We start from the raw sequence: 45237 nt of genomic DNA, 5'->3' as shown, positions 1-45237 counted from the left end.
CGCCCGGTTACATTCCGAACCCGGAAGCTAAGCCTCACAGCGCCGATGGTACTGCAGGGGGGACCCTGTGGGAGAGTAGGACACCGCCGAACAATCTTTGGAGGACCCCTGGTCCCAGCGTTCAGCTGGGACCAGGGGTCCTTTCGTTTTTACAATGCTTGCGGTACCGAAGACAGGAGTCACCATGTCCACCAACTCGCCCGACGACCGACCGGAGCGCGACCAGCGGCGACGGGACAGTGGTGACCGCGGCGGCTTCCGGCGTGACGACCGTGGCGGCGACCGTCCGTCGTTCCGTCGCGACGACGACCGTGGCGGCTACGGCCGGCGCGACGACCACCGTGGTGACCGTGGTGGCTTCCGCCGTGACGACCGCCGTGACGACCGGCGTGATGACCGGCGTGATGACAGCCGCGGTGACCGTGGCGGTTTCCGTCGTGACGACCGTGGTGGTTATGGCGGTCGTAGGGACGATCGTCGTGAGGGTGACCGGGGTGGGCGTCCGGCGTTCCAGCGGGACGACCGTGACCGTGGGCCGCGTCGGGACGACCGTCGCGACGACCGTGGTGAGCGCGGTGGCTTCCGGCGTGACGACCGTGGCGGCGACCGTCCGTCGTTCCGTCGCGACGACGACCGTGGCGGCTACGGCCGGCGCGACGACCACCGTGGTGACCGTGGTGGCTTCCGCCGTGACGACCGGCGTGATGACCGGCGTGACGATCGGCGTGATGACAGCCGCGGTGACCGTGGCGGTTTCCGTCGTGACGACCGTGGTGGTTATGGCGGTCGTAGGGACGATCGTCGTGAGGGTGACCGGGGTGGGCGTCCGGCGTTCCAGCGGGACGACCGTGACCGTGGGCCGCGTCGGGACGACAGTCGCGACGACCGTGGTGAGCGCGGTGGCTTCCGGCGTGACGACCGTGGTGAGCGCGGTGGCTTCCGGCGTGACGACCGTGGCGGCGACCGTCCGTCGTTCCGTCGCGACGACGACCGTGGCGGCTACGGCCGGCGCGACGACCACCGTGGCGACCGTGGTGGCTTCCGCCGTGACGACCGGCGTGATGACCGCCGTGATGACCGTCGGGACGACAGCCGCGGTGACCGCGGCGGTTTCCGTCGTGACGACAACCGGGGCGAGCGGGGCGGGTTCCGCGGCCGGGACGACCGCGGCGGCCGTGGGCCCCGTCGGGACGACCGCGGCGGCCGGCCCGGTGGATTCCGGGGCCGGGACGACCGCAGGGACGACCGCCGTGACGGTGGCCGCTTCCGTGACGAGCGGGACCGTGACCGGGATCGCGAGCCGATCAAGCGGCTGCCGATCCCGGAGGACGTCACCGGCGACGAGATCGACAAGGACGTGCGGCAGGAGCTCCAGAGCCTGCCCAAGACGCTCGCGGAGGACGTCGCCAAGAACCTGGTGATGGTGGCCCGGCTCATCGACGAGGACCCCGAGGGCGCCTACGGCTACTCCAAGGTGGCCCTGCGCCTGGCGTCCCGCGTGGCCGCCGTGCGCGAGGCCGCGGGGTTCGCGGCGTACGCCAACCAGAAGTACGGCGAGGCCCTCGGCGAGTTCCGGGCCGCGCGGCGGATGACCGGCACCATGGAGCTGTGGCCGGTGATGGCCGACTGCGAGCGCGGGCTCGGACGGCCGGAGAAGGCGCTGGACATGGCCGGCGCCCCGGAGGTGCACAAGCTGGACAAGGCCGGTCAGGTCGAGATGCGGCTCGTCGCGGCCGGCGCCCGGCGTGACATGGGCCAGCTGGACGCCGCGATCGTGACCCTGCAGAGCCCCGAGCTGGCCTCCAACTCGATCCAGCCGTGGACCGCGCGCCTGCGCTACGCATACGCCGACGCCCTGCTGGCGGCCGGCCGGGAGGGCGAGGCACGCGAGTGGTTCGCCAAGGCCGTGGAGGCCGACCGGGACGGCAGCACGGACGCCTCCGACCGGCTCGCCGAGCTGGACGGCGTGGAGTTCGTCGACGTCCTCGACGACGGCGAGGACGTGTCCGAGAAGCCGGCTCACGAGGACCGCGACGACGAGGCCGGCGACGACGAGGACTGAGTGAGACCGAGTGCGGTCGAGGACTGGCCTGCGGTCGAGGACTGACGCGTAGGCGATGTGCCGAGAAGAGGGCAGGCTCCCCGGGGGGCCTGCCCTCTTCGGCGTTCAGGGGCGGTCAGATCTCCAGCGCCCGCAGCACCAGTCCCGACGCCGGCTTCGGGCCGAACGACGTCGACTTCCGGGGCATCGTCACGCCCTGTCGTGCGAGGTCGCGTACGACCTCCTCGCGGACCGGGTGCATCAGGACGGCCGTACCGCCGTCGCGTTCCGCCTTGGCGACCGTGGCGGCCGTGTCGTGGATGTACGCGATGTGGGCCGGAGAGTCCTCGGGGATGTGCCAGACGTGGTCCAGCAGTGTGGCGTGCAGGACCGTGGCGTCCAGGGAGCGCCAGGCGGGCGGACGGTCGGCCGGGATCGTGCGGTCCAGCAGGTCCGGGTCCGGACGGTCGAGCAGGTGAAAGGCGCCGTCGCCGGCCAGCAGGAAGGCGTTGCCCGCGCAGGAGGCGTCCGCCAGGGCCGCCAGGGCCTCGGCGAGCGGTGCATCGAGGCGTCGTACGTGGAACAGGCCCTCCACCGCAGCGAGCGCGTCCGCGACCGGCAGACCGTGCAGCAGGCGGTGAATGGCGCGGACCCGCAGCGGGTAGCGGGCGGTGTCGACGAGCAGGACCAGACCGTGGTCCCAGGGACTGGGCGAGGGGTGCTCGGCACGCAGCCGCAGGTAGGTGGCCCAGCGGTGGTGGCCGTCGGCGATCAGGGCCTGCTGGTGGGCGAGATCGGACCGGATGCGGGCCACGTCGGCGGGGTCGGTGACGGACCAGAGGCGGTGGTGGAAGCCGTCCTCGGTGGTCGTGGCCAGCAGCGGGGGCTTTTCCGCCGTGCGCTCGACGACCTCGGCCGCCGTGCCGTCGCCGCGGTAGGTCAGGAGCAGCGGTTCCAGGTTCGCGCGCGTGGCCCGCATCAGGGCCGCGCGGTCGGCGACCACGGGCGGCATGACGTCCTCGTGCGGCAGGACCACGCCCTCGGCCGGTTCGGAGACCCGCAGGGCGCCGATGACACCGCGCTGGAGCATGCCGTCGCCGTCCCGCTGCTCGTAGACGTACAGGCCGGGCTCCGGGTCCGGGGTGAGGACGCCCTCGTCCAGCCAGCGGCGCAGAGTGTCCGCCGCCTGCTCGGTGCGGGCGCTCGGGGTGCCGGCCTGGGGCAGGATCAGCCGGACGATGTTGTGCGGGTCGGCGGACTGAAGGTGGTGCACCCCGTCGGGCCGTACGACGACGTCGTACGGCGGGGAGGTGACGGAGGCGAGGCTGCCGACCCGGTCGGGGTCGTAGCGAAGGCCGCGGAACGGGGTGAGTTCCAGGCCTCGGCGCGCCGTTGCTTCCGAGTGGCCTGCAGTGTTCATCCCGGCATCGTACGTGTGTCAGTGGCGTGCGGGATGATCGGGGGAAAGACGGTCGAACGAGGAGCGATGTGGAATGAGCCAGGCGGTCAGGACGAGCCCCGAGGGCAGTGGGCAGCCCCTGAGCGAGGCGTACGACACGGCGCTGCTCGATCTGGACGGGGTGGTGTACGCGGGTGGGAACGCGATCGCGCACGCGGTCGACTCGCTGGCCGTGGCGCGCTCCGGCGGGATGCATCTGGCGTACGTCACCAACAACGCGCTGCGGACCCCGGACACGGTGGCCGAGCATCTGACGGAGCTGGGGATACCGACGGGCGCCGATGACGTCATCACCTCCGCGCAGGCGGTCGCGCGGCTGATCAGCGAGCAGGTGCCGGCCGGGGCGCGGGTGCTGGTGATCGGCGGTGAGGGCCTGCGGGTGGCGCTGCGCGAGCGGGGGCTGGTGCCGGTGGAGTCGGCGGACGACGATCCGGCGGCGGTCGTGCAGGGGTACGGCGGGCCGGATCTGACCTGGGGGCGGTTCGCGGAAGCGTCGTACGCGGTCGCGCGGGGGGTGCCCTGGTTCGCGTCCAACACCGACCTGACGATCCCGAGCGGGCGGGGCATCGCGCCGGGCAACGGGGCGGCGGTGGAGGTCGTGCGGATCGCGACGGGCAAGGAGCCGCAGGTGGCGGGCAAGCCGCTGCCGCCGATGCACCGGGAGACGATCATCCGGACCGGCGCGAAGCGGCCGCTGGTGGTCGGGGACCGGCTGGACACGGACATCGAGGGCGCGTTCAACGGGTCGGTGGCCTCGCTTCTGGTGCTGACCGGTGTCACCGACGGCGCCCGGCTGCTCGCGGCGCCGCCGCAGCACCGGCCGACGTATGTGGACGCCGACCTGCGCGGGCTGCTCACCGGGCAGCCGGAGGTTTCCCCGGAGGGGGACGGCTTCCGCTGCGGTGCCTTCACGGCGAGGGCGGCGGCGGACCGGCTGGAGCTGGAGGGTGAGGGGGAGGCGCTGGACGGGCTGCGGGCGCTGTGCGCAGCGGCCTGGACGGCGGCCGGGGAGGGTTCCTGCGAGCTGGACGGGGGGAAGGCGCTGGCACGTCTCGGTCTATGACGTGCCGGCACCCGGGGATCACGACCGGAAGCGAGGGTAGGCTAACCTAACCTCGTGTTGGTCGACAGTCCTCCGGAACAGCGCGCGGAGACCGCCCCCGCGCCCCCAACTCGCCGTACGGCGAGGGCCCTCGGGCTCCTGCTGTCCGTCGCGATGCTGGTGCTCGTCGCTCTGGCGAGCATCGCGATCGGGGCGAAGGCCCTGTCGCCGGACCAGGTCTGGCACGGCCTGTTCCACGACACGGGGACCTACGGTGACGTCGTCGTGGACGAGCGGCTCGCGCGCACGGTCCTGGGCCTGCTCGCCGGTGCCGCGCTCGGCCTCTCGGGCGCGGTGCTGCAGGCACTCACCCGCAATCCGCTGGCCGACCCCGGGCTGCTCGGCATCAACGCGGGCGCTTCGGCGGCCGTCGTCACGGCCCTCACCTGCTTCGGTGTCACCAGCCTCACCGGCTATGTGTGGTTCGCCTTCCTCGGGGCGGCCGCCGTGGGCGCGTTGGTGTGGTTCCTCGGCGGCAGCCGGGGCGCCACCCCGGTGCGGCTCGCACTCGCCGGCACGGCGATCAGCGCCGCTCTCTACGGCTATCTCCAGGCCGTGATGATCATGGACGACGCGGCGCTGGGCAAGATGCGCTTCTGGACGGTGGGTTCGCTGGCCTCGGCCACCGACTCGACCATCCCCCAGGTGCTGCCCTTCATCGCGGCCGGCATGCTCCTCGCGCTGGCGCTTGCACGGCCGCTGAACGCCGTCGCGATGGGCGACGACACCGCCCGCGCCCTCGGCGCCCACCTGGGCCGCACCCGCGCTCTGGCCATGCTGGCCGCCACCGTGCTGTGCGGTGCCGCGACCGCCGCCTGCGGCCCGATCGTGTTCGTGGGCCTGATGGTCCCGCACGCGGTGCGCTCCTTCACCGGCCCGGACCTTCGCTGGATCCTGCCCTACGCCACGGTCCTGTCGCCCGTGCTCCTGCTCGGCGCCGACGTCGTCGGCCGGGTGGTGGCCCGTCCCTCCGAAATCCAGGTCGGCATCGTGACCGCGATCATCGGCGGCCCGGTCTTCATCCTTCTCGTACGACGGCGGAAGACGGCCCAGCTGTGAAGAACCGCTCCACGAACCGGGTCCTACGCATGCCGGGCGGCCTCTCGCTTCGGCTGGACCTGCGCGCCCTGAGCGTCGTCGTCCTGCTGCTGGCCGCCGCCTGCGTGGCCGGCGTCGCACTGATCGGCACCGGTGACGCCAAGATCCCGGTGGCCGACGTGCTCCGGACCCTCGCCGGGGACGGCAACGCCTACCAGGACTTCGTCGTCGGCGAACTGCGGCTGCCGCGCGTCCTGGTCGGCCTGCTGGTCGGCGCCTCGCTCGGCCTCGGCGGCGCGCTGTTCCAGTCCGTCTCCCGCAACCCCCTCGGCAGCCCGGACGTGCTGGGCCTGTCGCAGGGCTCCACGGCCGGCGCGCTCGTCGTCATCGTGCTGATGTCCGGCACCACCACGCAGGTCACCGTCGGCGCGCTGATCGGCGGCCTGGCGACCGGGCTGGCCCTCCACCTGCTGGCCTGGAAGCAGGGGGTGCACGGATACCGGCTGGTCCTGGTCGGTATCGGTGTCTCCGCGATCGCCACCGCGGTCAACGGCTATCTGCTCACCGAGGCCGACCTGGTGGACGCGGCCCGCGCGGTCGTGTGGATGACCGGTTCCCTCAACGGCCGGGACTGGGACCAGGTCCGGCCGCTGCTCGCCCTGTGCGCCGTCCTCGTTCCGCTGGTCCTCGTCCAAGCGGGCGGCCTGAGGATGATGGAGATGGGCGACGACGCCGCGAACGCCCTCGGGGTACGGGTGCAGCGGGTCCGGCTGGTGCTGATGGTCTCCGCCGTGCTGCTCGTCGCGGCGGCCACCGCGGCCGCCGGACCCGTCGGCTTCGTCGCGCTCACCGCGCCGCAGCTCGCCCGGCGCCTGACCCGTTCGCCCGGTCCGAACCTGGTGCCCTCGATGTGCATGGGCGCCGCCCTGCTGGTCGCCGCCGACTGGGCCTCGCAGCGTGCCTTCGGCGCCGACCAGCTGCCGGTCGGCGTGGTCACCGGCGTCCTCGGCGGCGGCTATCTGCTGTGGCTGCTGGTCACCGAGCGCAGGGCGGGCCGGATATGACCCCCACCGGCGTGCCGAACATCCCAAGGAGCACTGTGAACCGTCTGTCCGCGGAGAACGTCACCCTCGCCTACGACCAGCGCGTCATCGCCGAGCAGCTGTCGGTGGAGATCCCCGACAACTCCTTCACGGTGATCGTCGGCCCCAACGCGTGCGGCAAGTCGACGCTGCTGCGGGCGCTGTCGCGGATGCTCAGGCCGAGCCGGGGCCGGGTGCTCCTCGACGGCCAGGTCATCCAGTCGATGCCCGCCAAGAAGGTCGCGCGGACCCTCGGTCTGCTGCCGCAGTCGTCCGTCGCGCCCGACGGCATCACCGTCGCCGACCTCGTCGGCCGGGGACGCTACCCGCACCAGGGGCTGCTGCGCCAGTGGTCGGCGCAGGACGAGCGGGTCGTGCAGGAGTCGATGCGGCAGACCGGCGTCGCCGAGCTGGCCGACCGGTACGTCGACGAGCTGTCCGGCGGGCAGCGGCAGCGGGTGTGGATCGCCATGGCGCTGGCCCAGCAGACCCCGCTGCTGCTCCTGGACGAGCCGACCACCTACCTCGACATCCAGCACCAGATCGACGTCCTCGACCTGTGCGCCGAGCTGCACGAGGAACAGGGGCGGACGTTGGTGGCCGTGCTGCACGACCTGAACCACGCCGCCCGTTACGCCACCCATCTCATCGCCCTGCGCGGCGGCGAGGTGATCGCTGAGGGCGCCCCGGGCGACATCGTCACGGCCGACCTGGTGGAGCAGGTCTTCGGGCTGCGGTGTCAGGTCGTCGACGACCCGCAGACCGGAACCCCGCTGGTCGTGCCGGCCGCCCGCAGGACACGGCGGGAACGGCTCACGGCGCCCTCCTGAAACCTCACGGCGGCCTCCTGAAACCTCACGGCGGCCTCCTGAAACCTCACGGCGGCCTTCCGGGACTCACAGCAGCTTCCTGAGCCGGAACAGATCCAGCAGGCTCGCCTCCAGCCTGACCCGGCCCGACCCCCAGGCGGTCGCGAAGTTCAGCTCGCCGCTCACCAGGGCCACCAGGTCGTCCCCGGCCATGGCGAGCCTGATCTGCGCCCTCTCCCACGGCGGTCCGGGCCGGGTGTCGTCCACCTCGATCCGGCCACCCGTCATCCGGCCTGCGAAGGTGACGTCCAGGTCGGTGATGTGACAGCTCACCGAGCGGTCCAGCGCGGCGGCCGCGCCGACGTCGCCCTCGGCGCCCTGCATGTTGTCCGAAAGTTTCCCCAGTGCGGTGCGGCACTCCTCGATCGTGGCCATCGCCCACGACGGTACCCCAGCGGTTCGGGGTAGCGTCTGGGCATGAGCGACTCGGTTCCGGAGACGGAGATCCCGGCGGAGGCGGGGGAGGCACTCCAGGCGTACGACCCCGCCGCGCCCGCCCCCCTGAACATCCCGCGCACCCCCACCGGCGACGCCGAGGTCGACGCCCAGCTGGAGCGGCTGGCCGACGCGGACCACCTCGCCACCGACGGACATGTCGAGGTGTACGAGGATGTGCACCGGGGGCTGCGCGACGCGCTCACCGCGCTCGACACCCGCCCGGGGCCCCCGGCGCCCTCACCGTCGTACCCGGGGGCGTCCTCACCGCCGTACCACCAGAGCAGGAGCTGAACCGAACGTGGCAGGAGTCGCACGTCGCCGTCTGGACGCGGAGCTGGTCCGCCGCAAGCTCGCGCGTTCGCGTGAGCACGCCAGCCAGCTGATCGCCGCCGGGCGCGTCACCGTCGGCAAGACGGTGGCGACCAAGCCGGCCACCCAGGTGGAGACCGCAGCGGCGATCGTGGTCCAGGCCGACGACGGCGATCCGGACTACGTCTCCCGCGGCGGGCACAAGCTGGCCGGCGCGCTCGAGGTCTTCGTCCCGCAGGGGCTCGTGGTCGAGGGCCGGCGCGCGCTGGACGCCGGCGCGTCCACCGGAGGCTTCACCGACGTCCTGCTGCGCGCCGGCGCCGCGCACGTCGTCGCGGTGGACGTCGGGTACGGACAGCTGGCCTGGTCTCTCCAGAGCGATGAACGCGTCACGGTCAAGGACCGTACGAACGTACGCGAGTTGACGCTCGAGGCGATCGATGGGGAACCTGTGGATCTTGTCGTGGGCGATCTGTCCTTCATTCCGCTGGGACTGGTGCTGCCGGCCCTGAAGCGGTGCGTGAAGCCCGACGCCGACCTGGTGATGATGGTCAAGCCGCAGTTCGAGGTGGGCAAGGAGCGGCTCGGCAGCGGGGGTGTCGTACGGAGTCCGCAGCTGCGGGCGGAGGCCGTGCGGGGAGTGGCCGAGAAGGCCTGGGAGCTGGGACTCGGGGTGCAGGGCGTCACCGCGAGCCCGCTGCCCGGCCCCTCGGGGAACGTCGAGTACTTTCTCTGGCTGCGGGCGGGGGCACCCGAGGTGGACCCGGCCGCCGTCGACCGTGCAGTGGCGGAGGGGCCGCGTTGACACAGAACCTGGCGCGTACTGTTTTCCTGCTCGCCCACACCGGGCGGCCCGCGGCGATCCGCAGTGCGGAACTCGTCGTCAAGGGCCTGCTGCGGCATGGCATCGGGGTGCGGGTGCTGGAGGAGGAGGCGCGCGACCTGCCGTTGCCCGACGAGGTGGAGCTGGTCAAGGAGGCCACTCCGCAGTGCCTCGACGGGTGCGAGCTGCTGATCGTGCTCGGTGGTGACGGCACGCTGCTGCGCGGCGCCGAGTTCGCCCGGGCCTCCGGGGTGCCGATGCTCGGCGTCAACCTGGGGCGTGTCGGGTTCCTCGCGGAGGCGGAACGCGACGACCTCGACCGGGTGGTCGACCGAGTGGTGGCGCGGTCGTACGAGGTCGAGGAGCGGATGACCGTCGACGTCGTCGTGCACCGCAACGGGGACATCGTGCACACCGACTGGGCGCTGAACGAGGCGGCCGTGCAGAAGGCCGGTGCCGAGAAGCTGCTGGAAGTCGTGCTGGAGATCGACGGGCGTCCGGTGACCGGGTTCGGGTGCGACGGTGTCGTGCTGTCGACGCCGACCGGATCCACGGCCTACGCGTTCTCCGCGGGCGGGCCGGTGGTGTGGCCCGAGGTGGAGGCGCTGCTGATGGTGCCGATCAGTGCGCACGCGCTGTTCGCCAAGCCGCTGGTCACGTCTCCGGACTCGGTGCTCGCGGTGGAGGTCCTGCCGCACATCCCGCCGGGCGTGCTGTGGTGCGACGGGCGGCGGACCGTCGAGCTGCCGCCGGGCGCGCGGGTGGAGGTGCGGCGGGGAGCCGTGCCGGTGCGGCTGGCCCGGCTGCACCACTCGTCGTTCACCGACCGGCTGGTGGCGAAGTTCGCGTTGCCCACCACGGGGTGGCGGGGGGCGCCTCACTAGGGTCTCGCCCTCGCGTGAGCTCAGTGCCGGGCAGGTGGTGCCCTGTCCGGGTGGCTCGGGATGCATCTGGCATATGTTTTCGGCATCCCCGGAATGTCTGCCTACGCAGTGCATTTCGACGCGAGCCGTCAGGCTTCGGGCTAGAGGTCTGCCGGCAGCAAGGAGACTTCGATGAACGAACAGCACGTCGCGCTGGCCGGGAGCACCCGACCGGCCATGGCAGGCGCGACCCGGCTGAGGGACGCGCACCCCGAGGACCCGGTGAAGGTGACCCTCACCCTGCGCGGGAAGGTGGCCCCCGCCGACCGGATCCCGGACGAGCGACGCCAGGACGCCGAGGACACGAAGGCCGTACTGGAGCGGTACGGCCTCACGGTCGACGAAGTCCGGCTCGAACCGGGCAGCATCGTGGCGACCGGTCCCGTGTCCGCGATGAACGCCGCCTTCAAAACGAACCTCGGTATCTACCACACCCCCGAGCACGGCGAGTTCCGCGGCCGTGAGGGCGAGCTGCACATCCCGGCAGGCCTCGAGGGCAAGGTGACCGGCGTCTTCGGACTGGACCAGCGGCAGGTGGCCCGGCGCAGGGACGCCGGCGGCTCGGGCTTCATGGGGTCGTTCACACCGGCCGACCTCGAACGGCAGTACAACTTCCCGGCCGGTGACGGAGCGGGGCAGAAGATCGCGATCGCCGAGTTCGGCGGCTGCTACTTCGACGACGACCTGCAGGCCTTCAGCGCCGCGCACGACCTCCAGGGGCCCCAGGTCCGGATCGTGCCCCTGGACTTCGCTCCGCCGCGCACGATGCAGGAGGTCAAGCAGCTGCCGCCCGCTGAGCAGAAGTTCGCGGTCGGGGCGGCACGGGAAGTGATGATGGACGTGGAGATCGTCGCCGGTTTCTGTCCGGCGGCCGAGATCCCGGTCTACTTCGCGAACTTCGACCAGCGGGGCTGGATCGAGGTCCTCGACCAGGCGATCGCGGACAAGCCGGTGACCCTGTCGGTCAGCTGGGGCCTCTCCGAGGACGACCCCAACTGGTCGCAGACAGCACTCGACCAGATCAACAAGCGTCTTCAGGGCGCGGCGGACCTGGGCATCACGGTCTGTGTCGCCTCGGGCGACGACGGCTCGGGCGACCAGATGGTGGACGGCCGGTGCCATGTCGACTTTCCCAGCACCAGTCCCTTCGTGCTGAGTGTCGGCGGGACGATGATCGACTCCTCCGGCCGGGAGGTGTCCTGGTGGGAGGCGCCCGGTCACCGGACCCGCATCGGCGGGGGCGCGACCGGAGGAGGCGTGTCCACCAAGTTCGACCGCCCGGACTACCAGAAGCACATCAAGGTGGACTCCCTGAACCCGGGCAGCATCCAGGGAAGGGTCGTGCCGGACGTGGCCGCGCTCGCCGGCAGCCCGGGATACGACCTGATCTTCCAGGGCGCTCCGTTCCCCGCCGGAGGCACCAGTGCCTCCGCCCCCTTGTGGGCCTCTCTGATCGCCCGCATCAACGCGCTGCTGCCGGCGGACAAGCAGCAGCGCTTCCTCACGCCGTTCCTCTACGAAAGCGGCACCAACGGCCGGCCGCTCGGCGAGGTCGCCTGCCGCGACATCGCCGTCGGCCACGACAACGCCTCGCACCCGCCCGCGGTGGGCTACCCGGTGCTGCCCGGGTACGACGCCCCCACCGGCTGGGGCGCACCCGACGGTGTCGCCCTGCTCAAGGGGCTGCACTGAGGCTGCCGCGCGGAGGGGCGCTGCGCTGAGGGCGCCGCGCTGACGACCCTGCACTCGCCCGGGTGACAATGCGGCATCGATCCGCATCCGTCACCTGCACCTTCACACAACCGGGCCGGGGTCCGTCGCGATCCCGGCCCCCGACCTCGTAAGGTCTTGTCCGTGTTGGAGGAGATGCGCATACGGTCGCTCGGGGTCATCGACGATGCCGTCGTCGAGCTGTCGCCCGGGTTCACCGCCGTCACCGGTGAGACGGGGGCGGGCAAGACCATGGTGGTCACCAGCCTGGGACTGCTGCTCGGCGGGCGGGCGGACCCGGCGCTCGTGCGGATCGGCGCCGAGAAGGCGGTCGTGGAGGGGCGGGTGACCGTTCCCCCGGAAGCCGCCGCCGTCGTACGAGCCGAGGAGGCCGGGGCCGAGCTGGACGACGGCGCCCTGCTGATCAGCCGTACCGTTTCCGCCGAGGGCCGCTCGCGGGCGCACCTGGGCGGGCGCAGCGTCCCCGTGGGGCTGCTCGCCGAACTGGCCGACGACCTGGTGGCCGTGCACGGGCAGACCGACCAGCAGGGGCTGCTGAAGCTGTCCAGGCAGCGGCAGGCGCTGGACCGGTACGCGGGGGACGGCGTCGCCGTGCCGCTCGCCAAGTACACCGAGGCCTACCGGCGGCTGCGGGCCGTCTCCGCCGAGCTGGAGGAGATCACCACACGCGCGCGTGAGCGGGCGCAGGAAGCCGACATGCTGCGCTACGGCCTCGAGGAGATCGCCGCCGTCGAGCCGCGCGCCGGAGAGGACGCCGAGCTGGCCGAGGAGGCCGAGCGGCTGGGGCACGCCGAGGCCCTGTCGTCCGCCGCGACGGCCGCGCACGCCGCGCTCGCGGGCAATCCGGAGGATCCCGAGAGCATCGACGCCTCGACCCTCGTCGCGGGCGCCCACCGGGCGCTGGAGGCCGTGCGCTCGCACGATCCGGCGCTGGCCTCGCTCGCCGACCGGATCGGGGAGATCGGCATCCTGCTCGGCGACGTGGCCGGGGAGCTGGCCGGGTACGCCGACGACCTGGACGCCGATCCGCTGCGGCTGGCCGCGGTGGAGGAGCGCCGCGCCGCGCTGACCGCGTTGACGCGCAAGTACGGCGAGGACGTGAACGCCGTCCTCTCCTGGGCCGAGCTGAGCGCGGCCCGGCTGACCGAGCTGGACGGCGACGACGAGCGGATCGGGGAGCTGACCGCCGAGCGGGACGCGCTGCGCACCGAACTGGGCGGTCTGGCGCAGGCACTGACGGATGCGCGCACGGAGGCCGCCGAGCGGTTCGCCGCCGCCGTGACGGCCGAGCTGGCCTCGCTGGCGATGCCCCACGCGCGCGTGTCCTTCGACATCCGGCAGACCGAGGACCCGGAGGGCGTCGAGGTCGGCGGGCGTACGGTCGCCTACGGGCCCTCGGGTGCGGACGAGGTCGAGCTGCTGCTCGCCCCTCATCCGGGCGCCCCGCCGCGGCCCATCGCCAAGGGCGCGTCCGGCGGTGAGCTGTCCCGCGTGATGCTCGCCGTGGAGGTCGTGTTCGCGGGCACCGACCCCGTGCCGACCTACCTCTTCGACGAGGTCGACGCCGGTGTCGGCGGCAAGGCCGCGGTCGAGATCGGCCGGCGCCTGGCCAAGCTCGCCAGGACCGCCCAGGTCGTCGTGGTCACCCACCTGCCCCAGGTCGCCGCCTTCGCCGACCGGCAGCTGCTGGTCGAGAAGACCAACGACGGGTCGGTCACCCGGTCCGGCGTGAAGGTGCTGGAGGGCGAGGAGCGGATTCGCGAGCTGTCCCGGATGCTGGCCGGCCAGGAGGACTCCGAGACGGCCCGCGCCCACGCCGAGGAACTGCTGGCGACGGCCCGGGCGGACCAGTAGCAAGCCGAGCCACTCCGGGCGGGCGCCGCGGTGGCTCCCGCCCGGGGGCGCAGGTCATTCCTGGCGCTTCATGCGCTGCCGGGCCATGTGATGCGCCCACGCGTGCGTCGACACCTTCTTGTCCACCCCGAAGTGCCGGCCCGTGGCCTCGTCCAGGACCCTTTGGACCTCGTCCATGAAGGCGAGCCAGTCCTTGATCTCGAAGTCGGCGTCGGTCCAGCCGTAGAGCGACTTCAGTTCCTGCTTGACGGCGGCGAAGAAGGAGAGTCGCGCACGCTCTCCCACGCCGATCCGGACGCCTTTTCGCCGAAGCCGGTCCTTGAGCTGGTCCGGCGCGTCACGCCATGTGTCCGGGCTGTCCCTCAGCTCGGCGTAGTCGACCCAGGCCCAGAAGCTCTCGGCGTCCGCGACGTCCGGGGCCTCCGCGTGGTGGGCAGCGCACAGCAGGGCGAAGTTGCGCACGTCGTTGGACCCGCCGAGCTGGAGCGGGACGACATGGGCGCGCTCCACCGGGGTGCGCCAGCACACCAGGCAGGCGGCCTCGTCCATACCCAGGTAGTCGACGATGGCTTTCACGGTGGGCCGGGTTCTGCGGTCCTCTGCATGTCTCTCGCGGGGCTTCACCGCGAGCGCCGACGCGTCGTAGCCGTACTCACTGCCGTCGTCCGGGTACCCGATCTGCAGGATGTCCGGAATGTCGTTGCGCTGCTTCTCCTTCATACGGACGTGGATGAGCGGGGTGCTGACCTCGGTCAGGTACTGACCCAGGTAGCCCATGGCGAAGTCCTGCATCAGCTCGAACGCGTCGTGGTCGTAACCTCCCGCGGCGTTCCGGTGGCCCTGGACGTCCAGACAGAGGTATCGGGGCGCACCCGGGGACCGTCTCTGCGCCGCCTGTACGCACTCGAAGATGCGCTGGGCGCTCCGCTCGAAGTTCTCGTACACCTTCATGTCGTGGTAGATCGCCACCCCCTTGGCGGCACGTCCCGTGCGGCGCTGCTGCCTCGGCTTCTTCGCCATGTTCCCCCCTCGGAACCGTTCCGTACGAAATGCATCGTGACAGGCGGCACTGACAACGGGCGCCGTACGGCCGGGAGATGGGCCCCTAGAGTGTGGGGATGGCTGATCGTGCCGGAAGGAAGAGCGGATTCGTTCTCGCGGGCGGCTTGACGCGTGCCGGAATGGGCGTGCTGCGCAGGGCGGCGCCCGGTGGGCGGGAGCGTTGGGAGCGGAAGAACTACGCCGGGCGGACGGTCGAGCTGTACGCCGGACCCGCGGCGGCGCTCGGTGCGGCCGTCGCCGCCGCACGTGTGCGCCCCGCGGCCGGCGCGGCCGTGCTCGCCGCCGGTGCCTGCGGGGCGTACGACGATGTCGCGGGCGACGACCGGCGTGGCTTTCGTGCGCATCTGCGGGCGTTGCGGGACGGCGAAGTCACCAGCGGGGCCGTCAAGTTGTTCGGGACATCGGCCGCCGGGCTGGTCGCGGGAGCGCTCATGAAGGAGCGGCCGCTGGACAAGCTGCTCGCCGGGATCGTCATCGCCGGTACCGCCCACTTCGTCAACCTCGTCGACGTGCGGCCGGGACGGGCCGCCGGCGCGGTGCTCGCACTCGGGGCGCCCGGCCTGCTGCGGAAGGGGCCGGGGGCCGAGCTCGCGGCCGCCGCGACGGGTGCCGCCGCGGCCGTCCTGCCCGACGACCTCGCAGAGCGCGCCATGATCGGGGACACGGGGGCGCACGCGCTCGGCGCCGCGCTGGGGGCGGCCGTCGTGGCGGGCAACCGGCGCGCGGGGCTGTTCGCGCACGCCGTGGCCGTCGTGGCCGCCGCCGTGCACGGGGACCGGGTGAGTGCCTGGGCGCGGGCGCTGTGAGCGTCTGACCTCGCCGTACGCGGTCGCGCCGGGTTCGGCCGCGCCGGGTTCCACTCACCCGTGTGGGTGACATGCTCCGGCGCATTGCCCCGGCCCGCCGCACAGTGCGCCCTCCGGATTTCCCGCAACGGCCGTTCCCCCTGGCATGCTTGAGGGCACACGGTCCGCGCAGGAGGCGCGCGGGGCACGTCCTGCCACCACGTTGAGCCCGCTACCTTCAGTACGTTTCCTCGTGACCGCCCACGCCGAACCAGGAGCCCCGGCCCCGTGAGCCCCCTGAGCAGCAACGCACCGCACGGCCAGCAGACGCTGCGCACCGTGCAGGTGTTGGGCGGAGGCAACGCCGGCAGCAGCGCGCACGTGCGCTCGCTGGCCGAGGGGCTGGTGGCCAGGGGCGTGCGGGTCACGGTGTGCGCCCCCGTCGAGGCCGATCGCACCTACGACTTCACCGGCGCCGGAGCCGAACACGTGCACGTGCCGCGCAGCAGCGACCCGGTCTCGGTGGCAGCGCTCCGCACCGCCTGCGCCAACGCCGACCTGGTGCACGCGCACGGACTGCACGCCTCCTTCCGGGCCGTCCTCGCGCTCAGCGGGCGGCGCACCCCGCTGGTCGTCACCTGGCACAGCCGGGTCCAGGCGGAAGGACCGCGGGCGCAGCTCCTGCGGCTGCTGGAGCGGCGGGTGGTGCGGACGGCGGCCGTGGTCCTCGGCACCAGCTCCGACCTGGTGGACCGGGCCCGCCGCACGGGGGCACGGGACGCCCGGCTCGCCGCCGTCGGCCTGCCGGGGGAGCGGCGGCCCGTCGTCCTCGACGACCCCGACCGGCTGCGCCCCAAGATCCGGGCCGAACTCGGCGCCACCGGCCGCCCGTTCCTCATCGCGGTCGGCTCCCTCGACCGGAGCCGCGGCTACGACGTGCTGCTCGACGCGGCCCGCGCCTGGCGCGACCTGGACCCGGTGCCGCTGGTCGTCATCGCGGGGGAGGGCCCGCTGCGGACGGCTTTGCAGCGGCGGATCGAGGACGAGGAGCTGCCGGTGCGGCTCATCGGGCGCCGCGAGGACGTGCCCGAGCTGCTCGCCGCCGCCGATCTGGCGCTGCTGACGAGCAGTTGGGAGTCGCGGTCCGTCCTCGCCCAGGAGGCGCTGTACGCGCGCGTGCCGCTCGTCGCGACCAGCGTCGGCGGCATCCCCGACCTCGTCGGCGACGGTGCCGAACTCGTCCCGTACGGCGACCCGGAGGCGCTCGCGGACACCGTCGTGCGGCTCCTCGCCGATCCCGGGCGCCGCGAGGAGCTGCGTGAGGCGGGCGCACGGCAGGCCGCCGGCTGGCCCACCGAGGACGAGACCGTCGCCCAAGTGCTCAGCGTGTACGACGAGTTGACCCAGCCGCGGCCACTCGCCTAGGAAACGTGACGGCGGGCGCGCAGGGCCAGGCTCAACGCCAGGACGGTCTGCGGGTCGTCGAGGTCGGTGCCCAGCAACTCGCCGATGCGAGCGAGGCGGTTGTACAGGGTCTGGCGGTTCAGGTGCAGCTCGCGGGCCGTCTCCGCCTTGCGCCCCGCATGCGCCAGATACGTCTCCAGGGTCGGCAGCAGCGGCGGCTTGGAGCGGTGGTCGTGGTCGCGCAGCGGGCCGATCGCACGGTCCACGAACGCCGCGAGGTCCGGGTGGTCGCGCAGCCGCCACAGCAGCAGGTCGATGTCGAGGCGGCGGGCGTCGTACCAGGGCCGGTCGGTCAGGCCCTGTGCCGCCGTCGCCGTCTCCGCCGCGTGTCTGAGCCCCGCCGACGCGGCCGCCCAGCCGCCGGCCACGCCGACCACCACGACCGGCGGCGGCGAGCCCGGCCGGCGCATCCCGGCCCGCTCCACACCCGCCCGCAGCGCCACCGCCACCCGGTCCGCGACCGCGGAGCGCTCCGACTCCGAGCGCAGCCCGAACAGCACCAGCACCCGGCCCTCCACCGGCCGCACACCCAGCAGCACCGGCACCCCCACCGCGGCCAGCTCCTCCGACACCGCCCGCGCCAGCACCGCCCAGCCACCGCCGGGGGAGAGGGAGTCACCGATCCGCATCACCACCGGCAGCAGCGGGCTGTCGCCGGGTTTGAAGCCGAGGACCCGGGCCTGTGCCGGGGCGTCCTCCGCGGTGATCCGGCCCTCGGCGAGATCGGTGAGGAAGTCACCGCGCCCCCGGGCCGCCAGCTCCTCCTCCTGCCGGGCCTGCATCAGCACCACGGCCAGGATGCCCGCGGCCCGCTCGGCGGCGATCCGGTGGACCGGGGCCAGCGGTGCGCGGACCGGCAGCAGAACCAGGCGGGCGCGCACGGACCCGGCCGTACCCGGGCCGCCGCCGGGCACGTCCACCAGGACCGAACCGGCGGGCGGCGGCGCGTCCTTGTGCGAGCCGCGCAGCCCCTCCCACACCTGCAGCGGGTCCGTGCCCTCGGGCCCTTCCCCGGCCGCGTACAGCAGGCGGCCGTCGGCCGTCTCCAGGAACACCGGGTTGCGGCCGAAGTCCGCCAGGATGCCCAGCACCTGCGGCACCCCGCCGCCGCCGAGCAGCGCCTCGGTGCAGCGTCGGTGCACCTCCTCCGCCCGCTGGAGCAGGGCGTAGTGGCCGTTGACGATCTCGGTGTGGATCTCCTCGGTCACCGTCACGAACGGCACCTCGCGGTGCAGCTGGACCAGGGGGAGCCCGGCGGCGCGGGCGGTGTCCACCAGGGCGGCCGGCAACCGCGAGAAGCGCGGGCCCAGCTCCACCACCAGCGCGGCGATCCCGCGCTCGGCGAGGGTGCGCACGAACGCCCGCTGCTCGGCCGGGCGGGTGCCGAGGCCGTAGCCGGTGGTGAGCAGCAGTTCGCCGCCCTTGAGCAGCGAGGCGATGTTGGGCACCTCGCCGGCGTGCACCCAGCGCACCGTGCGCCCCAGCCGGTCCGCACCCGCCAGGATCTCCGGCAGCCCGCTGCGCAGCCCGGGCAGCTCCAGCGCCCGCTGCACGGTGATCCCGGCGCCCTGCGTGTCGAGTCGGTTGTCCGTACGGCTGTCCATGCAGCGGACGCTACCTGCGACGACGCCTGGAGAACATCTCCGGGCTACACCGGCTCGATGTTGTGGTTGAAGCGGAAGACGTTGTCGGGGTCCCAGCGCCGCTTCACCTTCTCCAGCCGCAGCAGATTCCCGGCGCCCAGGCCGTCCCGCACCCGTTCGGGGCCCTCGTCGCCGATGAGGTCCAGACAGACGGCGCCGGTGCTCCAGGGATCCATGCCGGCGTCCGCCTCCCGCACCCAGGTGAGGGCCTGCCCGTCGCCGGACGGGTCGGCCCAGCAGGCGAAGGGGTGCACGATCCAGGGAGCCCGGCGGTACGGCAGCGGGTGATCGGCGGCCGCGGAGGCAACCGCTCCGCCGAGCGGGAGAAGCATGAGCCGGGACGAGCCCGGCGCCGGGAGTTGCGCCGCGCGTGCCAAGAAGGCGTCCACGGCCGCGTCGGGCAGACCCGCCAGGCACTGCGCCGAACAGTGCGCGCGCATCCCCCCGGGCGGGTACAGCAGCCCCAGCGCCCCGGTACCGCACGACTGCGTCTCGTGCGGCAGCCTCATCAGCGGCTCGGCCAGGCCGCGCAGCTCCTCCTCACCGCCCGCGTACGTCAGCAGGGCACCGCACACCGGCGTCGGCTGCCCGGACAGGCACAGCGCAGCCCCGCCCACCTCGTCGGGGCCGGTGTCGATGACCTCGCGGAAGGCGCGCACAGCGGCCGGCCCGCACTCCGGCCGGTAGCGGACCAGGGCGACGGCGAACCGCGGCAGTTCGTGCAGTTCCAGGGTCAGCGCGGTCGCGACGCCGAAGTTGCCCCCGCCGCCGTGCAGCGCCCAGAACAGCTCGGGGTTCTCGTCGGCGTTGGCATGCACCCGCTCGGCGTCCGCGGTCACCAGTTCCACACCGATGAGACCGTCCACGGCCGGGCCGAAGGCGCGGTCCAGCCAGCCGGGTGCGCCGCCCAGCACGAAGCCGGCGACCCCGGTGCCGGGGGTCCCGCCGACGGCCGCCACGAGGCCGTGGGGCCGCGTCGCCCGGTCGAGGAGGCTCATCGTGGTGCCGCCCCCGATCCGGACCGCCTCAGCCGCGGGATCGACGGTCACCTCGTGCATCCGGCGCAGGTCGACCACCAGGGCGCCGTCGACGACGGCGCCCGCCAGACCCTGCCCGCCGCCGCGCACCGCGATGTGCAGGTCCAGGTCACGCGCGAAGCGCACGGCCCGGACCACGTCGGTCACGCCGGCGCACCGGGCGATCACGGCGGGGTGCGGGTCGGCCATCGCGTTGAAGACGACCCGGGCCCCGTCGTAGCCCGGGTCTCCAGGGGCGAACACCTCGCCGGCCAGATCCGCACGGAGCGCGGCGAGGGCGGCGTGCGCCTTGGAAGCCATGGGCGCCCCCTTGCAGCAAGGGTCCGGCTTCCAGAGTAGGCCGGGGCGGCGCCCCCAGCCCCCTAGCCCCCGTAGGCCCCGGAGGCCGTGAGCCGCAGCGCAGTGTCGATCAGAGGCACATGACTGAACGCCTGCGGGAAGTTGCCGACCTGGCGCTGCAGGCGCGGGTCCCACTCCTCGGCGAGCAGGCCGAGGTCGTTGCGCAGGGCGAGCAGCCTCTCGAACAGCTTGCGGGCCTCGTCCACCCGGCCGATCATCGCCAGGTCGTCCGCCATCCAGAACGAGCAGGCCAGGAAGGCACCTTCGTCGCCCGGCAGGCCGTCGACGCCCGCGTGCTCGCCCTCCGTCGGGTAGCGCAGGATGAACCCGTCCGGGGTGGACAGCTCGCGCTGGATCGCCTCGATCGTGCCGATCACCCGCTTGTCGTCCGGCGGCAGGAAGCCCATCTGCGGGATGAGCAGCAGCGAGGCGTCCAGCTCCCGGGAGCCGTAGGACTGGGTGAAGGTGTTGCGCTCCTTGTCGTAGCCCTTCTCGCACACGTCCCGGTGGATGTCGTCGCGCAGCTCCTTCCAGCGCTCCAGCGGGCCGTCCGCGTCACCGGACTCGATCAGCTTGATGGTGCGGTCCACCGCGACCCAGGCCATCACCTTGGAGTGCACGAAGTGCCGGCGCGGGCCGCGCACCTCCCAGATGCCCTCGTCCGGCTCCTGCCAGTGGTCCTCCAGGTAGCGGATCAGCTTGAGCTGGAGCAGGGCGGCGTAGTCGTTGCGGGCCAGGCCGGTCATGTGGGCCAGGTGGAGAGCCTCGGTGACCTCGCCGTAGACGTCCAGCTGGAGCTGGTGCGCGGCGCCGTTGCCGACCCGGACCGGGGCGGAGTGCTCGTAGCCGGGCAGCCAGTCCAGCTCGGCCTCGCCGAGCTCGCGCTCGCCGGCGATGCCGTACATGATCTGCAGGTTCTCCGGGTCGCCGGCGACCGCGCGCAGCAGCCACTCGCGCCAGGCGCGGGCCTCCTCGCGGTAGCCGGTGCGCAGCAGCGAGGACAGGGTGATCGCCGCGTCCCGAAGCCAGGTGTAGCGGTAGTCCCAGTTGCGCACGCCGCCGATGTCCTCCGGCAGGGAGGTGGTCGGCGCGGCGACGATGCCGCCGGTGGGGGCGTAGGTGAGGGCCTTCAGAGTGATCAGTGAGCGGATCACCGCCTCGCGGTACGGCCCGTGGTACGTGCAGTGCTCGACCCACTCGCGCCAGAAGTCCTCCGTCGCCTCCAGCGAGGCCTCCGGCTCCGGCAGCGACGGCGGCTCCTTGTGCGAGGGCTGCCACGAGATGGTGAACGCGATCCGGTCACCCGGGGCGACCGTGAAGTCGGAATACGTCGTCAGTGACTTCCCGTAGGTCTCGGCCTCGGTGTCGAACCACACCGAGTCCGGCCCGGCGACGGCCACCGTACGGCCCTCGTGCTTGTGCACCCAGGGCACGACACGGCCGTAGGAGAACCGCATCCGCAGCACCGAGCGCATCGGCACCCGGCCGGTGACGCCCTCGACGATCCGGATCAGCTGGGGCGCGCCCTCACGCGGAGGCATGAAATCCGTCACGCGGACCGTGCCCCGCGGGGTGTCCCACTCGGACTCCAGGATCAGCGAGTCGCCGCGGTAGCTGCGCCGGGCGGCCGTGGGCGGCGGGGAGTCGGCCGCGTGGGCCGGGCCGAGCCGCCAGAAGCCGTGCTCCTCGGTGCCCAGCAGGCCGGCGAAGATGGCATGCGAGTCGAAGCGGGGCAGGCACAGCCAGTCCACCGTGCCATCCCGGCAGACCAGGGCTGCGGTCTGCATGTCTCCGATGAGTGCGTAGTCTTCGATGCGCCCGGCCACGTGCAACTCCAGTCGAACGGCCACGTCACCCCCGCGCAGGGGGCTGTCGCTAGTGCGGTCAAGGGGTCGTTGTTGTGCGTCGTTGAGCGGTGAAGCAAAGCAGTCCGCCGAGCCCTGAGGCAACACGACAGTCTTTGCTCAACGAACTGCCGCGCTCACGTTGTTCCGGGTGATGGTGGCGGGGGTGTGCCGTCGTTCCGGCCGGGCTCGGCAGCGAGTGTCCGAGCAGGATACGACGCACGTAGATGATCTGCGTGCCCCTCCGGGCAACCCATGTGGGCCGAACGGGTGAGCAGCAGGTGATAACCATGTGACCTGTGTGTGCCTGTGCTGACACGTGTGGTGAGCGTCTTTGTGCCCGGGCGGGCGCGGAGCGTGGCCGGAAGCCATCTCGTCCAGGCGCTGATACCCTGGTAGCCCGTGGACCGGTGGGCCCGAAACCCCCGAACCGCAGCGACGGCACCCCCGGAAGGCTCCGGGCAGGCAGCCGCACCGCATCACAGACCGCGACCACGGGAGCCCCCTCTTGGCCATGCCGCCCGCTGCTTTTCGAAACAGCAAAGCCACGACGACCAAGCACATCTTCGTCACCGGGGGCGTCGCCTCCTCCCTCGGCAAGGGCCTGACCGCCTCCAGCCTGGGCATGCTGCTCAAGGCCCGCGGCCTGCGCGTCGTGATGCAGAAGCTCGACCCGTACCTGAACGTCGACCCGGGCACGATGAACCCCTTCCAGCACGGTGAGGTGTTCGTCACCAACGACGGCGCCGAGACCGACCTGGACATCGGCCACTACGAGCGTTTCCTCGACCGTGACCTGGACGGCACCGCCAACGTCACCACGGGACAGGTGTACTCGACCGTGATCGCCAAGGAGCGGCGCGGCGAGTACCTGGGCGACACCGTGCAGGTCATCCCGCACATCACCAACGAGATCAAGCACCGCATCCGCCGCATGGCGACGGACGAGGTCGACGTCGTGATCACCGAGGTCGGCGGCACGGTCGGCGACATCGAGTCGCTGCCGTTCCTGGAGACCGTCCGCCAGGTCCGCCACGAGGTCGGCCGGGACAACGTCTTCGTCGTGCACATCTCGCTCCTGCCCTACATCGGCCCCTCCGGGGAGCTGAAGACCAAGCCGACCCAGCACTCCGTCGCCGCGCTGCGCAACATCGGTATCCAGCCCGACGCGATCGTGCTGCGCTGCGACCGCGAGGTCCCGACCGCCATCAAACGCAAGATCTCGCTGATGTGCGACGTCGACGAGGCCGCGGTCGTCGCCTGCCCGGACGCCCGCTCGATCTACGACATCCCGAAGGTCGTCCACTCCGAGGGCCTGGACGCCTACGTCGTGCGCAAGCTCGACCTGCCGTTCCGCGACGTCGACTGGACGACCTGGGACGACCTGCTGGACCGCGTCCACAATCCCGACCACGAGATCACCCTTGCACTGGTCGGCAAGTACATCGACCTGCCCGACGCCTACCTCTCGGTGACCGAGGCGCTGCGCGCGGGCGGCTTCGCCAACAAGGCCCGCGTCAAGATCAAGTGGGTCACCTCCGACGACTGCAAGACCCCGGCCGGCGCCAAGGCCCAGCTCGGCGACGTCGACGGCATCTGCATCCCCGGCGGCTTCGGCGACCGCGGCGTGCTCGGCAAGGTCGGCGCGATCAAGTACGCCCGCGAGAACAGGATCCCGCTGCTCGGCCTGTGCCTGGGCCTGCAGTGCATCGTGATCGAGGCCGCCCGCAACCTGGCCGACATCCCGGACGCCAACTCCACCGAGTTCGACCCCGCCACCGGCCACCCGGTCATCTCCACCATGGCCGAGCAGCTGGACATCGTCGCCGGCGAGGGCGACATGGGCGGCACGATGCGTCTGGGCATGTACCCGGCCAAGCTCGCCGAGGGCTCGATCGTGCGCGAGGTCTACGACGGCAAGGAGTACGTCGAGGAGCGGCACCGCCACCGCTACGAGGTCAACAACGCCTACCGCGCGGAGCTGGAGAAGAAGGCCGGCATCCTCTTCTCGGGCACCTCGCCGGACGGCAAGCTCGTGGAGTACGTGGAGTACCCGCGTGACGTCCACCCCTACCTCGTCGCCACGCAGGCGCACCCCGAGCTGCGCTCGCGGCCGACCCGTCCGCACCCGCTGTTCGCCGGCCTGGTGAAGGCCGCCGTAGAGCGGAAGATCTCGAAGTAACACAAGGGTTGTACGGTGGCCGGGGCGCGCGCATTCAAAACGATCGCGCCCCGGCCTCTCGGCGCTTTGTGGAAGGACTGGGCATGACGATCAAGGACACCCCGGAGGAGTGGGAGATCCGGGCGACGGAGACCCCCTTCAGGGGCAACAAGACCTCGGTCCGCACCGACGACGTGGTCATGCCCGACGGCTCGGTGGCCCGCCGTGACTACCAGGTCCACCCCGGCTCGGTCGCCGTCCTCGCCCTGGACGAGGAGGACCGGGTGCTGCTGATCAACCAGTACCGGCACCCGGTGCGGCACAAGCTGTGGGAGATCCCGGCCGGCCTGCTCGACGTGCCCGGCGAGAACCCCCTGCACGGCGCCCAGCGGGAGCTGTACGAGGAGGCGCACGTCAAGGCCGAGGACTGGCGGGTGCTGACGGACGTGTACACCACGCCGGGCGGCTGCGACGAGGCCGTACGGATCTTCCTCGCCCGCCGTCTGTCCGACGCCGAGGGCGAGCGGTTCGAGGCGGAGCACGAGGAGACCGACATGGCGCACGCGCGCGTGCCGGTCGACGAACTGGTGCGCCGCATCCTGGCCGGCGACGTGCACAACAACTGCCTGGTCGTCGGCGTCCTCTCCCTGGTGGCCGCCCGCAACGGCGACGGCCTCGACGCGCTCCGCCCGGCCGAGGCACCGTGGCCGGCCCGCCCCTTCGCCTCCTGAGCCGCTCCCTTCGTGCCCCGCGCCGCACCCGCCTTCCCCAAACGCACCCGTTCGCAGTGCCCGGTGTGACGATCTCCTGATCCGATCAGGGGACCTGTGGGCCGTGCTCCTCCCGGCCCGTCGCAGAGCGTGAACTAGGCTCTTGCACGCCCGTAGCGGAAGATCCGGCGGGCTCGCGCGTGCGGTGGGACGGGAGTGTGGCCCGTGACGGATCAGGCGGTGGACACGAACGGGGTGCGGCTGTCGGCGCACGACGGCGCGCGAGACCATTTCCTGGGCCGCACAAGGGAGTTGAAGGAGCTGCGCGCCGACATCGAGCGCGCCGGTCTGGACACCCTCTCCGGCCGCAAGGCGCCACGCGCGCGCGTGCTGCTGATCGCGGGCCGCCCCGGCTCCGGCCGGACCGCCCTCGCCGGGGAACTCGTACGGCAGGTCGCCGACCGCTACCCCGACGGGGTACTGCGCGCCCGGCTCAGCGAACCGGACGGCACCCCCGTCCCGGTCGGGCGCACCGCCCGCGAGCTGCTCACCGCGCTGGAGCGGCCCGCCCCGGCCGGCGCCGCCGAGGACGAGCTCACCGAGGCGCTGCGCGCCGCACTCGCCGACCGGCGCGTCCTGCTGCTCCTGGACGACGCGGCCGGCGCCGAGCAGGTCGACGCGCTGCTCCCGCAGGCCCCGGACGCCCTGGTGGTGGCCGTCTCCGCCGGGCCGCTCACCGGCGTCGCGGACGTCCGCCCCTGCACCCTGGGCGGCCTGGACACCAAGTCCGCCCTGGAACTCCTCGCCCGCTTCACCGGCTCCGTCCGGATCACCGTGGATCCGCGGTCCGCGGAGAGCCTGGTCGAGGTTTGCCAGGGTCATCCCGCCGCGCTCGTGCTGGCCGGCGGCTGGCTCGCCGCCCGGCCCAAGGCCGCCGTCTCCGACCTCGCCAAACGGCTGCGCGCCGCCGACGACGGCACGGACGGCACCCCGCTGGCCCGCGTCTTCCGGCACGTCCAGGGCGATCTGCCCGGCCCGGCCGTCCGTATGCTGCGGCTGCTCTCCCTGGCCCCGGCCGGCCTGATCGACCCGCACACCGCCTCGTCCCTCGCCGGATGCTCGGTGAGCGCCGCCCGCGCCATCCTGGACGACCTCGTCGCCCTCGGCCTGCTGCGCGCCGTCGCCTCCCCCCTGCCCCAGTACGACGTCCCCGGCTGTCTGCACCCCCTGCTGCGGGCCGGCGCCGAGAGCCAGGAGCGGCCCGCGGAGCTGCAGCTGGCCCGGGCCCGGATGCTGGAGCGGACGGTGCGGCTGCTGCAGTCGTGCCGGGCGATCACCGAGACGGACAGCCCCCAGGCCCGGGAGAAGCTGAACGCGATGCCCCCCGAGGTGCGCTTCCCCAACCCCAGGGCGGCCGCCGACTGGCTGCGCATCCGGCGCTCCGCCCTGCTGGCCTCCGCGCGGCTGGCGGTGGCCGACGGTGAGCTGGACACCCTCGCCCGGCGCCTGATGTCCCAGCTGGTCAGGGCCATGGTCGCGCACGAGGGCACCCAGGCGGCCGCCGCCGACCTGTACGACGTACACGGCCTGGTCCTCGATGTCGCCGAGCGGCGTGGGCTGGCCCGGGAGCAGGCCGCGGCCCTGCTGAACCTGGGCGACGTGGACGCGCAGACGGGTCGTACCCGGGAGGCGCTGGCACGTTTTCGGTTGGCGCTTGCGGCGGGACGCAGAGCAAATGACCCGTACGCGACCGGTCGCGCAATGGAATCCGTAGGTGGCGCGTATCAGGAGCTCGGGGACTACGACCGGGCCGCGGACTGGTTCGGCCGGGCCCTGGCCGAGCGGCTGGCCCGGGGCGAGCGTGAGCAGGCCGCCCGGCTCTACGGCCGGATCGCCACCGCCCACACCTACGCGGGCCGCTACGGCGAGGGCCTGCGGAACTGGCGGGCCGCGGTCGCCGGCCACCGCCGCAGCGGCGATGTCGCCGCCCACGCGCGGGCGTTGAGCGAGCTGGCCCGGGTGCAGGAGTACGCGGGACGGCTCGAGGAGTCGCTGCGCACCTGCCACGAGGCGGTGGAGTGGGCGCGGCGAGCGGGCGACGCCCGGTTGCAGGCCGCGCTGCAGATCAGGCTCGCGGACACGCTGGAGCGCCTCGGCGACCCCGCCGCCGCCCGTCTGCACCGCGCCGCGGCGGAGCGCATGCTGGCGGAGAAGGCCCCCGAGAGCGACACAAGCCCGAAACGGGACGCTGATGCCTGCGAAATCCGCAGTGCATCCAGCGAAGATTGATGCAATGAAAGGCTAGACAGTCGGAACGCCTTCATTAAACTGGCTCTGCCGGACGTTCTCCTGCGGTGTCTCCCGGTATGCCCCCGCATGTCTGGGTACGTCTGTAAAGCACCCCCATACCCTCTGAGCCAAGGACCGTGATCGACGTGAAGGTCGGCATCCCCCGCGAGGTCAAGAACAACGAGTTCCGGGTGGCCATCACCCCCGCCGGTGTGCACGAGCTGGTGCGCAACGGCCACCAGGTCGTCATCGAGCGGGGCGCCGGCCTCGGCTCCTCGATCACGGACGAGGAGTACGTGTCCGCCGGTGCCGGGATCCTCGACACCGCCGACGAGGTGTGGGCCACCGCCGACCTGCTGCTGAAGGTCAAGGAGCCCGTCGCGGAGGAGTACCACCGCCTCCGCAAGGACCAGATCCTCTTCACCTACCTGCACCTGGCCGCCTCCAAGGAGTGCACGGACGCGCTCATCGAATCCGGCACCACGGCCATCGCCTACGAGACGGTCGAGCTGCCCAGCCGCGCGCTGCCGCTGCTCGCCCCGATGTCCGAGGTCGCGGGCCGGCTGGCCCCGCAGGTCGGTGCCTACCACCTGATGCGCGCGGCCGGCGGCCGTGGCGTGCTGCCGGGCGGTGTCCCCGGCGTGACCCCGGCCAAGGCCGTGGTCATCGGTGGCGGTGTCTCCGGCTGGAACGCCACCCAGGTCGCCGTCGGCATGGGCTTCGACGTGACCCTGCTCGACCGCGACATCAACAAGCTGCGCGAGGCCGACAAGATCTTCGGTACGAAGGTCAAGGCGATCATGTCCAACACCTTCGAGCTGGAGAAGGCCGTCCTCGACGCGGACCTCGTCATCGGAGCGGTCCTCATCCCGGGCGCCAAGGCCCCGAAGCTGGTCACCAACGAGCTGGTGGCCCGCATGAAGCCCGGAAGTGTCCTTGTCGACATCGCGATCGACCAGGGCGGCTGCTTCGAGGACTCCCACCCGACGACGCACGCCGAGCCGACGTTCCAGGTGCACAACTCGGTCTTCTACTGCGTCGCCAACATGCCGGGCGGCGTGCCCAACACCTCCACCAACGCGCTCACCAACGCGACGCTGCCGTACATCGTCTCCCTCGCCAACAACGGCTGGGTCGAGGCGCTGCGCCGTGACGCCGCGCTCGCCAAGGGTCTCAACACCCATGACGGCAAGGTCGTTTACAAGGAGGTCGCCGAGGCCCACGGCCTGGAGCACGTCGAGCTGGAGTCCCTGCTCGGCTGACATCCGGCCGACCCTGTGACCTGGTGAGTCGCTAAGTCACCACTCGGTAAAAGGCGATTCGTCAACACACATCGTCAACCCTGCGCACCCGGCCGGACCTTGCCCGACAAGGTCCGGCCGGATGTGTGTATGGTCACTTTGCGGCTCTCGGTCAACTCGCCTCGAACGCAACCCTTCGACCGATTCGTACACCGGTGAAACCTGCTGTGCGACGGCCGTACGCCCTTGACAGCGAGATGTTTCATTGCCGACACATCCTGCCGGGTCCGGTGGATTGTGTTGCTGCGGACCGCCGACACGCCATAGAGTCGCCAACCGTCGGCATGGTGCCACGCTGACCTTGTCTAGAAGTTTCCTGGTCACCAAGGAGGTAAGACGACTTGTGAATGAGTCGACATTTTCTCCCGGGGGTGGTCAACCAGGAATGCCTGCACGGGGCCAGGGCCCCGCGGGATTCGAGGCTGTCGGCTCCGTAGCTGTGCGCACCTTCGCAGCCCATCAGAGTTCCGGTCCGCAGGCGGCCGGGACAGCACACCAGAGCATGGATGGCCATCACGTGAACGCCATGGCCGGCGACGGAAGTGGCGCGCCCCACAACCACCTCGCCGACTACGACGAACTGCCCGAGGGGCACTTCTACGACCCCGACGCCGAGTACGAGCCCGATCCGGAGTACGCGGCCACGCTCGCGCCCGACGCGGCCCGCCAGCGCCGTGAGCGCGTCGGCCCGACCGGCCGCCCGCTGCCGTACTTCCCGATCCCGGGCCCGCTGACCGACCACGGCCCCGCGAAGATCATCGCGATGTGCAACCAGAAGGGTGGCGTCGGCAAGACGACGTCGACCATCAACCTGGGTGCCGCGCTCGCGGAGTACGGCCGGCGCGTGCTGCTCGTGGACTTCGACCCGCAGGGCGCGCTGTCGGTGGGCCTCGGCGTCAACCCGATGGAGCTCGACCTCACCGTCTACAACCTGCTCATGGAGCGGGGCATGTCCGCGGACGAGGTCCTGCTGAAGACCGCGGTCCCCAACATGGACCTGCTGCCCTCCAACATCGACCTGTCGGCCGCCGAGGTCCAGCTGGTCTCCGAGGTCGCGCGCGAGTCGACGCTGCAGCGCGCCCTGAAGCCGCTGATGCCCGACTACGACTACATCGTGATCGACTGCCAGCCCTCGCTCGGCCTGCTCACGGTCAACGCGCTGACGGCCGCTCACAAGGTGATCGTGCCGCTGGAGTGCGAGTTCTTCGCCCTGCGCGGTGTGGCACTGCTGACCGAGACCATCGAGAAGGTCCAGGAGCGGCTCAACCCCGACCTCGAACTGGACGGCATCCTCGCCACGATGTACGACTCGCGCACGGTGCACAGCCGCGAGGTGCTGGCCCGTGTGGTCGAGGCCTTCGACGACCACGTCTACCACACGGTCATCGGCCGCACGGTCCGCTTCCCGGAGACCACCGTCGCCGGTGAGCCGATCACCACGTACGCCTCCAACTCCGTCGGTGCCGCCGCCTACCGCCAGCTCGCCAGGGAGGTGCTCGCCCGGTGTCACGCCGAGTGAGTCTGCCCGGGGCCGACGAACTCTTCCGCACGACAGGGGGGATGGCACTCCAGCCGTCCACGCCCCGCCGGGCGGCCAACGGCGAGGCCCGGGTGCCGGCTCCCGCGGGGGAGAGCGACGACGTCGCCGCCGAGGACGCACCGCAGTCGGTGCCCGTCCAGGGCGGTGACGGAGAAGGCGCGGAACACGCCGCGGCCGTCGAGGCGGAGCAGGCCGAGGCCGGCGAGTCCCGCACCCGCCCGGCACGCCGGCAGGCGGCGCAGGAAGGTTCTGGCGCCGCGCCGGCGCGCAAGCGGGGCCGGGCGGCGGCCCGGCGCCCCAGTGGGCGCGAGCGGCACGACGAGAAGATCACGGTGTACGTGTCGGCCGAGGAGCTGATGGACCTCGAGCACGCCCGTCTGGTGCTCCGGGGCGAGCACGGGCTGGCGGTGGACCGCGGGCGGATCGTCCGCGAGGCGGTGGCCGTGGTCCTGGCCGATCTGGAGTCCCGCGGGGACGCGAGCATCCTCGTACGGCGGCTGCGGGGGCGGTAGGGGTAGCCTGCGGGGGCCATGACCTCGCACGACGTCCCCGACTCCGCTTCCGGCCCGACGGCCGGTCGTCGGCGTGCGCTGGGAAGAGGGCCGGGGGTTCCGCCGGCCGAACCGGTTGCGGCTGCGCAGCCGGAGGCCGAAGAGGTCGTGCCCGAAGAGGTCGTGCCCGAAGAGGCCCTGCCCCAAGGGGCCCTGCCCGAGGCCGCGGCTCCCGAGCCGGACGCGGCCCCGTCGCCCGAGGACCCACCGCCCTCCGTGAGCCGACGTCCCGTTGCGGACCCATCGCCCTCCGACGGTGTCTTCAAGGTGCGGCTCGCCAACTTCGAGGGCCCCTTCGACCTCCTCCTCCAGCTCATCTCCAAGCACAAGCTGGACGTCACCGAGGTCGCCCTGTCGAAGGTCACGGACGAGTTCATGGCGCACATCCGGGCCATGGGACCCGACTGGGACCTGGACCAGACGACCGAGTTCCTCGTCGTGGCGGCCACGCTGCTCGATCTGAAGGCGGCCCGGCTGCTGCCCGCCGCGGAGGTGGAGGACGAGGCCGACCTGGCGTTGCTGGAGGCGCGGGACCTGCTGTTCGCGCGCCTGCTGCAGTACCGCGCGTACAAGCAGATCGCGGACATCTTCAACCGGCGGCTGGACGAGGAGGCCCGCCGCTGGCCGCGTACCGTCGGCCTGGAACCCCACCACGCAGAGCTGCTGCCCGAGGTCGTCATCAGCATCGGCCCGGAGGGCTTCGCCAGGCTCGCGGTCAAGGCGATGCAGCCCAAGCCCAAGCCGCAGGTGTACGTCGACCACATCCACGCCCCTCTGGTGAGCGTGCAGGAGCAGGCCGGGATCGTGGTCGCCCGGCTGAGGGAGCTGGGCGAGGCCAGCTTCCGGATGCTGGTCGAGGACACCGACGACACCCTCACCGTCGTGGCCCGGTTCCTCGCCCTGCTGGAGCTGTACCGCGAGAAGGCCGTGGCCCTGGAGCAGGAGGCCGCGCTCGGGGAGCTGCTCGTGCGCTGGACCGGCGGAAGCGCCGACACGGCGCCGAGGGTCACCGACGAGTTCGACCGGCCGCCCGAGCAGCCCAAGGAGGAGAAGAAGGCATGACCGAGGAGACCGCGGAGCTCCCGCCGGGACTGCGGGGCGTCGCCGGCCTCGACCTCAAGCCCGCCCTGGAGGCGATGCTCATGGTCGTGGACGAGCCCGCGACCGAGGAGCACCTGGCGAAGCTGCTGGAGCGGCCCAAGCGGCAGGTGGCGGACGCGCTGCGGGAGCTGGCCGACGACTACGCCGTGCAGGGCCGTGGCTTCGAGCTGCGGTTCGTCGCGGGCGGCTGGCGCTACTACACGCGCGCGGAGTACGCCCCCGCCGTGGAGCGGCTGGTGCTGGACGGGCAGACCGCCCGGCTCACCCAGGCGGCGTTGGAGACCCTGGCGGTGGTCGCCTACCGCCAGCCGGTCAGCCGCAGCCGCGTCTCCGCCGTGCGCGGGGTCAACTGTGACGGTGTGATGCGCACCCTGCTCCAGCGCGGTCTGGTCGAGGAGGCGGGCACGGAACCCGAAACAGGTGCGATCCTGTACAGGACGACGAACTACTTCCTGGAGCGGATGGGCCTGCGTGGCCTGGACGAGCTTCCGGAGCTCGCGCCCTTCCTCCCTGAGGCGGAGGCGATCGAGGCCGAGACCCAGGAGGGAGTTCCGTCGTTCGACCCGGACGCGCCCGACGCGCCCGGCGGTCAGGACGCAGACGACTAAGACGGAAACCTTGATGCGAAGCAGCGGCAGCGGCAAGAGCGGCGGGCGCGGTAACTACCGCGGTGCCGGCAACGACAGGGACCAGAAGCAGGGGCAGGGCCGGCCCCGCAAGCCCCGCCCCGAGGAGCGCCGCTACGACGTGGGACCCGGGGCCACCCAGGACGGCCCCAAGGCCGGGCGCGGCGGCGCGGCCCGCGGTGGTGCCAAGGGTGGCCCGAAGCGGCCCCAGCAGGGCGGCCGTACGGCCCCGGCGCGCTCACGGGAGTACGAGACGCGGGTCGAGGAGCGCAACCGGGAGCGGTACGCGGGCAAGAAGGACATCAAGCTGCCCAAGACCTTCCCGGGCGCCGAGCAGGAGGGCGAGCGGCTGCAGAAGGTGCTCGCGCGCGCGGGCTACGGCTCCCGGCGCGCCTGCGAGGAGCTGATCGAGCAGGCGCGTGTCGAGATCAACGGTGAGATCGTGCTCGAGCAGGGGCGGCGGGTCGACCCGGAGAAGGACGAGGTCAAGGTCGACGGCCTGACGGTCGCGACGCAGTCGTACCAGTTCTTCTCGCTGAACAAGCCCGCCGGTGTCGTCTCCACCATGGAGGACCCGGAGGGGCGCCAGTGCCTCGGGGACTACGTCACCAACCGCGAGACGCGGCTCTTCCACGTCGGCCGGCTGGACACCGAGACCGAGGGGGTCATCCTGCTCACCAACCACGGCGAGCTGGCGCACCGCCTGACCCATCCGAAGTACGGCGTGAAGAAGACCTACCTCGCGGCCATCGTCGGCCCGATCCCGCGTGACCTCGGCAAGCGCCTGAAGGACGGCATCCAGCTGGAGGACGGGTACGCGCGCGCGGACCACTTCCGGGTCGTGGAGCAGACCGGCAAGAACTACCTGGTCGAGGTGACCCTGCACGAGGGCCGCAAGCACATCGTGCGGCGCATGCTGGCGGAGGCCGGCTTCCCGGTCGACAAGCTGGTACGCACCGCCTTCGGCCCGATCACCCTCGGCGACCAGAAGTCGGGCTGGCTGCGGCGCCTGTCCAACACCGAGGTCGGCATGCTGATGCAGGAAGTCGACCTCTAAAAGCCCTTGCCGTGATCACCGTCCGCCTTTACTGTCACGATGACGATAAAGGGGGACGGTGATCACATGTCCAAGCGCGCGGCCACCGGGGCACTCCTGGGCCTCGCCCTCGGGGACGCCCTCGGCTTCCCGACCGAGTTCAACGACGTGCCCGAGATCCTCGCCAAGTGCGGGCCGTGGCGGGAGATGGAGCTGCCGAAGCGGGCCTTCGTCTCCGACGACACACAGATGACCCTCGCCGTCGGGCGCGGTCTGCGGACGGCCATGGACCGCGGGTTCCTCGCCCCGCAGCGGCTGGAGCGGCCGCTGCGCGAGGAGTTCGTGGACTGGTACCACTCGCCGGAGAACAACCGCGCCCCCGGCCACACCTGCTTGACCGCGTGCGCCCGGCTGAACGAGGAGGGCCGGGCCTGGCAGCACGCGAGCCGGATCGACTCCAAGGGCTGCGGAGCCAACATGCGGGTCGCCCCCGTCGGGCTCGCCCCCGGTCTGTCCGACGAACAGCGCGCCGGCGCCGCCCAGTTGCAGTCCGCGCTCACCCACGGCCACCCCACCGCGCTCGCCGCCTCCGACCTCACCGCCCGCGCCGTACGGCTGCTCGCGCAGGGCACCGATCCCACCGGACTGGTCGGACAGCTGCGCTCGTACGCCCTCGAGCACCGCACCCGCTACGACCACACCTGGCTCGGCGACCTGTGGACCCGCTCCCAGGACCCGACGCCCGAGCACTTCATCGCGCGCGGCTGGGACGAGTGCCTGCGGATCCTCGACCGGCTCCAGGAGGCCGTGCGGACGGTCTCCCCGGAGACCGACCCGTGCCTGGCCACCGGTGCGGGCTGGATCGCCGAGGAGGCCCTGGCCACCGGCCTGCTGTGCTTCCTGCTCTTCCCCGACGAGCCCGTCACCGCCCTGCGCCGGGCCGCCTGCTCCTTTGGCGACTCCGACTCCATCGCCTGTCTCACCGGAGCGTTCGCCGGTGCCTGGCTGGGCGCGGAGGCCTGGCCGGCCGACTGGGCGGGGCGGATCGAGTACCGGGGCGACCTGTTGGCGTTGGGCACGCTCTGGGACGCTTAGGCCCATGATCGACGACCTCGGCATCGACCTGAAGCCCGTGGTTGCGGAGCAGCCCGACCCCCTGCTGTTCGCGACCGTCTCCGGAGCCCATCTGTACGGCTTCCCCTCGCAGGACTCCGACGTGGACCTGCGCGGTGTCCATCTGCTCCCGGCGTCCGACCTCGTCGGGCTGCGCGAGCCGGAGGAGACCCGCTCACGGACCTGGGTGCGCTACGGCGTCGAGCTGGACCTCGTCACGCACGATCTGCGCAAGTTCGTACGGCTGATGCTGCGCCGCAACGGCTATGTGCTGGAGCAGCTGCTGTCCCCGCTGGTCGTGCACACCGGGGACACCCACCGGGAGCTGGCCGCGCTCGCGCCCGGCGTCCTCACCAGCCACCACGCCCACCACTACCGGGGGTTCGCGGTGACCCAGTGGCGGCTGTTCGAGAAGACCCGCGAACTCAAGCCGCTGCTCTACACGTTCCGCGTCCTGCTCACCGGCATCCACCTCATGCGCAGCGGCGAGGTGCGGGCCCACCTGCCCACGCTCCTGGAGAAGGTCGACGCCCCCGGTTATCTGCCCGAGCTGATAGCCGCCAAGGCGGAGCGGGAGCACGGCACCGCCGAGGTGGCGCACGCGCGCGTGGAGGCCGATGTGGAGCGCCTGCACGCGCTGCTCGACGAGGCCCAGTCCACGTCGGTCCTGCCCGACGCGCCCACCGCGCACGACGCCCTGCACGACTTCGTGGTCCGCGTCCGCCTGGCGGGCTGAGGCACGCCCCTCGGGCGTGCACGCCCGAGGAGCGCGGGGGCCGGGGGCCGGCGGGAACGCGGCGCCCGGGCGCCGGCCCGTTGGGCCGGAACGGCTACGGCAGGCCGGACGCGGGGTGGGCGCGCGGCTTGGGGACGCCTGGTGCCGCGCCCGGCTGCGGCCCGTGTGCCGAGGCCCGGCGGGTCCGGAACAGGAAGTCGCCCACGCGTGCCTCGTCCGGCTCGGGCGGGAGCGGGGTGCGGTGCAGGGCCTGTTCCGCCTCCGCCCCCAGCCGGGCCATCCACGACTCGGCCTCGGCCCAGGAGACCTCGCCCCGCTTGACCGCGAGCAGCGGCTCGCGCTGGTCACCGACGTCGATCCGCAGCTCGCCGGTGAGCAGCAGGTCGCGGGCGGTGGTCAGCAGGCGCAGCAGGTGCATCGCGTGCTTCCAGCGTGGGACGCCCGTCGCCCGGACACCGGCCTCGAGCTTTCTGCGCTGGCCGAGGGCATAACGGGTGAAGGTGCCGTGGACCCGGCGGGAGAGGAAGGCCCCGCGCAGGGACAGCAGCTCCCTGCCGGTGTCGTCCACGTGCTCCACCAGCGGCGAGTGCAGGCACTCCAGGATGTTCGGGTTGCCGCGCAGCGCCAGCTCGCAGAACCGCTCCAGCTCCCAGGAGAACTGCTCCTCGCCCGGCCCCTCCACATGCGTCGGCGGCTTCTCGAACCGCCAGAACAAGGCAGTGGGGGCGAGGAACACACCCCGCCGGTCGGTGTCGCTCGTGTCCGTCGCCAGCCCGAAGGCCCGGGAACCCATGACACAGGCGTAAACGGTGTGGTCGCGTACCAGGGCCTCGGGGTGCATGCCGGGAGCGTACGCCGCCCCTCACGTCAGTTTGATCGAATTTCCCTCCACCTTGATCGACTTCGCGGGCAGTGGCCTTGTCGCGGGGCCGTGGGCCACCGAGCCGTCGGCGATGTGGAACCTGCTGCCGTGACAGGGACAGTCGATGGTGCCGTTCGCGACCCTGTTCACCGTGCAGCCCAGGTGTGTGCAGATCGCCGAGAAGGCCTTGAAGTCGCCCTGGGACGGCTGCGTGACTACGACCTTCTGGGCCGCGAAGACCTTGCCCCCGCCCTCCGGGATCTCACTGGTCTTGCCCAGCTCCCCGTCACTCTTGGTGTTGCTCCCGCTGTCGCTGCTCCTGGTGCTGCTGGTGCCGCCGCTGTTCTTGCTGCTGCCGCACGCTGCCACGACGGGTACGGCCAGCACCGCCGCTCCCGTCACCAGAACCGTGCGCCGCTTCGCGCCCTCGGCCATGCCGGCCTCCGTAACAGATGTCGAAATCGGTCAATAACGGATGCCTCGCATCGTCTCAGTGATCGGGCACCGTGCGCTCGGCCCGCGCAGGCTGACTACGCTGGACGGACCAACATCAGATCCGCATGTCAGCAGGGAGCAGCGCCGTGGCGGTACGAGCGGTCCGGGGAGCCGTCCAACTCGAGCGGGACGAGGCCGGGCACATGGACGAGCAGGTCGGAGCGCTGCTCACCGCCGTCCTGGAGCGCAACGGGCTGGCCACCGACGACCTGATCAGCATCTGGTTCACGGCCACCCCCGACCTGCACAGCGACTTCCCGGCCGCCGCCGCCCGCAAGCTCGGCATCGTCGACGTGCCGCTGATCTGCGCCCAGGAACTGGACATAGAGGGCGCCATGCCCCGGGTCGTACGGCTCCTCGCGCACATCGAGTCGGACCGGCCCCGCGCCGACATCAACCACGTCTATCTCGGCGCCGCGGCCGCCCTGCGCAAGGACATCGCCCAGTGAGAACCGCACTCGTCGTCGGAACCGGCCTCATCGGCACCTCCGCCGCCCTGGCGCTCGTCCAGCGCGGCGTCACCGTCCACCTCACGGACCACGACCCCGGGCAGGCCCGTACGGCCGCCGCGCTGGGCGCCGGCACCGACGAGGCCCCCGAGGGCCCGGTGGACCTGGCGATCGTGGCCGCGCCGCCCGCCCATGTGGCCGGTGTCCTCGCCGATGCCATGCGCCGGGGCGTGGCCCGCGGCTACGCCGACGTGGCCAGCGTCAAGGGCGGCCCGCGCCGCGAGCTGGAGGCGCTCGGCCTGGACCTGTCGGCGTACATCGGCACGCACCCCATGTCCGGCCGCGAGAAGTCCGGCCCGCTCGCCGCGACCGGCGACCTCTTCGAGGGCCGCCCCTGGGTGCTCACCCCCGCCCGGGACACCGACACCGAGGTGCTGAACCTCGCGCTGGAACTGGTCTCGCACTGCCGGGCCGTACCGGTCGTCATGGACGCCGACGCCCACGACCGCGCCGTCGCCCTCGTCTCCCACATGCCCCACCTGGTGTCCAGCATGGTCGCGGCACGCCTGGAGCACGCCGAGGAGGCCGCCGTACGGCTGTGCGGGCAGGGCATCCGGGACGTGACCCGGATCGCCGCCTCCGACCCGCGGATGTGGATCGACATCCTGTCCGCCAACCCGGGTCCGGTCGCCGACCTGCTCTCCGACGTCGCCGCCGACCTGGGAGAGACCGTGGAGGCCCTGCGCGCCCTGCAGTCCTCCGACGAGGCCGAGCGGCGCGTGGGCACCACCGGCATCGAGGACGTGCTGCGGCGCGGGAACGCGGGCCAGGTGCGGGTACCCGGCAAGCACGGCAGCGCGCCGCGCGTGTACGAGACCGTCGTGGTGCTCATCGACGACCAGCCGGGCCAGCTGGCCCGCATCTTCGCGGACGCGGGACGGGCCGGGGTCAACATCGAGGACGTGCGCATCGAGCACGCGACCGGGCAGCAGGCCGGCCTGGTCCAGCTGAGCGTCGAGCCCAAGGCGGCACCGGTGCTGAGCGAGGCGCTGCGGGAGCGGGGCTGGGCGCTGCGGCAGTAGGCAGAGCCGCATGCGTCCGGACGAGTGACCCGCACCCAGTAACCTTGTGCAGGGCGCTCTCGCCCCCGCACCCGCCCACACCGCACCAGGAAGGTGTCCCTCCGTGGAAAACGGCGCCGCCCCGACCGCCAAGCCCGTGATCGTCGCGATCGACGGCCCCTCCGGCACGGGCAAGTCCAGCACGTCGAAGGCCGTCGCCGCGCAGCTCGGCCTGAGCTACCTGGACACCGGCGCCCAGTACCGCGCGATCACCTGGTGGATGGTGAGCAACGGCATCGACCTGGAGGACCCGACCGCCATCGCGGCCGTCGCCGGAAAGCCGGAGATCGTCTCCGGCACCGACCCGGCCGCCCCGGCCATCACGGTCGACGGCGTCGACGTGGCCGGCCCGATCCGCACCCAGGAGGTCACCTCCAAGGTCAGTGCGGTCAGCGCGGTGCCCGAGGTGCGTTCTCTGATCACCGAGCTGCAGCGCTCGATCGCCGGCGGCGCGCAGAACGGCATCGTGGTCGAGGGCCGGGACATCGGGACGACCGTCCTGCCGGACGCCGACCTGAAGATCTTCCTCACCGCCTCCCCGGAGGCCCGCGCGGCCCGCCGCAGCGGTGAGCTGAAGGGCGCCGACGTCCACGCCACCCGCGAGGCTCTGATCAAGCGGGACGCGGCCGACTCCTCCCGCAAGACCTCGCCCCTGGCCAAGGCCGACGATGCGGTCGAGGTGGACACCACCGAGCTCACCCTCGCCCAGGTCATCGAGTGCGTCGTCACCCTGGTCGAGGAGAAGCGGGCCGGGAAGTGAACCTGCCCTCCGAGCGGGGTGCCGAGGTGGGCCGGCGCATCGGCGTCGGCCTCATGCACGGCCTGTGGAAGCCGCGCGTGCTCGGCGCCTGGAAGGTGCCGGCCACCGGCCCGGTGATCTTCGCCGTCAACCACTCGCACAACATCGACGGCCCCATGGTCATGGGTGTCGCGCCCCGGCCGACGCACTTCCTGATCAAGCGGGAGGCGTTCGTCGGCCCCCTCGGCTCCTTCCTGACCGGCATCGGCCAGCTGCAGGTGGACCGCACCGCCGCCGACCGCACCGCGATCACCCGCGCCCTCGGCGTGCTGGAGGCCGGGGGAGTCCTGGGAATCTTTCCGGAGGGCACCCGGGGCGAGGGCGACTTCGCCTCGCTGCGCGCCGGGCTCGCCTACTTCGCCGTACGCAGCGGGGCGCCGATCGTGCCCATCGCCGTCCTGGGAAGTTCCGGGAAGCGGGGACGGTTGATAAAGGGGCTGCCACCGGTGCGCTCCCGTATCGACGTCGTCTTCGGCGACCCCTTCGAAGCGGGCGACGGGAGCGGACGCCGCACGCGCACGGCGCTGGACGAGGCGACCGAGCGCATCCAGAAGCAGCTCACCAGCCACCTGGAAAACGCCAGGCGCCTGACCGGGCGCTAGGCGACACTTGAGTAGTGGATCAGCCAGGACGAATCGGACCGATCCACCGACCACGACGAATGAACGACGAGGTACGCACTTCATGAACGACGACATCCAGCCCGGCGACTCGGCTGAGCACGAGTACGACCACGGGGCTCTCGGCGACGCCGAGTACGCGGAGTTCATGGAGCTCGCCGCGGAAGAGGGCTTCGACATCGAGGACGTCGAGGGCGCCATCGAGGCGGCGGGCCACGGCCCGCTGCCCGTGCTCGCCGTCGTCGGCCGCCCCAATGTCGGCAAGTCGACCCTGGTGAACCGGATCATCGGCCGCCGCGAGGCGGTCGTCGAGGACAAGCCCGGCGTCACCCGCGACCGCGTGACCTACGAGGCCGAATGGGCCGGCCGCCGCTTCAAGGTCGTCGACACCGGCGGCTGGGAGCAGGACGTCCTCGGCATCGACGCCTCCGTCGCCGCCCAGGCCGAGTACGCGATCGAGGCGGCCGACGCGGTCGTCTTCGTCGTGGACGCCAAGGTCGGCGCGACCGACACCGATGAGGCGGTCGTCCGGCTGCTGCGCAAGGCCGGCAAGCCGGTCGTGCTGTGCGCCAACAAGGTCGACGGCCCGAGCGGCGAGGCCGACGCGGCCTATCTGTGGAACCTCGGCCTCGGCGAGCCGCACCCCGTCTCGGCGCTGCACGGCCGCGGCACCGGCGACATGCTGGACGCCGTGCTCGAGGTCCTGCCGGACGCGCCGCGCGAGACCTTCGGCGGGGGCGGCATCGGCGGTCCGCGCCGGATCGCCCTGATCGGCCGCCCGAACGTCGGCAAGTCCTCCCTGCTGAACAAGGTGGCCGGCGAGGAGCGCGTCGTCGTCAACGAGCTCGCGGGCACCACCCGTGACCCGGTCGACGAGCTGATCGAACTGGGCGGCGTGACCTGGAAGTTCGTCGACACGGCGGGCATCCGCAAGCGCGTCCACCTCCAGCAGGGCGCCGACTACTACGCCTCCCTGCGCACCGCGGCCGCGGTGGAGAAGGCGGAGGTCGCCGTCATCCTGATCGACGCCTCCGAGAACATCTCCGTACAGGACCAGCGGATCGTCACCATGGCCGTCGAGGCGGGCCGCGCCGTGGTCGTCGCGTACAACAAGTGGGACACCCTCGACGAGGAGCGCCGCTACTACCTGGAGCGGGAGATCGAGACCGAGCTGGGCCAGGTCGCCTGGGCCCCGCGCGTGAACGTCTCGGCGCGCACCGGCCGCCACATGGAGAAGCTGGTCCCGGCGATCGAGACCGCCCTCGCCGGCTGGGAGACCCGCGTGCCCACCGGCCGCCTGAACGCCTTCCTCGGCGAGCTGGTCTCCGCCCACCCGCACCCGGTCCGGGGCGGCAAGCAGCCGCGCATCCTCTTCGGCACCCAGGCCGGCACCAAGCCCCCGCGGTTCGTCCTGTTCGCCTCCGGCTTCATCGAGGCCGGCTACCGGCGCTTCCTCGAGCGCCGCCTGCGCGAGGAGTTCGGCTTCGAGGGCACCCCGATCCAGATCTCGGTGCGGGTGCGCGAGAAGCGCGGCGCGAAGAAGAAGTAACGGCTGTACGACGTGAAGGGCGGCCCCTGGTGGACCAGGGTGCCGCCCTTCACCGTACGCCGGTCACAGGCCTCGGCGCGGCCCCGGAGGCAGCGCCGGGGCCGGAACGTGCTGCATCCCGGTGTCCTGCTGCTGCCGCCCCGGCGTGCCGACCCGCTGCCACTGCGACTGCTGCCGCGCGCTGTACGCGCCGGCGCTGTAGGCGCTGTAGGAGCTGCTGAACGACCCGGCCCGGTGCCCTCCGTAGGACCCCGTGCGGTCCGAGAGGTGCCCGAAGGGGCTGAACCTCAGCCCCTCCTCCCCGCTGCGGTCACCGGGCAACGTGCGGAAGGTCTTGACCCACTCGGCGTAGAGCGAGTCGTAGATCGGCGTGGCCGAGGCACCACCGGACCCGTCCTGCCCCGTCCGTGCGGAGGGAATGGAGGGGAACGGTGACCGGTGGGGAGGAGTGTCGTATGCGTGCACGTATGTCCAAACGACGGCACCTGCGAAGGGATGCGGGTCCGGGGCATGCCTTTAGGGGCGCGAGGAACCGACCGCCGCACCCTCCCCGCTCATCGGGCGACGCTCACGTGCCCGCGAGCGGCAGCGCCGCCGCGACCAGCTTCCCCTGTGCCGCCGCCTGGTCGAGCGACCCCCGCAGCAGATCCTCCCGCGGCTGCCGCCCGATCGAACCCACCGGGGCCGCGAACATCAGCACCTGCTGGTGCTTGTTGGCGGCGGCCCGCCAGCTGTCCGTCACCTGCAGCGGCTGGTGGGCCTGCCACCACGCGACGGGCTGCCCGCCGTTCGCCGAAGGCTGCAGCACCGCGTGCAGCCGGCCCACGGCGAGCAGCACCGACCAGCCGTGCAGCACCGGTGGTACGGACGCCAGCTCGGTCACCGGCATGAACCCCTGCTCGATGAGCAGCGGAAGGAAATCGTCGCCCGCCCCGATGGACCCCGGGCGCACGATCGGCGAGGTCGGCTCGACGACGAGTGCGGGGTGCAGCTCGCCCTCGATCAGGACGAGTCCGCTGGTCACGCCCAGCACCGCCTGCTCGGGCGCGGTCTGCTGCGGTTCGCCCGCGGCGGCGACGCCGCCGATGGACCGCACGGCGCCCTGCAACTGCTCCTCGGTGACCTGGACGACCTGCGAGGGCAGGCAGCTGGCGTGGGCGAAGGCGAGGACGGCGGTCTCGTCGCCGACGAACAGAACGGTGCTGGTGCGCTCCTGCTCGGAGTCGCCCGGGGTGCGGCAGGACGTGCAGTCGTAACTGCCCGGGGCGTTCTCTCCGGCGAGCAGCCGGTCGGCTTCTTCGTCGCCGATCTCGGCGCGTACGGCGTCACTGACGTCGAGCATGCGCGGCACGGTGGCTCCCTGGGGATGCGTGCTGGGTCGACCGGGTGGCTCCCGGCCGCTGAGCCCCGGGGTTCCGGGCTCATGAAGAAGACAACGGACGTCCTGTGGTGGGGGTCACGCCCCGGGGGCAACCGGTTCGAACCAACCAGCGCACACGGTCACCGGAGGCTCCCATTCTGCTACGCACCGTCAACTCACCGCTGTGTCAAGGAAATTGACGAGGTGAAGTGAGTCACAGATCGCCGCGGTCTTTGGTCGAAAAATCAGGAAATCAGGGAATGTAGTGGGTGGCCGAAAATCGACGATACCCGCGGTAACGGGGAACTGGCCTGGAGCGACGAGGAGTTGGTTGATTCCGGCCGCCCGCCCTCTCTACATTCCTCCGCCGTGTGCAACGAGCACCGCTCGGGTACGTCCGACGCCCGGCACCGGCAACGCACGACGCCGGCACCGGCCACGAGGACGGGGCGGCACGACGAACCGCGGCCATGCGCGGCCAGACGTGATCCGCCCGGGGGAGCCCGGGTTCGTGGAGAGGGAATTACATGTCCGAGTGTGCCGATACCACCCGCAACACCGACCGCCCCGACGGTGCCCGCAAGGGCCGTACGACGGCCGCGCTGGCCGGAGCCGCGCTGCTGGCCCCGCTGGGACTGCTGGCCGCCACCGGCAACGCCGCCGCGGCGGACAACGGAGTGTGGGACCGCATCGCCCAGTGCGAGAGCGGCGGCAACTGGCACATCAACACCGGCAACGGCTACTACGGCGGGCTCCAGTTCTCCGCCGGCACCTGGCGCGCGTACGGCGGCACCGCCTACGCCCCGACGGCCGACCAGGCCTCCCGGAGCGCGCAGATCGCCGTCGCCGCCAAGGTCCAGCAGGCCCAGGGCTGGGGTGCCTGGCCGGTCTGCTCGGGCCACGCCGGAGCCTTCGGCGCCGCCCCGGCGGCCGAGGCCACCGGTACGAGCGTCGACAAGGGCAGCGTGACGACGAAGTCCGCACCGGCGCAGGCGCCGGAACGTCCGACGGGGCACACGAACCGCAGCGAGTCCCGCGGCGCGGGGAACTACACCGTCCGTGAGGGCGACACGCTGAGTGTCATCGCCGCCCGGCACGGGACGACCTGGCAGCGCATCTACGCCGCCAACAAGAAGGTCATCGGCGACGACCCGAACCTGATCGTGCCCGGCCAGCGCCTCGCGCTCTGAGCGCCGGCACCTGCAGGACAGCCGCTGCCCGTCGAGGACAGCGGCTGTCCGCGTTCCCTGACAGACTCGGCCCCATGTTGGAGACCTCGGCACGTCTGCTGCGTCTGCTCTCACTGCTCCAGGCCCACCGCGAGTGGTCCGGCGCCGAACTCGCCGACCGGCTGGGTGTCACCACACGCACCGTCCGCCGGGACGTGGACCGGCTGCGCGAGCTGGGCTACCCGGTCAACGCCAGCCCCGGCACCGGGGGCGGATACCAGCTGGGCGCGGGTGCCGAACTCCCGCCGCTGCTGCTGGACGACGACGAGGCCGTCGCCGTGGCCGTCGGTCTGCGCACCGCCGCCGGACAGGGCATCGAGGGCATCGGCGAGACCTCCGTGCGGGCCCTCGCCAAGCTCGAACAGGTGCTGCCGAACCGGCTGCGCCGCCGGGTGAGCGCCCTCAACGCCTTCACCGTGCCGATGCTGCGCGGCGGCCCGCCGGCCGCGGACGTCGACCCGGCGCTCCTGACCGAACTGGCGCACCTGTGCCGGGACGCCGAGCGGCTGCGCTTCGCGTACCCCACGCACGAAGGCGCGGACAGCCGCCGTACCGTCGAGCCGCACCGGCTGGTGTGCACCGAGCGGCGCTGGTATCTGGTCGCCTGGGACGTCGACCGGGCGGACTGGCGTACTTTCCGCGTCGACCGCATCAGCCCCAGGCCGCCGCACGGGCCGCGCTTCACCCCGCGCCGGCCGCCCGCCGAGGACCTGGCCGCCTATGTGTCCAAGGGCGTCTCCACGCGCGCCTACGCCACGCACTCCGCGGTACGGCTCCTGGTGCCCCTGCACGAGGCCGCCGAGCGGATCTCCCCGTCCGCCGGGACGCTGGAGGCGGACGGGGAGGGCGCCTGCATCCTGCGCAGCGGAGCCCCGAACCTCGAGGTGATGGTCATTCACATCATGATGACCGGTTTCCCCTTCGAGGTGATCGAACCCGCCGAGCTGACCGAGGCGATCAGGACGATCCGGGACCGGCTCGACGCCGCCCTGGACCGGGCCCACCCGGTCCCGCTCCGGCAGGGGGCATACGGCGGTCATGTGCCGAACCCGTGAAATTCCTATGCGGCGTCAGCTCTCCTGGCATTGCTCGGCATTGCGCGGGGAATCACCTCCCGGGCTCGTACTGATCCCTACCGCCGCGCATTCCGTCCGGTTAATTCGGAGGGGTACTCCGGAACTCGTGAATTCTGTTCGATTACCCCGATGGGCCGTGCGGAAACGCCCGTACGTGTGACGGAGTTCGAGGGAAACGGTGGCCGGGAAGCTGTGACACAAGTGTGACGAGAGCCGGATGAGACTCTTACCCGGCCGTGCCCTGCTTCCGTCACCGCCGGTCGCGGCCTAGCGTGGCCGCATGGCACCGATTCCCACTCCGCCAGCGGAGCCCCAGGACAGTCCGGACGGGTACGTCGGCCTCGACGCCGCGCACGCCGAGCGGCTCGCTCGGCAGCGGGGATGGTCGACGGTACGGTCGCTGCCCCCGGGCGCGATCATCACCATGGAGTATCGGGCGGGACGGCTGAACTTCGAGGTGCGGGAGGGCCTGGTGGTCCGGGCCTGGAAGGGCTAGAGCCGTCTTCCGTGGGCGCCGTCGCGGCCGGTCGCGCGGCGTCCCGCGCCGCCTACGGGCGATGGCCCCGCTTCCCTCCTGCGGGGAGGGGGGGCCAGGCCCGGAGGGGGGGGGGGGGGGTGGGGTTCCGGGCCCCCCGGGGTGGGGGGCCGGCGGAATCCCCCCCGCCAAGGG

Annotated in this window: 42 protein-coding genes and 1 rRNA gene; 32 read left to right on the top strand and 11 right to left on the bottom strand. The window is 72.2% G+C overall.

The features are described from left to right. Positions 1-92 (top strand): 5S ribosomal RNA (rrf, locus tag ABZ919_RS39360); the annotation flags it as partial. A 29-nt stretch (positions 93-121) separates the two neighbouring features. Here rrf and ABZ919_RS39355 read toward each other — a convergent pair. Then, entirely contained in the window at positions 122-1021 is a 900-nt protein-coding gene (locus ABZ919_RS39355) for a hypothetical protein (RefSeq protein ID WP_361258423.1), read from the bottom strand. A gap of 291 nt (positions 1022-1312) precedes the next feature. Between ABZ919_RS39355 and ABZ919_RS39350 the strand changes: the two genes are divergently transcribed. Further along, positions 1313-2062, top strand: coding sequence for a hypothetical protein (locus tag ABZ919_RS39350; protein ID WP_361258420.1), 750 nt, complete (start codon positions 1313-1315; stop codon positions 2060-2062). Between the two features lie 115 nt (positions 2063-2177). On the opposite strand, the gene ABZ919_RS39345 is transcribed toward ABZ919_RS39350, so the two are convergent. After that, on the bottom strand, positions 2178-3461 hold the full coding sequence (locus tag ABZ919_RS39345) for a DUF1015 domain-containing protein (protein ID WP_361258400.1): 1284 nt from the start codon (positions 3459-3461) through the stop codon (positions 2178-2180). 73 nt (positions 3462-3534) lie between these two features. Here ABZ919_RS39345 and ABZ919_RS39340 point away from each other — a divergent pair, with 73 nt between their 5' ends. The 4 genes from ABZ919_RS39340 to ABZ919_RS39325 are packed head-to-tail and all read left to right on the top strand — an operon-like array spanning position 3535 to position 7552. Next, positions 3535-4563, top strand: a complete 1029-nt coding sequence (locus ABZ919_RS39340) for an HAD hydrolase-like protein (RefSeq protein ID WP_361258398.1) — start codon at positions 3535-3537, stop codon at positions 4561-4563. Between the two features lie 54 nt (positions 4564-4617). Continuing rightward, positions 4618-5661, top strand: coding sequence for an iron chelate uptake ABC transporter family permease subunit (locus ABZ919_RS39335; protein ID WP_361258395.1), 1044 nt, complete (start codon positions 4618-4620; stop codon positions 5659-5661). Positions 5662-5690: 29 nt separating this feature from the next. Next, entirely contained in the window at positions 5691-6704 is a 1014-nt protein-coding gene (locus ABZ919_RS39330) for an iron chelate uptake ABC transporter family permease subunit (RefSeq protein WP_361258417.1), read from the top strand. Further along, positions 6701-7552 carry an ABC transporter ATP-binding protein gene (locus tag ABZ919_RS39325; RefSeq protein ID WP_361258392.1) on the top strand — a complete coding sequence of 284 codons (852 nt, stop codon included), beginning with the start codon at positions 6701-6703 and terminating at the stop codon, positions 7550-7552. The genes ABZ919_RS39330 and ABZ919_RS39325 overlap by 4 nt, the downstream gene beginning before the upstream one ends. A 66-nt stretch (positions 7553-7618) precedes the next feature. Here ABZ919_RS39325 and ABZ919_RS39320 read toward each other — a convergent pair whose 3' ends face one another. Continuing rightward, on the bottom strand, positions 7619-7966 hold the full coding sequence (locus ABZ919_RS39320) for a sterol-binding protein (protein WP_361258389.1): 348 nt from the start codon (positions 7964-7966) through the stop codon (positions 7619-7621). Between the two features lie 42 nt (positions 7967-8008). Between ABZ919_RS39320 and ABZ919_RS39315 the strand changes: the two genes are divergently transcribed. The 5 genes from ABZ919_RS39315 to recN all read left to right on the top strand — a co-directional run bounded on the left by ABZ919_RS39315 (position 8009) and on the right by recN (position 13669). Beyond that, on the top strand, positions 8009-8320 hold the full coding sequence (locus tag ABZ919_RS39315) for a hypothetical protein (protein WP_361258386.1): 312 nt from the start codon (positions 8009-8011) through the stop codon (positions 8318-8320). Positions 8321-8327: 7 nt separating this feature from the next. Continuing rightward, a complete protein-coding gene (locus ABZ919_RS39310) occupies positions 8328-9143 on the top strand; it encodes a TlyA family RNA methyltransferase (protein WP_361258383.1) in 816 nt (271 codons plus the stop codon). Then, entirely contained in the window at positions 9140-10045 is a 906-nt protein-coding gene (locus tag ABZ919_RS39305; protein ID WP_361258380.1) for an NAD kinase, read from the top strand. Before ABZ919_RS39310 ends, ABZ919_RS39305 begins: the two co-directional genes overlap by 4 nt. 171 nt (positions 10046-10216) lie before the next feature. Continuing rightward, positions 10217-11776, top strand: a complete 1560-nt coding sequence (locus ABZ919_RS39300) for a S53 family peptidase (protein WP_361258378.1) — start codon at positions 10217-10219, stop codon at positions 11774-11776. Between the two features lie 174 nt (positions 11777-11950). Beyond that, positions 11951-13669 (top strand): DNA repair protein RecN, encoded by a 1719-nt coding sequence (gene recN / locus ABZ919_RS39295; RefSeq protein ID WP_361258414.1) that lies wholly within the window; start codon positions 11951-11953, stop codon positions 13667-13669. A gap of 54 nt (positions 13670-13723) precedes the next feature. Here the strand turns inward: recN and ABZ919_RS39290 are convergent, their stop codons facing one another. Beyond that, positions 13724-14689: an HNH endonuclease gene (locus tag ABZ919_RS39290; RefSeq protein WP_361258375.1), complete on the bottom strand. Its 966-nt coding sequence runs from the start codon at positions 14687-14689 to the stop codon at positions 13724-13726. Positions 14690-14787: 98 nt separating this feature from the next. On the opposite strand from ABZ919_RS39290, the gene ABZ919_RS39285 reads away from it, so the two are divergent. Both ABZ919_RS39285 and ABZ919_RS39280 read left to right on the top strand, forming a co-directional pair. Then, positions 14788-15537 carry a hypothetical protein gene (locus ABZ919_RS39285; protein WP_361258372.1) on the top strand — a complete coding sequence of 250 codons (750 nt, stop codon included), beginning with the start codon at positions 14788-14790 and terminating at the stop codon, positions 15535-15537. A 267-nt stretch (positions 15538-15804) separates the two neighbouring features. Then, positions 15805-16941 (top strand): glycosyltransferase family 4 protein, encoded by a 1137-nt coding sequence (locus tag ABZ919_RS39280; RefSeq protein WP_361258369.1) that lies wholly within the window; start codon positions 15805-15807, stop codon positions 16939-16941. On the opposite strand, the gene ABZ919_RS39275 is transcribed toward ABZ919_RS39280, so the two are convergent. The 3 genes from ABZ919_RS39275 to ABZ919_RS39265 all read right to left on the bottom strand — a co-directional run bounded on the left by ABZ919_RS39275 (position 16938) and on the right by ABZ919_RS39265 (position 21825). After that, entirely contained in the window at positions 16938-18584 is a 1647-nt protein-coding gene (locus ABZ919_RS39275; protein WP_361258366.1) for a PucR family transcriptional regulator, read from the bottom strand. The genes ABZ919_RS39280 and ABZ919_RS39275 overlap by 4 nt on opposite strands. A 44-nt stretch (positions 18585-18628) precedes the next feature. Beyond that, on the bottom strand, positions 18629-19960 hold the full coding sequence (locus ABZ919_RS39270; RefSeq protein ID WP_361258363.1) for an FAD-binding oxidoreductase: 1332 nt from the start codon (positions 19958-19960) through the stop codon (positions 18629-18631). 62 nt (positions 19961-20022) lie between these two features. Further along, complete coding sequence (locus tag ABZ919_RS39265) at positions 20023-21825, bottom strand: glycoside hydrolase family 15 protein (protein WP_361258411.1); 1803 nt, start codon at positions 21823-21825, stop codon at positions 20023-20025. A gap of 532 nt (positions 21826-22357) precedes the next feature. Here ABZ919_RS39265 and ABZ919_RS39260 point away from each other — a divergent pair. The 11 genes from ABZ919_RS39260 to ABZ919_RS39210 all read left to right on the top strand — a co-directional run bounded on the left by ABZ919_RS39260 (position 22358) and on the right by ABZ919_RS39210 (position 35007). Next, complete coding sequence (locus tag ABZ919_RS39260; protein ID WP_361258408.1) at positions 22358-24025, top strand: CTP synthase; 1668 nt, start codon at positions 22358-22360, stop codon at positions 24023-24025. A gap of 83 nt (positions 24026-24108) precedes the next feature. Then, entirely contained in the window at positions 24109-24735 is a 627-nt protein-coding gene (locus ABZ919_RS39255) for an NUDIX hydrolase (protein WP_361258360.1), read from the top strand. A gap of 204 nt (positions 24736-24939) precedes the next feature. Then, entirely contained in the window at positions 24940-27003 is a 2064-nt protein-coding gene (locus tag ABZ919_RS39250) for a tetratricopeptide repeat protein (RefSeq protein WP_361258357.1), read from the top strand. Positions 27004-27149: 146 nt separating this feature from the next. Continuing rightward, positions 27150-28265 carry an alanine dehydrogenase gene (ald, locus tag ABZ919_RS39245; RefSeq protein ID WP_361258406.1) on the top strand — a complete coding sequence of 372 codons (1116 nt, stop codon included), beginning with the start codon at positions 27150-27152 and terminating at the stop codon, positions 28263-28265. Positions 28266-28689: 424 nt separating this feature from the next. After that, positions 28690-29823 carry a ParA family protein gene (locus tag ABZ919_RS39240; protein WP_361258354.1) on the top strand — a complete coding sequence of 378 codons (1134 nt, stop codon included), beginning with the start codon at positions 28690-28692 and terminating at the stop codon, positions 29821-29823. Further along, positions 29808-30356, top strand: coding sequence for a hypothetical protein (locus ABZ919_RS39235; protein ID WP_361258351.1), 549 nt, complete (start codon positions 29808-29810; stop codon positions 30354-30356). The genes ABZ919_RS39240 and ABZ919_RS39235 overlap by 16 nt, the downstream gene beginning before the upstream one ends. An 18-nt stretch (positions 30357-30374) precedes the next feature. After that, positions 30375-31457, top strand: a complete 1083-nt coding sequence (locus ABZ919_RS39230; protein WP_361258348.1) for a segregation/condensation protein A — start codon at positions 30375-30377, stop codon at positions 31455-31457. Continuing rightward, on the top strand, positions 31454-32104 hold the full coding sequence (gene scpB / locus ABZ919_RS39225; protein WP_361258346.1) for an SMC-Scp complex subunit ScpB: 651 nt from the start codon (positions 31454-31456) through the stop codon (positions 32102-32104). The genes ABZ919_RS39230 and scpB overlap by 4 nt, the downstream gene beginning before the upstream one ends. Before the next feature lie 13 nt (positions 32105-32117). Beyond that, positions 32118-33179 carry a pseudouridine synthase gene (locus ABZ919_RS39220; RefSeq protein WP_361258343.1) on the top strand — a complete coding sequence of 354 codons (1062 nt, stop codon included), beginning with the start codon at positions 32118-32120 and terminating at the stop codon, positions 33177-33179. A 66-nt stretch (positions 33180-33245) separates the two neighbouring features. Further along, on the top strand, positions 33246-34253 hold the full coding sequence (locus ABZ919_RS39215; RefSeq protein ID WP_361258340.1) for an ADP-ribosylglycohydrolase family protein: 1008 nt from the start codon (positions 33246-33248) through the stop codon (positions 34251-34253). A 4-nt stretch (positions 34254-34257) separates the two neighbouring features. Further along, positions 34258-35007 (top strand): nucleotidyltransferase domain-containing protein, encoded by a 750-nt coding sequence (locus ABZ919_RS39210; protein WP_361258337.1) that lies wholly within the window; start codon positions 34258-34260, stop codon positions 35005-35007. Positions 35008-35101: 94 nt separating this feature from the next. Here ABZ919_RS39210 and ABZ919_RS39205 read toward each other — a convergent pair whose 3' ends face one another. Together ABZ919_RS39205 and ABZ919_RS39200 are read right to left on the bottom strand one after the other, a co-directional pair. Continuing rightward, positions 35102-35848 (bottom strand): nucleotidyltransferase domain-containing protein, encoded by a 747-nt coding sequence (locus ABZ919_RS39205; RefSeq protein ID WP_361258334.1) that lies wholly within the window; start codon positions 35846-35848, stop codon positions 35102-35104. Between the two features lie 21 nt (positions 35849-35869). Next, positions 35870-36304, bottom strand: a complete 435-nt coding sequence (locus ABZ919_RS39200; protein WP_361258332.1) for a Rieske (2Fe-2S) protein — start codon at positions 36302-36304, stop codon at positions 35870-35872. Positions 36305-36450: 146 nt separating this feature from the next. On the opposite strand from ABZ919_RS39200, the gene aroH reads away from it, so the two are divergent. The 5 genes from aroH to der all read left to right on the top strand — a co-directional run bounded on the left by aroH (position 36451) and on the right by der (position 40902). Then, entirely contained in the window at positions 36451-36813 is a 363-nt protein-coding gene (gene aroH / locus ABZ919_RS39195) for a chorismate mutase (protein ID WP_361258329.1), read from the top strand. Next, positions 36810-37895 carry a prephenate dehydrogenase gene (locus ABZ919_RS39190; protein ID WP_361258326.1) on the top strand — a complete coding sequence of 362 codons (1086 nt, stop codon included), beginning with the start codon at positions 36810-36812 and terminating at the stop codon, positions 37893-37895. Before aroH ends, ABZ919_RS39190 begins: the two co-directional genes overlap by 4 nt. A gap of 103 nt (positions 37896-37998) precedes the next feature. Continuing rightward, positions 37999-38694 carry a (d)CMP kinase gene (gene cmk, locus ABZ919_RS39185; RefSeq protein WP_361258323.1) on the top strand — a complete coding sequence of 232 codons (696 nt, stop codon included), beginning with the start codon at positions 37999-38001 and terminating at the stop codon, positions 38692-38694. A 53-nt stretch (positions 38695-38747) separates the two neighbouring features. Next, positions 38748-39335 (top strand): lysophospholipid acyltransferase family protein, encoded by a 588-nt coding sequence (locus tag ABZ919_RS39180; protein ID WP_361258403.1) that lies wholly within the window; start codon positions 38748-38750, stop codon positions 39333-39335. Positions 39336-39417: 82 nt separating this feature from the next. Next, positions 39418-40902, top strand: coding sequence for a ribosome biogenesis GTPase Der (der, locus tag ABZ919_RS39175; RefSeq protein WP_361258321.1), 1485 nt, complete (start codon positions 39418-39420; stop codon positions 40900-40902). 63 nt (positions 40903-40965) lie between these two features. Here der and ABZ919_RS39170 read toward each other — a convergent pair whose 3' ends face one another. Together ABZ919_RS39170 and ABZ919_RS39165 are read right to left on the bottom strand one after the other, a co-directional pair. Further along, positions 40966-41367 (bottom strand): hypothetical protein, encoded by a 402-nt coding sequence (locus ABZ919_RS39170; RefSeq protein ID WP_361258318.1) that lies wholly within the window; start codon positions 41365-41367, stop codon positions 40966-40968. A 103-nt stretch (positions 41368-41470) separates the two neighbouring features. Beyond that, a complete protein-coding gene (locus tag ABZ919_RS39165; RefSeq protein WP_361258315.1) occupies positions 41471-42253 on the bottom strand; it encodes a hypothetical protein in 783 nt (260 codons plus the stop codon). Between the two features lie 536 nt (positions 42254-42789). Between ABZ919_RS39165 and ABZ919_RS39160 the strand changes: the two genes are divergently transcribed. From ABZ919_RS39160 to ABZ919_RS39150, 3 genes are all read left to right on the top strand, one after another. Continuing rightward, positions 42790-43452: a transglycosylase family protein gene (locus ABZ919_RS39160; RefSeq protein WP_361258312.1), complete on the top strand. Its 663-nt coding sequence runs from the start codon at positions 42790-42792 to the stop codon at positions 43450-43452. A gap of 74 nt (positions 43453-43526) precedes the next feature. Continuing rightward, positions 43527-44546: a YafY family protein gene (locus tag ABZ919_RS39155; protein ID WP_361258309.1), complete on the top strand. Its 1020-nt coding sequence runs from the start codon at positions 43527-43529 to the stop codon at positions 44544-44546. Between the two features lie 301 nt (positions 44547-44847). Beyond that, positions 44848-45063 carry an I78 family peptidase inhibitor gene (locus tag ABZ919_RS39150; RefSeq protein ID WP_361258306.1) on the top strand — a complete coding sequence of 72 codons (216 nt, stop codon included), beginning with the start codon at positions 44848-44850 and terminating at the stop codon, positions 45061-45063. The last annotated feature ends 174 nt before the right edge of the window (positions 45064-45237 follow it).

Origin of the sequence: Streptomyces sp. NPDC046759 (assembly GCF_040645475.1) — a bacterium.
Classification (GTDB): domain Bacteria; phylum Actinomycetota; class Actinomycetes; order Streptomycetales; family Streptomycetaceae; genus Streptomyces.
This window is presented reverse-complemented; position numbering and strand designations above follow the sequence as displayed.

Coding starts and splice junctions, on each gene's coding strand:
- ABZ919_RS39270 (WP_361258363.1), bottom strand. CDS start 19,960: ATGGCTTCCAAGGCGCACGCCGCCCTCGCCGCGCTCCGTGCGGATCTG.
- der (WP_361258321.1), top strand. CDS start 39,418: ATGAACGACGACATCCAGCCCGGCGACTCGGCTGAGCACGAGTACGAC.
- ABZ919_RS39240 (WP_361258354.1), top strand. CDS start 28,690: ATGCCTGCACGGGGCCAGGGCCCCGCGGGATTCGAGGCTGTCGGCTCC.
- ABZ919_RS39300 (WP_361258378.1), top strand. CDS start 10,217: ATGAACGAACAGCACGTCGCGCTGGCCGGGAGCACCCGACCGGCCATG.
- ABZ919_RS39340 (WP_361258398.1), top strand. CDS start 3,535: ATGAGCCAGGCGGTCAGGACGAGCCCCGAGGGCAGTGGGCAGCCCCTG.
- ABZ919_RS39315 (WP_361258386.1), top strand. CDS start 8,009: ATGAGCGACTCGGTTCCGGAGACGGAGATCCCGGCGGAGGCGGGGGAG.
- ABZ919_RS39275 (WP_361258366.1), bottom strand. CDS start 18,584: ATGGACAGCCGTACGGACAACCGACTCGACACGCAGGGCGCCGGGATC.
- ABZ919_RS39255 (WP_361258360.1), top strand. CDS start 24,109: ATGACGATCAAGGACACCCCGGAGGAGTGGGAGATCCGGGCGACGGAG.
- ABZ919_RS39325 (WP_361258392.1), top strand. CDS start 6,701: ATGACCCCCACCGGCGTGCCGAACATCCCAAGGAGCACTGTGAACCGT.
- ABZ919_RS39230 (WP_361258348.1), top strand. CDS start 30,375: ATGACCTCGCACGACGTCCCCGACTCCGCTTCCGGCCCGACGGCCGGT.
- ABZ919_RS39330 (WP_361258417.1), top strand. CDS start 5,691: ATGCCGGGCGGCCTCTCGCTTCGGCTGGACCTGCGCGCCCTGAGCGTC.
- ABZ919_RS39200 (WP_361258332.1), bottom strand. CDS start 36,304: ATGGCCGAGGGCGCGAAGCGGCGCACGGTTCTGGTGACGGGAGCGGCG.
- ABZ919_RS39290 (WP_361258375.1), bottom strand. CDS start 14,689: ATGGCGAAGAAGCCGAGGCAGCAGCGCCGCACGGGACGTGCCGCCAAG.
- ABZ919_RS39210 (WP_361258337.1), top strand. CDS start 34,258: ATGATCGACGACCTCGGCATCGACCTGAAGCCCGTGGTTGCGGAGCAG.
- ABZ919_RS39345 (WP_361258400.1), bottom strand. CDS start 3,461: ATGAACACTGCAGGCCACTCGGAAGCAACGGCGCGCCGAGGCCTGGAA.
- ABZ919_RS39160 (WP_361258312.1), top strand. CDS start 42,790: ATGTCCGAGTGTGCCGATACCACCCGCAACACCGACCGCCCCGACGGT.
- ABZ919_RS39205 (WP_361258334.1), bottom strand. CDS start 35,848: ATGCACCCCGAGGCCCTGGTACGCGACCACACCGTTTACGCCTGTGTC.
- ABZ919_RS39150 (WP_361258306.1), top strand. CDS start 44,848: ATGGCACCGATTCCCACTCCGCCAGCGGAGCCCCAGGACAGTCCGGAC.
- recN (WP_361258414.1), top strand. CDS start 11,951: ATGCGCATACGGTCGCTCGGGGTCATCGACGATGCCGTCGTCGAGCTG.
- ABZ919_RS39285 (WP_361258372.1), top strand. CDS start 14,788: ATGGCTGATCGTGCCGGAAGGAAGAGCGGATTCGTTCTCGCGGGCGGC.
- ABZ919_RS39215 (WP_361258340.1), top strand. CDS start 33,246: ATGTCCAAGCGCGCGGCCACCGGGGCACTCCTGGGCCTCGCCCTCGGG.
- scpB (WP_361258346.1), top strand. CDS start 31,454: ATGACCGAGGAGACCGCGGAGCTCCCGCCGGGACTGCGGGGCGTCGCC.
- ABZ919_RS39260 (WP_361258408.1), top strand. CDS start 22,358: ATGCCGCCCGCTGCTTTTCGAAACAGCAAAGCCACGACGACCAAGCAC.
- ABZ919_RS39320 (WP_361258389.1), bottom strand. CDS start 7,966: ATGGCCACGATCGAGGAGTGCCGCACCGCACTGGGGAAACTTTCGGAC.
- ABZ919_RS39155 (WP_361258309.1), top strand. CDS start 43,527: ATGTTGGAGACCTCGGCACGTCTGCTGCGTCTGCTCTCACTGCTCCAG.
- ABZ919_RS39180 (WP_361258403.1), top strand. CDS start 38,748: ATGCACGGCCTGTGGAAGCCGCGCGTGCTCGGCGCCTGGAAGGTGCCG.
- ABZ919_RS39220 (WP_361258343.1), top strand. CDS start 32,118: ATGCGAAGCAGCGGCAGCGGCAAGAGCGGCGGGCGCGGTAACTACCGC.